This is a genomic window from Cognatishimia sp. SS12, assembly GCF_028369055.1.
GTDB lineage: Bacteria > Pseudomonadota > Alphaproteobacteria > Rhodobacterales > Rhodobacteraceae > Cognatishimia.
Genome location: NZ_JAQNCZ010000004.1, coordinates 278,026 through 334,391, shown reverse-complemented (window position 1 = coordinate 334,391; position 56,366 = coordinate 278,026). Strand labels below are relative to the sequence as shown.

Here is a 56,366-nt window from a genome sequence, read left to right as displayed (position 1 = left end):
CCGACGCGCCTTGCCCGCGCCCGGCGCGCTTTTGACGGCGGGGCGCAAAACCCTCTGGGCAAATCACGCGCACTGATTTAACAAACCCCCAGCGGTCCCTTAGCTCAACTGGATAGAGCAGCTGACTTCTAATCAGCAGGTTGAGGGTTCGAGTCCTTCAGGGATCGCCAGTTCAATTTAAGATCTGCTTTCGGATTGAGGCCATATCCGGTGCAATGTTTCGCTTACTCAGCCGCGGCTTGGCCCGCGGGCTGGAGCGTGCTGGCACGCTCTGTGACGATGTCGATCAGCGCGGGCAGGTCTTCTTTCAGGCCATCTTCGGCGGCGTGTTCCAGTGCCTTGAGCGCAGCTTGCAGCGCGTTGGCCCCGAATAATGCGGCGCTGGCGCTGGATTTATGGCAGCGCGCGGCGATGTCCTGCAAATCGTTTGAGGGCGCAAGCCAATCCACCAATGTGCGGATTTCGTCATAAAACCGGGTCTGAAACGCATCATATTGCGCGCCCATCACGTCGCGCATATCGCCCTGATCGTCCGGGGGCGCAGACGCGGAGTTGCCGGCGCTGGCAGATTGGGCTGATGGGGTCGGGGCGCTGTCCGTGGTCGCGCCTGCCTCTGGTTGGCCCACGCTGGCAAGCGCGCGGCGCAGCTCTTCGATCTGCACGGGTTTGCCAATGAACCCATCCATGCCTTCGCGGCGAAACCGCTTGGTGTCTTCCGGCAAAACATTGGCTGAAAAGGCAAAAATCGCTGCCTTGGCATTTGGTCCATCCGAATTGCGGATCCGTTTGCAGGCCTGCAGCCCATTCATCTCGGGCATGTTGATGTCCATCAGAATGGCGTCAAATGCCGTGCAGCGCGCAAGGTCCACAGCCTCTTGGCCGTCCTGCGCCAGCGTCAGTGTGTGGCCTTCGCGCTCCAGCAATTTCTGCACCACATAGGCATTCATCTCATTGTCCTCGGCCAAAAGAATGTTCAGCGCGCGCGCCGCCGGGGCGCTCTGCGGCGAAGGCTTGGTGATTTCCGGCGCAGGGCGGGCTGGCAGGGGCAGAGCCACCCAGAAACTACTGCCTTGACCCAAGGTGCTGTCGACCCCGATTTCGCCGCCCATCACCTCTGTCAGCCGTCTCGCGATTCCAAGGCCCAGGCCGGTGCTTTCGATATGGCCACCGCTGGTGCGGGCGGTTTCAAAATCATCAAAAATGCGTTTGCAATCCCGCGCCGAAATACCGGGGCCGGTGTCGGTGACACGCAGGCGAATTTTCTGCGCGTCTGCGGTTTTCAGCACCTCGGCGGTCAGCGCAATGCGCCCCTCTTTGGTGAATTTGATGGCATTGCCAATCAGGTTCAAAAGCACCTGTTCCAGATGCTCGGGATCGCCTTCGACCCAGCTGACCGGCGTGCCCTGCCAGTCCCAGGTCAGCTTATTGCCTTGCAGTGCCGCATTGGCCTGCTGGCCATCGGTGATCATCTGCAAGAGTGCGCCCAGATCAAAGACATCTTTGCGCGCCGTCAATCGGCCGCTCTCAAATCGTGCGATGTTGAGAATGGCATTGACGTGTTTCATCAATTGCCGGCCTGAAATGCGCATGTTTTCCGCAAGTTGCGCCTGTGGTTTGTTCAGGTCCGTCTCTTCCAGAAGCGAGAGGTTGCCGAGCAGGCCGGTCAGGGGCGTGCGAATTTCATGGCTCATCAATGTGAGGAATTCTGCCTTGGCCCGCTCTCCGGCCTGGGCCAAATCACGCGCCTGCCGCAGGTCTGTTTCGGCTTTGACCTGATCAGAAATATCGCGCAGGAAGGCGATCAGCACGGTGCCCTGCGCCACTTGCGCCGACTGCAGCACCACATCAACGGGGATGGTTTCGCCGTCAGCGCGCTGGGCGGTCAGGCGCATGCGCTCATCGCTGATCAGCGATGTATCTTCGCCGCTGCGCAGATGCGCCAGCGCCTTTTCATGGATGGCGCGGTGTTCCGGCGGGATGATCAATCCGCACAGGGGGGACCCTTTGATATCTTTAAGGCGATAGCCAAAGGTCCGTTCGGCGGCGGCATTAAAATCAATGACCCGCCCATGTGCGTCGATCACAATCACGCTGTCGACGGTATTGGACAGAATGGTTTCCATATGCGCATTGGCCTGCGCCAATTCTTCGCGTTGCGTCAGGAACTTGCGCGCGGTGCGCCGCGAAAAGACCGACAGAACCGCCAGGCTGCCCAAGAGAAAGAGCGTTGCCAACATGAGTTGGCTGAGCGTGGCCATGAGCCGTTCGCGCAGCTGATCTGAGGCATCGGCAAAATGGCTGAGCCCGGCGGCATATAGTTTGCGCACGGAGGGGCGCAGCTGTTCTGATTGTGCGCTCAGCGTCGGCAGGGCGGCCGTTAGTGTTGCGTCATCCGCATCGATCATCGGAATCGCGTCATGCAGAAACGCCCCGAGCGCACGATCTGCATCCCAGAACTGTTGCTGCCCCCGGGCCCCGGCAAAGGCCTGGCCATTGCTGATGATGTCATGGCGGCTGAACAGAATGTCAAAATCTTTGCGCAGCTGATCTAGATCCGGTGTGTCAGCCGCGGCGGCATCGCGTAACGACAGATTGAAATCCAGAAACTCGATCTCGACCTGCGAAAGCGTCCATTGCACGGCGTCGATTTTGGCAGAGCGCAGTTCCTGCAGATCCGCTGTGACCGCCCGGATCAGCACAAAGATCACTGCCAGACATGCAACCCCTGCGATAGAGGCGACCCAGCGCCAAAGGGAGCGCTTGTGCGTGGTTTTTTCAAGGGGCGATGGCACTGTTGTCATATCTGTCTCGGTGTTTCGGCTGGCAGCTTAGGCCACAATGTTCACGAAAGCGTATAGAAATTTGTGTACGCAGCGTTCCAAAATCTTGGTTTTGACGCCAGAATGCTTCCCAATTGGGGCATGAAAATGATCAATTTACAGCAAATGGTTGCAAATTCACTCTTTTTTACCCCGCACGCGGTGGTCGATGACCCTTTGGCAGCGCGGCAGTCACTGCGCCGGTTCGGCGGCATTTCTCCAAAACAGCCACCTGCGCCTTGTGCGCTCTCGTCATATGTGATCGCTCAGGCGCATGAGACCTTGTTTTTGGTTCACGACGGAAAAAATTAAGCTTACGGTAGAGTTGAGATCATACAACCCGCGCTATAATTTCAAACTTCCGCCACAGTTCTTGGCAAGGGTGACGATATTTTAGAAAGAGCGAGGCACCGCATTGCGTATTTTGATTGCCGATGATCACGATTTATTGAGGGATGCCCTCGTGGCCTTCTTGGAACAGGAAGACAATATCGAGGCGCATGCCGCCAAAGATCTGCCCTCGGCCTGTGCCCTGATTGATGGGGATTGGACCTATGACCTTGTGCTGCTGGATTACAACATGCCGGGGATGAATGGTCTTGAGGGGCTGAAGGTCGCGGGCGAGCTGAGCGGGGTGCATCGTGTCGCGCTGATGTCTGGTGAGGCCAACCGCGATATCGCCGAGCAGGCCCTGGACATGGGGGCAGTTGGTTTTATCCCAAAAACACTGCCGGCCAAATCGCTGGTGAACGCGATCAAATTCATGGCGATGGGGGAAAAATACGCGCCGCTGGATTTCATGACCGCAGAGCCGGAAGGCGCAGACCACCCACTGAGCCAGTCTCTGACCGGGCGGGAATTTCAGGTCCTCAAGGGGCTGACCGAGGGGAAATCCAACAAGGAAATCGCCCGCGATCTCGATCTCTCCGAACCCACGGTCAAGCTGCACATCAAAACGCTGTATCGCAAACTGGATGTCGCCAACCGCACGCAGGCCGCATTGCTGGCGCGGGATCAGGGCGTGTTTTGACGCGCCCCGGCGCGTTGAATGATGTCTGAAAATCAAAAAAAAACGGACCCGTTTGGATCCGTCTTTTTTCTCTAAGCCCTTGAAGAGCTGAGTAAAATGGTGGGCGACCCTGGAATCGAACCAGGCGTGAGTCGCCTCGAGGGAGTTACAGTCCCCTGCCACACCTTGCGGCCTGTCGCCCACTTACGATCGCGTTGTCCGCGGAACGTGAGGCGCTGATTACAGCCCTTGTTAAGGGGCGTCAACAAGAAAATCCCTTGAAGATTGCGCCCGCTCAGCGCATTGGTAACCCGCGCATTCAGATAGGGCTTAGCACAATGAAAAAACCCAAGTGGGTCGTCGAAAAAGAGCAGGCAAAAAAGTCCGCAGCCGCGGAAACTGTTTGGCTTTTTGGTCTGCATGCGGTGCGCGATGCACTGCAAAACCCGGCACGCGAAAAGCTGCGCCTTATCGTGACGCGCAATGCTGCGGACAAGCTGGCTGAGGCGATCACTGCGTCGGGCGTGGAGCCTGAAATGGTCGATCCACGCCGGTTTCCCAAAGTGCTGGATCCGCAATCCGTGCATCAGGGCGCGGCGCTAGAAGTCAAACCCCTCAATTGGGGATCATTGCAGGATCGCGCGATTGGCGGCGATGCAGCGCTGCCACCGCGCCTTGTGTTGCTGGACCGGGTGACAGATCCGCATAACGTCGGCGCGATCCTGCGCTCTGCCGAAGTCTTCGGTGCGCAGGCCGTGATCGGCACCCGTCACCATTCTGCGCCCGAAACCGGCGCGCTGGCCAAAACCGCCTCGGGCGCGCTCGAGCGCCAGCCCTATCTGCGCCTGCGCAACCTGTCTGATACCATCGTTGAATTGCAAGCCATGGGCTATCTCGTGCTCGGTCTGGATGGGGAGGCGGAGATGACCATTGAGACCGCTCTTGAGGGCAAACATGACCGGGCGGTCGCCTTGGTGCTGGGGGCCGAAGGGCCGGGCCTGCGCCAAAAGACAAAGGAAACCGTCGATCATCTGGTCAAGATCGATTTCGCGCGCGGCTTTGGGTCTTTGAATGTGTCCAATGCCGCTGCTGTGGCGCTTTATGCGGCCCGTCCCAAGGGCTGACGGTTGAAACCGGGGTGGGCCTGCGTCTATCTGAAAAGGTGAGCAGACCAAAGGGGCATCATGGGCACAAAAATTGCGACTTGTTGTTACTGCGGCGCGCGCGCGGCGCTACGGCTTTGCGGAACGGTGCGGCATGAATTGGCGTGTGGGTCCTGTGGGGCCCCGTTGCATGACATGAAACATATGCCGCTGCCGGAAAAACCGCGCGAGACGCTGCGCAGCCCCTATGTACCACCCCACAAGGGGCGCGAGCGGCCATCAAAGAAAAAGAAATACAAAAAGAAGAAGAAAAGCTGGGGCAAACAGCTGTTTGACGGCATCGAAGAGATCATCGACATCTTTGATTAACGCGCTCGCGGATGATCACATCCGCGTTGACGGGCTAGGTGCGCGGGGCAGGGATGCCTAATTTCATCGCATCACCACAACCCCGGAGGCCCCATGTTCTCACGCCGTTCATTTTTGATTTCCGCCGCCGCGACCCCGGCTTTGTTGGGGGCAAGCAGCGCTCTTGCGGCCGCCACGCCCGCCATTTTTACGCGCAAAGGCGTTGCCATCAACGGCTATGACCCCGTTGCCTATTTCACCGAAGGCACCCACGTCAAAGGCTCTGCCGATTTTGCGCTGACCTATCAGGGCGCAAGTTGGCATTTCGCAAGCGCCGCGCACCGCGATCGTTTCGCCGCTGATCCGCTGGCCTATGCGCCGCAATATGGCGGCTATTGCGCCTATGCGGTGGCCAATGGCTATACCGCAAAGACCGATCCAGACGCCTGGACGGTACATGACGGCAAGCTCTATTTGAACTTCAACAAGTCGATCCGCCGCCGTTGGCTCAAGGATGTGCCGGGCCATATTGCGCGTGGTGATGCCAATTGGCCCGCTGTGCTCGATGCGTAAGAGGTTGAATTTGCGTGCTTTGTTTTAACACGCTGTTCACATTTATCTTACATGCTCTTTAAATATCCCAATTTGGGCATATGTCATTCCCAGGAGGGTAGGATCGGAACTCTTGCCTTCTATTCACTGTCCCTCGTTCCGCACTGCGCCCGGTATTTTCCGGGCGCTTTTTTTGACTTTGCATTGGCAGACAAACCACAGCTAGATACGCACCATGACGGATGTTTCAGACCAAAAATTGATCGAGATTTTCGAGCGCACGAAAACCATCGCGGTTGTCGGGTTTTCGATGAACCCGGCGCGGCCCAGCCACTATGTGTCAGCCTTCCTGCGTGATCAGGGCTATCGCGTGATCCCGGTCAATCCGGGCCATGCGGGCAAAGAGATTTGGGGTGAAACCATTCGCGCGTCTCTGGCCGACATTGATGCGCCGGTGCAAATGGTGGACATCTTTCGCCGGCCAGAGGCCGTACCCGAAGTCGTGGAGGCCGCGCTTGAACATCTAAAGGGGCTGGAAACCATTTGGATGCAGCTTGGCGTCATGCACGAAGGCGCGGCAGAGATTGCGCGCGCCGCCGGCGTGGACGTCGTGATGAACCGCTGCCCGAAAATTGAAATTCCGCGTCTGAGGCGGCAGGCCGGGGCCTGACGCGCAGGGGCTATGACGTGGGGCGGGCGGCCTTTTCGGCAATGCCACTGACGCCTTGGCGGCGCGCCAGTTCTTCCAGAACCTCATCCAAGCTGACACCTCGCGACTGCAGCATCACCAGCAGGTGAAACAGCACATCGGCGCTTTCGCTGATCAGCCCGGCGCGGTCATTCTTGATGGCTTCGATAATCGCCTCAACCGCTTCTTCGCCGAATTTCTCGGCGCATTTCTCCGGGCCCTTGGCCAGCAATTTTGCGGTCCAGCTGCTGTCTGGGTCTGCGGCGGCGCGGGCCGCGATTGTGGCGGCAAGGTCATTCAGTACAGTCATTGCAACCTCATCGGAATGCCATTGGCGATCATGTGCTGTTTGGCTTCCTGCACGGTGAATTCGCCAAAGTGAAAGATCGAGGCCGCCAAAACAGCCGAGGCCCCGCCTTTGGTCACGCCCTCGACAAGGTGATCGAGCGTGCCAACACCCCCCGATGCAATCACCGGGATGCTGACCGCCTCGGATATGGCCTTGGTCAGCGGTAGGTTAAAGCCGGATTTTGTGCCATCGCGGTCCATGCTTGTGAGCAGGATTTCCCCTGCGCCTTTGCTGGCCACCAACTTGGCGAATTCGACAGCATCAATGCCGGTGCCTTTGCGTCCGCCATGGGTGAAAATCTCCCATTTTCCGGGGGCCACGGTTTTGGCGTCAATCGCGCAGACAATGCATTGGCTGCCAAATTGATCCGCGGATTCGGCGATGACATCAGGGCGGGCAACGGCGGCCGAGTTAAAGCTGACCTTATCGGCACCCGACAACAACAGCGCGCGCACGTCTTCCTTGCTGCGCACCCCGCCGCCTACGGTGAGCGGCACAAAACATTGCTCGGCCGTGCGGCGCACCATGTCAAACATTGTGCCGCGGTTCTCGTGCGTGGCGTGAATATCCAGAAAGCAGATTTCATCCGCTCCCGCCGCATCATAGGCGCGCGCGGCCTCGACCGGGTCGCCTGCGTCGCGCAGACCCACAAAGTTCACGCCTTTGACCACACGGCCATCGGCGACATCCAAACAGGGGATGAGACGGGTTTTCAGCATTTTGGCACCTCTTGGCGCTCTCTTAGCGATTTATGTGCGGATCGCCAATGGTGGAGTTTGCGCAATGCATCTGCTGGGCATCGGTGACGATCAGCCGATCCCAAAAACGTGATTAGAAAAACACATGCATGTCGCTGATTTTGAGACATGAATTCTTATTTTGGAGATTGAACATGAAAGCCATCTTTCTCGCAGGAGTCCTTGCCATGACCACAGCTGTCTCAGCCTCTGCTGAACTGATCAAAGTCCCAACAGATAAAACCGTAAGCGCCGCGCTGGATGCGCTCGAAGGCGCGCTGGCCAATGCGGGCGCGACCGTCTTTGCGCGTATTGACCACGCTGCTGGCGCTGCCAAGGTGGATATGTCGATCAACGACGCGCAGGTTCTGATTTTCGGCAACCCGGCCTTAGGTACGCCTGCGATGCAGGCTGATCTGCGCGCGGGTCTGTATTTGCCATTAAGAGCTTTGGCCTATCAGGATGCAGAGGGGCAGGTCTGGATCACTTATGAGGACCCCGCTGATACCTTTGCCGGCTTGAACATCCCTGCAGACGCGCCGTTTGTTGCCAAGATGCAGGGCGCTTTGGGCAAGCTGACCGCCGCAGCGGCCAACTAAAGTCACAGCTGCGCGTTTAGGCGCGCAGCACTTTCAGTGCCTCGGCCAAGTCAATCGCGCCATCATAGAGCGCGCGGCCCGAAATCGCCCCGTTCAGGTTGGCACCGCAGGATTTCAACGCGCGCAGATCATCCAAGGACGACACCCCGCCTGATGCAATAACCGGGATTGAAACCGCATTGGCCAGGTCCGCGGTTGAGGCGACATTTGGCCCCTTCATCGCGCCGTCGCGCAGAATGTCGGTATAGATGATCGCGGCAACGCCCGCGTCCTCAAAGGATTTGGCGAGGTCCGTCACCATCACGTCAGTCTCTTCGGCCCAGCCCTTGGTGGCCACCTTGCCGTTGCGTGCGTCAATGCCCACGGCCACCTTGCCGGGGAATTCGCGCGCCGCCTCGCGCACAAGATCAGGGTTTTCTACGGCGACCGTGCCCAGGATCACCCGCGCTAGACCTTTGTCAATCCAACGCTCGATGGTGCCCATGTCGCGAATGCCGCCGCCCAGCTGTGCGGGAACTTTGGTTTGCTTCAAAATTTCTTCGACCGGGGCGGCGTTCACCGGCTCACCCGCAAAGGCACCATTCAGATCCACCAGATGCAGCCACTCGCAGCCGGCTTTGACAAACTCCAGCGCCTGGGCGGCCGGGTTGTCGTTAAAGACGGTGGTCTTGTCCATATCTCCATGCAGCAGGCGGACGGCCTGACCGTCTTTCAGATCAATGGCAGGGTACAGGATCATGGCGCGGTTCCTTTGGAGCGGTATTTTCCGCTCCTTTGGCATGCCTGTGCTGAAATTGCAATGTGACCCCAAGTCAATCTTGCCTTGCCCGGCGCGCCGCGACGAAGCTCTGCAAAACGTAGGAGAGAGGGAGGAAGATCATGAAATGGACCGGACTGGTATTTGCGCTTGGGCTGGCAACAGCGGCGCAGGCGGAAGAGGCGACAGGCCTCTGGCAGACCGAAGCAGGCGAAAGCGGCGGTTATCTGCATGTCGAAATCGCGCCCTGTGGTACGGCGCTCTGCGGGGTGATCGCCAAGGCTTTTGCCGCGGGTGGCAGCGCATCCCAAGGGTATGAACATCTTGGCAAGAAAATGCTTTGGGATATGCAGCCAGAAGGCGCTGGCAAATATGGCAGCGGCAAAATCTGGGCCCCGGACAAAAACAAAACCTACAAGTCCAAGATGCGCCTAGAGGGCAACGTGTTGACGGTCAAAGGCTGCGTTGCGGGCGGCGCGATCTGTCGCGGGCAGAACTGGACGCGGGTTAAGTAAACAGCCCGATCTGCACCGGAATGACGGCATAGCCGCTTTTGAGTTTGAGCGTTTTGAGGCGTTCAAGCTCGGCCACAGCCAAATCGGCGGCAGGCAGGTAGTCGCGTTGCACCTGCCGCGCCCCATCAATCACACCCCATTCGCGCATCAGGCAATATTCGCCAAACAGCGTCGGCGTGACGCGCAAAGCGTAATAGCGCTTTTGTCGGCGCGCGTGATTGAATTTTTCAAGGCGGATATGCACGTGGCCCAACCGAATTGTTCAGTTGGGCCGATATGCCGATCACGGCCCGTGCCGTCTATGGGGCAATCACACCCGCACGCAAGAAGCGGGCAAGCGTTACCGATGGGGCACAGGTGATTATACTGCGCCGGTATATTCGCCGCGCGCGGGATAGTTGTTGGCAATTGCGAAATCCAGCGCCCCGACCAGCTCTTTGAAGTGCGGGCGGACAAAGGGCATGGTCTGAACCGCGCCATAGTAAAGCGTTTGTTCAGGTGTCACCATAAAGAGGCCCGGTTCGCTGAAAAGGGCGGGCTCTTCGATGCCGATTGACGTTTTGCCGCGTGAGGTCGAGATGTAAAGACCCCAATCGCGCGCTTCGCTCAGTGGCAGATCATAGGCAAAACGCAGGTTCTCGGCACCGATCTTTTCGGCCATCGCGGCGGCGCGTTCTTCGCCGTCAGAGCTGACAGCAATGCAAGTCACGCCGCGCTCTTCAAAGTCTTTGACCAGCTTTTCAAACTCTTTCAAGTAATTGGCACAGATCGGGCAATGCAGGCCACGGTAAAAGCAGATCACGGTGCCGCGTTCGCTGTTTTCCTGCGCAAGATCAAAGGTGCCGCCGCCAACGAGGGGCAAGGTAAGTCCGGGGGTTTTTTGACGGGGAGTCAGCATGATGTGGTCCTTTAGAGTTTGGTAAGTTTCCGTTGAATCTGTTTATGGCACAGGTTAAAGTCAATTAATTCCGATTAATCTTGCAGAAATGCCGAAATCAGCCATGGATCGCATCACCACCTTTTTGCACCGGTTTCACCGGCAAGTGTCATTGGCCCCAGCAGAAGACGCAGATTTGCTGATCACGGCCGATGTTGCCGGCGCGCCGCGGTGCATTTTGTTTTTCCCACGCGGGCAGGGCAACGGCGCGCCTGTCAGCGATGCGGTTCTCTGGAGCGCGCGGGTGGAATGGGCGGCAGAGAGCAACCCCATGTGTCAGGCGCTGCCGGATGTGGTGCGGTTTGACCTGGCCGAAGATGCCGAGGCGCAGGCTTTGATCGGCGTTCTTTTGACCGAACACACTGAACCGCGCTGCGGCGGCGGCTGGGTGCAGACGCGCCTTGGCGACGTCTTGTTAGTGCGGCTGTTGCGCGATCAGATTCAACGTGGCTCTGCGGAGCCTGGGTTGATCTCGGGCCTGTCCGATCCCCGGCTCAGCCGCGCTATTGTTGCGATGCATGATCATCCTGGCCAGAACTGGAGCAGCGGGGACCTGGCGGCCGAAGCTGGCCTGTCCTCCTCGCGGTTTAATGAACTCTTTGCGGCGCAACTGGGCGAAACGCCGATGCAGTATTTGCGGCGCTGGCGGCTGGTGCTGGCCCGGCAAGATCTGGAAGCGGGCGCGCGGGTGGATTCTGTGGCGCGGCGTTATGCCTATGCCTCGCCCGAGGCGTTTTCACGCGCATTCAAAAAGGCCTATGACGTGTCGCCAATCGCGCTGCGCTCTGTTGCGGTCTGAACCGCGCCGCAGGCCTACGGGCGCCAGTTCAGAAAGTTGCCAATCATCTGCAGGCCAATCTTTTGGCTTTTTTCCGGGTGGAATTGCATCCCAACCATTGTGTCGCGCCCGATGATGGCCGTGATGTCCCCGGCGTAATCCACATGCGCCAAGCGTTCGGCTGGGTTGGAAACCTGAAAATGATAGCTGTGCACGAAATAGACGTGCTGGCCATTCTCAACCCCGTCAAGAATGGCATGGGGTGTGTCGATGATCAGATCGTTCCAGCCCATGTGCGGCACCTTAAGGGACGCATCAACCGGCGTGATCGGAACGACGTCGCCTTTCACCCAATTCAGCCCGGCTGTGGCCTGGTATTCGTGCCCCGTGGTGGCCATCAGCTGCATGCCAACACAAATGCCTAGAAAGGGCCGCCCCTTGTCTTCGACAGCTTCGACCATGGCGTCGTAAATGCCCTTGTGGCCGCGCAATTCGGCGGCGCAGGCCGGAAACGCGCCATCCCCCGGCAGCACCAGGCGATCTGCTTTGGCCACGACTTCAGCGTCGGATGTCACCACAACCTCGCCCGCGTCCAACTCGCGCGCCATGCGTTGAAACGCCTTTTCTGCGCTGTGCAGATTGCCGCTTTCATAGTCGATGATCGCTGTCAGCATGGGGGCCTCATTGGTTGATGCCCTCAAGTGAAACGATTTCCCGCTCGGGTCAAGGGGCAGGGCGGTTTCCGATACGATTGAGGAGATCCATGACCGCTTCAAATGGGCCGTCTTGGCCGTGCGGCGGGCCGAATTCGCCAGACACATAGAGCAGCGTGAAGCCGTGAATCAGCGACCAGACCTGCGCTTCGATCACGCGCTTGTCGTCATGGTCCCCGACAAAAGGCGCGCAGACCTCCCGCAGGATCAGATAGGCATGGGCCTCTTCTTTGCCTGCGCCCGGCACGTAGGAGGCAAGCCCTGCGCCGCCGAAGATCACCGCGAGTAACCCGCCGTGATCAAGGCCAAATTGCATATATCCCCGGCAAAGGTTTTTCAGTCGCGCCTGCGCGGACTGCTCCCCCTCGTCAACGGCGGTCTGCAAGTAACTGGAAAATATGCCAAATGCCTCAACCGCGATAGCGGATTTCAATCCGGGTAGCCCGTCAAAATGATGCGCGGGTGCCGCGTGTGATACGCCGGCGCGGGCCGCGCATTTGCGCAGAGAAAGCGCGTCAATGCCGCCCTCTTCCAGCAGCGCCAGCCCGGCCGTCACCAGCGCTTCTTTCAGATTTCCATGGTGATGTTTGGTCTTGGTCATGATCTCAGATTTAAAGATTTGCTTGACAGCGTCAAGTTGATTTGATCTTTACGGCGTCAAGTTAACTTTACGGCGTCAAGATTGCCTCGAAAGGAGAGACCCATGCCGAACTTTACTGCCCGCCGGTTGCTGCCGCGGTCCCTGCCGCTCTTGTGGTTTTTGTCGATTGCCATTGCGCTTGGGTCATTCCGCTTTCTGGTCGCGGATATGGCGCTGGTGATGCCGGATATGGTGCATCACGCGCTGGCGCAGCCCTGGTCGCTGTATCTGCATATCGCGGTTGCGCCGCTGCTACTGCTTTTGTTGCCCCTGCAGTTCAACGCCAAGCTGCGCCAGCAGCGCCCGGTGCTGCATCGTTGGGCCGGGCGGCTTTATGCGCTTTTGATCCTGGTGTCGGGCAGTGCCGCGCTGGCGCTTGCGCCGCAGGTCAGCGCGGGGCCAGTTGCTGGTCTCGGCTTTGGCCTGTTGGCCCTTGTCTGGATTGCGGTAACAGCGGTCGCCGTTTGGCAAGCCATGCAAGGCCGCATTGCCGCGCATCGGCGCTGGATGATCCGCTCTGCCGCGCTGACCCTTGCGGCTGTATCCTTGCGCGTTTTTCTATTGCTCGGGGTGCCGATCTTTGGCTTTGAAGCCACTTATGTTGCGGTCTCTTGGCTCTCTTGGGTCGGAAACCTGCTGATTGCCGAATGGCTGCTGCACCGCCAGCGCCTGCCGCTGGGCACAAAAAAGCCCGCTTGACGCGGGCTTTGATCAACTTAGGCAAAGGCGTCAGAGCGCGCCTTTGGTCGAGGGGATATCCTCGGCCTTGCGCGGATCGGTCTCTACAGCCGTGCGCAGGGCGCGGGCCACGGCTTTGAAGGCGGCCTCCACAATGTGGTGGCTGTTAAAGCCGTGCAACTGGTCAATGTGCAGCGTGATGCCGCCATGGGTCGCAAAGGCGGTGAAGAATTCGCGCACGAGTTCGGTGTCAAAGTTGCCGATTTTCTGCGTCGGCAGATCGACATTCCACACCAGAAACGGACGCGCCGACAGATCAAGCGCGGCACGCACCTGCGCATCATCCATTGGCAGGTGACATTCGCCATAGCGGTTGATGCCGCGTTTGTCGCCAAGCGCCTGCACCAGCGCCTGACCCAGCGCAATGCCTGTATCTTCGACCGTGTGGTGATCATCAATGTGATAATCGCCCTTGGCACGGATGGTGAAATCAATCAGCGAATGGCGCGACAGCTGATCCAGCATGTGGTCAAAGAACCCAACGCCGGTCTGGTTGTCATAGGTGCCTGTGCCGTCGAGGTTGATCTCAACGGTGATCTCGGTTTCCGCAGTCTTGCGGCTGACGCTGCCTGTGCGCATGGGCCCATCCTTTGTGCTTGTGCCGCGCCGTTATAGGCGGGTGGGGGGCAGAGGGGAAGCAGCGGAACCTCAAATTTCTTGGGGTGTGGTTGTTCAGCAGAACGTCTGATGGCGCTAAACGCCAAAGGAGGGGATATTGCATCATCTGGCTTTCTAATTCCTGTTGACCTTCCGCCTGCTGGAAGCTCTAGAAAACCCGAAGCGCGGGAGGACTCATGAAACGCAGAACCTATGTAACCCTTTCAATACTCGGGCTGATTGCCGGCAGTATCGGTCTTTATTCTGAGGCCCTGGTCGCGCCTGCATTGGCAGGGCATGAATTGATGGGGCGGGAGATCGCCAAAGGCAAAGCGCTCTATGATGAAAACTGCGCTGCCTGCCATGGTGCCAACCTAGAAGGTCAGAAAAACTGGCAGACCCGCGATGAAAATGGCGTTGCGCCAGCGCCGCCGCATGATGAAACCGGACATACTTGGCATCACGACAACCAGCTTCTGTTCGACTATACGAAGCTGGGTGGTAAATTGTTGCTAGAATCTCGGGGGATCGCGGACTTTAAAAGCGGCATGCCGGGATTTCAGGATGTCCTAAGCGATGAAGATATCTGGGATACACTGGGATACATCCGTTCCACTTGGCCCAAACGGGTGCAAGAGGTACAGGACGCGCGAAATCCTCCGCACGAATAATCGATCACGGGCGACCGAAGTATTGGAGAGGTGCTTGGAAACCGGACACATTTTGGAGCGGGCGAGGCGATTCGAACGCCCGACCCTAACCTTGGCAAGGTTATGCTCTACCCCTGAGCTACGCCCGCGCTCTCAAAATGTCGTCTGAACTGATGGAGCGGGCGAGGCGATTCGAACGCCCGACCCTAACCTTGGCAAGGTTATGCTCTACCCCTGAGCTACGCCCGCATACCGTCAGTTCTGTCACTCTCTGGAGCGGGCGAGGCGATTCGAACGCCCGACCCTAACCTTGGCAAGGTTATGCTCTACCCCTGAGCTACGCCCGCACCGTTGAGTGAGGCGTGAAATATAAACTCTGCCCCGCGCCCGCAAGAGGAAAATCACTGTCGTCGGAAAAAAAGTCATTTGCCGCGCGACGGAAATGCGCCTGCGCGCCGTATCGCTTTCATGAGGTCATTGGAAAACAGATCACATGCGGTGGCTGCGCTGCTGTTGTGCCTTTTGCCGCTTTTTGGCGGCCCGGCGCGGGCGCATGATGGGCATGGCGCAGCGCAGGTGATCGCAGATGCCGGGGCGGTTGCCCAAAGCGCGAGGACGCTGAGGTTTTCCGTGACTCTCACCAACCGCGGCGACACCCCGCTGACGCTGATTGACCTGCATGTGGCGGGGGCAGAGGTCACGCTTGCGCTGCCGGTCTCATTGCCGGGCGCCGGGCAGATGACCTTGCCTGTCAGCGTGACGTTCACAGCGCCGCCGCCGGGCATATTCACCGCTGTTCTGGATTTCGGAGCGGACGGGCAGGGGCCGCTTTTGGTGATGCCATAGCCTTAAAGTCATGAAAAAAACGAGGAGAGAGACAGTGAGCAGAAAACAGAACATTTTGATGGGCGCGCTGGCCTTGTCGATTGCCGCGGGGCTGATGCTGCCGGTGGATGCGCAGGGTCGCCCGCCAGAGGGACCGCGCCTGCGCCAGCATGTGGCAACAGAGGCGGAGGCGCTGCGGCTGGTCAATGCCACCGTGCGCAAGCGTGGCAATGCCGTTACCATCAAAGTCGTGGGAACCACCCGTGTTGTCACCGCAAATGGCATCCCGGATCATACGGTTGGGCGGTTTCCCAATGCTGGCAACCCGAACCCGATCCGCGCGCAATCTTATCGCTTTCAGATGAGCGCTGCGCCGCAGAGGCGCGGCAGGGCTGATCTGCGGCGCGGCGGATTGTTTGGGGTTGCGGTGAACGGCGTGCCCTTTGATCCCGGTGCTGCGGAATTCTGGCGCGGAAACCCGCGCAGTGGCTGGCAATACGAGGCGCTGGGCGGCGCTGTCAGCCTGGGACTGGACGGTAACTACGGCCATGTGCAACCCACTGGGGCCTATCATTACCACGGCTTGCCCGTGGGGCTGATGCAGGCGCTCGGCTGGCAGTCGGGCAAAGCCTCTCCGCTGATCGGCTATGCGGCGGATGGGTTTCCGATTTACGCGGTGACGGCTGAGCTGAATGGCGAAGTGCGGAAAATGACCAGCTCCTACCGGCTGAAATCCGGCAGCCGCCCGGGTGGCAACGCGCCATCGGGGCGCTATGACGGGGCCTTTGTGCAGGATTATACCTATGTCAAAGGTGCAGGCAATTTGGATGAATGCAACGGAGCCTTTGTGACAACAGCGGAGTATCCGGCGGGAACTTATGCTTATTTCCTGACGGAACGCTTCCCGGTGATCCCGCGTTGTTTGATGGGGCAGGCTGACAGCAGCTTTCGCCATCGACGTTGACATCGCCCGGCGCGTCAGTTGGTGCTAAATCGCCCCAGTCATAACAGTTCGGTGAACTGCGCTTTCTCTGCAAGCGCGAAAGACCTATGCTGGGGCGAACGAAAGGGCGCAAGGAGGCCCGAGATGCTGACAAGACGACATTTTATTTCGACGACAACGGCTTTGTTTTCTGCGCCAATTGCGGGTGCGGTCTGGGCCCAATCCGACGAAACGGCCGCGCCGGCCACCGCCGTGGAAACACCCGAGGTTGCCACCGCGCCTGAGGTTGCGCCGGTGCGTGCCCCGACGTCCAACCCCCGCATGTGGTCAAGCTGGGATGCGCGGGTGACGCCTGCAAACTATGACCCCGCGACCTCAAACCCATGGGGGTTGCACCCCCGTTTCCTGCCACAGCGGGTTGAGGCCAACGACGGGCTTGTGCCGGGCGATATCCACGTCGATGCGGTGGCGCGTTATCTTTACCACATCGCCGAGGACGGCAGCGCAATGCGCTATGGCGTGGCGATTGCCAAGGGCAAACTCTATGAGCCGGGCACCTACACGATTGCACGCAAACGCAAGTGGCCTACCTGGCGCCCGACGGATGCAATGATCAAACGCGAGCCGCAGACCTACGAAAAACACGCCAATGGCATGGATGGCGGCCCGAGCAATCCGCTCGGATCGCGCGCGCTGTACCTTTATGTCGGCAATCGCGACACCTATCTGCGCATCCATGGCACGCCCTCGCCACGCTCCATCGGCGGGCGGGCCAGCTCAGGGTGCGTGCGCATGGTCATGGCACATATCAATGGCCTGTATGATAACGTGGCCGAAGGCTCGACCGCCTTTCTTTACGCCCCGGAATAGCCGGGATCAGCGCGCGCGGTCAGGTCTGCGCGCGCGTGCAAATCGGGCGGCCCTCTTTGTTGCGCAACGGCAATAGCGTGGTTTCCACTGGGCCTACGTGCCGGTACCAATAACAGCCATCTTCTTCACGCAATGTCACGGCCGTCAGATCCTGGCTGGGGTCGGCAATCTCCAACACGCCCTCAGGCAATTCGCGGATAAACCCGCCACTGCTGAGTGTTCCGGTGGTCTGGCAGGCGGCTACGGTTGTCAGAGCGATCAGCAATGCGAATGTTGATTTCACGGTTTGGCCTTTTTGATTGGTCTTTTGCCCATCTGAGCACAGTTCCGCCGCAAGCGCAAAAGCTGATATTGGCGCGCGCACGCGCATGACGCACAGAGGTAAAAAAACCGCAGCCGGGTCGGGCTGCGGTTTGTGTGAGTGGCAGGGCGTGGCGTTTATTCCAGCTCGACCAGCAGGTCTTTTGCGTCAATCTGGCCGCCGGGCGTGATATGCACCGCCTTGACGGTTGCGTCGCGCTCAGCGTGAATGCCGGTCTCCATCTTCATCGCTTCGATGGTGAGCAGCAGATCGCCTTCCTTGACCGCCTGACCGACGCTGACACCCACGCTGGCCACAACACCGGGCATCGGCGCGCCGACATGGTTGGCATTGCCGACCTCGGCCTTGGGCCGCTGCGCGGTGGAGGCCTTGACCAGACGGTTGGGCACGCGGATCACACGCGGCTGACCGTTCAGCTCAAAGAACACTTTGACTTCGCCATCTTCATTGGTCTCGCCAATCGCCTGCAGGCGAATTTCCAGCGTCTTACCAGGGTCGATCTCAGCGGTGATCTCTTCGCCCGGCTCCATGCCGTAAAAGAAGGTGCGGGTCGGCAGAGTGCGCACGGGGCCATACTGGCGGTGACGTCCCATATAGTCCAGGAACACCTTGGGATACATCAGATAGCCATTGAGGTCCTCGTCATCGACCTCAAACCCGTTGAGTTCCGCGGACAATTCGGCTCGTGTTGCCTCCAGATCCACGGGCGGCAGGTGTTTACCCGGGCGCTCGGTATTCGGCGCTTCGCCTTTCAGAACCTTGTCGACGATGCCTTTTGGGAAACCGCCGGGCGGTTGGCCCAGATTGCCGCGCATCATGTCGACGACAGAGTCGGGGAAGGCCACTTCCTTCTTGGGGTTTTCCACATCATCGCGGCTGAGGCCCTGGCTGACCATCATCAGCGCCATGTCGCCCACAACCTTGGAGCTTGGCGTCACTTTCACGATATCGCCGAACATCTGGTTCACGTCGGCATAGGTCTGGGCGACCTCATGCCAGCGCTCTTCGAGCCCCAGTGAACGCGCCTGCGCCTTCAGGTTGGTGAACTGACCACCGGGCATCTCGTGCAGGTAAACCTCAGAGGCCGGGGCTGCGAGGCCGCTTTCAAACGCGGTATATTGCGCGCGCACGCCTTCCCAATATTCGCTGATCTCGCGGATGGCTTTGATATCCAGCCCGGTGTCGCGATCTGTGTTGCGCAGGGCTTCGACGATCGAGCCAAGGCAAGGCTGCGAAGTGCCGCCAGAGAAGGCGTCCATTGCGGCATCCACCGCATCCACGCCCGCATCTGCCGCCGCCAGAATGGTCGCGCCCGCAATGCCTGATGTGTCATGGGTATGGAAGTGGATCGGCAGGCCGGTTTCTTCCTTGAGGGCACGGATCAGAATGCGCGCCGAGGCTGGTTTCAGCAGGCCGGACATATCCTTCAGGCCCAGCACATGCGCCCCTGCTGCTTCCAGCTCTTTGGCCATGCCGACGTAATATTTCACGTCGTATTTGCTGCGGCTTGGGTCCAGCAGATCGCCGGTATAACAGATTGTGCCTTCGCAGACCTTATCCGCTTCGATCACGGCGTCCATTGCAACGCGCATGTTTTCAACCCAGTTCAGGCTGTCAAACACGCGGAAGACATCAATGCCGGATTTCGCGGCCTGCGCCACAAAGCTTTGCACCACATTGTCCGGGTAGTTGGTGTACCCAACCCCGTTTGAGGCGCGCAACAGCATCTGCGTCATCACGTTTGGCATACGTTCGCGCAGATCGCGCAGGCGTTGCCAAGGGCATTCCTGCAAGAAGCGATAGGCCACATCGAATGTCGCGCCCCCCCAGCATTCGACCGAGAACAGCTGTGGCAGGTTGGCGGCATAAGCCGGCGCCACCTTGAGCATATCGATCGAGCGCATGCGCGTGGCCAGCAGAGATTGGTGCCCGTCGCGCATGGTGGTGTCCGTGAGCAGCAGTTGTTTTTGCTGCTTCATCCAGTCGGCCACGGCCTTGGGGCCCTTCTGCTCCAGCAGATTGCGCGTGCCATAGGCTGGCTCGGCTTTCTTGGCGGGGGGCACAGGCAGTTTCAGACCTTCGGCCGGGGCCGGGCGGCCTTCGGTCTCTGGATGACCGTTGACCGAAATGTCAGCGATATAGGTCAGAACCTTGGTGCCGCGGTCACGACGTTTTTTGAAGTCAAACAGCTCTGGCGTCTCGTCGATGAACTTCGTGGTGTAAGAATAATCCAGGAAGGTCGGGTGCTTCAGCAGGTTTTCGACAAAGGCGATGTTGGTGGACACGCCGCGAATACGGAATTCGCGCAGGGCGCGGTCCATGCGGGCGATGGCTTTTTCCGGGGTCTGCGCCCAAGCCGTGACCTTGGTCAGCAGAGAGTCGTAATAGCGGGTGATCACGCCGCCAGAATAGGCGGTGCCGCCATCCAGACGAATGCCCATGCCGGTGGCCGAGCGATAGGCCGTGATGCGGCCGTAATCCGGGATGAAGTTGTTGGTCGGATCTTCGGTGGTCACGCGGGTTTGCAGCGCATGGCCGTTCAGGCGGATATCTTCCTGCGCGGCTTTGCCGGTGGCGTCGGCAATGGTTTTGCCTTCCGCGATCAGGATCTGGGCCTGCACGATGTCGATACCGGTGACTTCTTCGGTGACGGTATGTTCCACCTGCACACGCGGGTTCACTTCGATGAAGTAGAACTTGCCGGTGTTCATATCCATCAAGAATTCAACGGTACCGGCGCATTCATAGTTAACGTGCTTACAGATCTTATAGCCCAGCTCGCAGATCTCTGCGCGCTGTTCTTCGGTCAGGTAGGGGGCTGGCGCACGTTCCACCACTTTTTGGTTGCGGCGCTGCACCGAACAATCGCGTTCATAAAGGTGGTACATGCCGCCGTGTTTGTCGCCCAGAATTTGAACCTCGACGTGGCGCGCCTTGGTGATCATCTTTTCCAGATAACCCTCGCCATTACCAAAGGCGGCTTCGGCCTCGCGGCGACCTTCCAGAACTTTTTCTTCCAGCTCGTCCTCGCCAAAGATCGGGCGCATGCCGCGTCCGCCGCCGCCCCAGGAGGCCTTGAGCATCAGCGGATATCCAACCTCACCCGCTTCTTTCTTGATGGCCGCCATGTCATCGCCGAGCACCTCGGTGGCAGGGATGACGGGTACACCGGCTTCAACCGCGACGCGGCGCGCCGAAGCTTTGTCGCCAAGGGCGCGCATGGTTTCGGCTTTGGGGCCAATAAAGGTGATGCCATTGGCCGCGCAAGCGTCGACAAATTCAGGGTTCTCGGACAGCAGCCCATAGCCGGGGTGGATCGCGTCCGCGCCGGATTCGCGCGCCACTCGGATGATTTCGTCAATGCTGAGATAGGCGGCCACGGGGCCCATGCCCTCGCCAATGCGGTAGGCTTCGTCAGCCTTAAAGCGGTGCAGGCTCAGCTTGTCTTCTTCGGCATAGACAGCAACGGTCTGCTTCCCCATTTCATTGGCTGCGCGCATCACGCGAATGGCGATTTCGCCACGGTTCGCTATCAGAATTTTACGGAAATCTGTCATCAGATCTGGGGCCTTCCTTTGGTCACTGTCCTTGACACAAGCCCTCATGCATTCGGCGTTCACCTTGGATTCGGTGTACCATCGCAAAAAATGAGAAACCTGCTTTCGCGGTGTTGTGTATTATTTCGTACCCTTTTTCATTAAAAAAATTGTGCAGGTGCAGAAAAAATCCGTTTTTTTCGTAAATTTTAGCGCTAACGGCACTTTAAAGGTCAAGTATGTTTACCTTGATGCGTAAATTTCGGTCGGTCTGGTGGATGGATTTCTGCTTTGCTGGAAATTCGCCGGTTCCGCGCAGGACGTGCCGCAGGATTTTTTATCTTGATCCACCACAGAATCGCTCTCTCGCCCCCGCGGGCGACTGCAAGGTGCCAGTATGCGCCCCGCGATAACGCCCCGCACAAAACGTTATTGCAGCTCTTTGCAATTTTCGGCTGCCCCGCTGGAACATTTAGAGAACGCCGCTTTTCAACCGCACGCGCGCAAGCTATTGTCCCGCCATGAGCAGTTATGATGAATTTGATGATCTTGCGAATGTGCCGCTGAGCCAGCGCGCCATGGCCGCGCGCCCATCGCCTTATCTGGATGAACTAAACCCCGCACAGCGCGAGGCCGTCGAAAAACTCGACGGTCCAGTCCTGATGTTGGCTGGGGCCGGGACGGGAAAAACCAAGGCGCTGACCACACGGATTGTGCACCTGCTCAACACAGGGCGCGCCCATACCAATGAAATTCTGGCGGTGACATTTACCAACAAAGCCGCGCGCGAAATGAAAAACCGCGTCGGCCGCATGATGGGGCAGCAGATCGAGGGCTTGCCCTGGATGGGCACGTTTCACTCGATCTGCGTCAAACTGCTGCGCCGTCATGCGGAATTGGTGGGGCTGAAAAGCAACTTCACCATTTTGGACACCGATGATCAGGTGCGGCTGCTCAAGCAATTGATCCAGGCGGCGGGCATCGACGAAAAACGCTGGCCCGCGCGCCAGCTTGCCGGGCTGATTGACGGCTGGAAAAACCGCGCGCTGACGCCGGACCGGCTGCCCTCAGCCGACGCCGGGGCGTTTAACCACAAGGGCGGGGAATTGTATCAGCAATACCAAACCCGCCTGCGCGAATTAAATGCCGTCGATTTTGGCGATCTGCTGCTGCACATGGTGGTGATCTTCCAAAAGCACGAAGATGTGCTGCAGCAATATCAGCGCTGGTTTAAGTACATTCTGGTCGACGAATATCAGGATACCAACGTCGCGCAGTACCTGTGGCTGCGGCTTTTGGCGCAGGAGCACAAGAATATTTGCTGCGTCGGTGATGATGATCAGTCGATCTATGGCTGGCGCGGCGCCGAAGTTGGCAACATTCTGCGGTTTGAAACAGATTTCCCCGGCGCGCATGTGGTGCGGCTGGAGCAGAATTACCGCTCCACCCCGCATATTCTGGCGGCGGCTTCGGCGGTGATCGCGGGCAATGAAAACCGTCTTGGCAAAACGCTTTGGACTGAGGCGACCGAGGGCGAGAAACTGCGCCTTATTGGGCATTGGGACGGCGAAGAGGAAGCGCGCTGGATTGGCGAAGAGTTGGAGGCCATGCAGCGTGGCACCCGCGGGCAGGGGCCGCGCAGCCTTGAGGATATGGCGATCCTCGTACGCGCCAGCCACCAGATGCGCGCGTTTGAAGATCGGTTTTTGACCATTGGCCTGCCGTATCGCGTGATTGGCGGGCCGCGGTTTTACGAGCGGATGGAGATCCGCGATGCCATGGCCTATTTCCGCTGCGTGGTGACACCCGAAGATGACCTTGCGTTTGAGCGGATCGTGAACACGCCCAAACGGGGCCTTGGCAATGTGGCGCAGCAGAAGATCCAGACCTGCGCGCGCAACAATGGCGTCTCGCTGATCGAAGGCGCGCGTATCCTGCTGGCGCAAAAAGGCATCGGCGGCAAAGGGGCCAAAGAGCTGGCGCTGCTGATTGACGGGCTGGACCGCTGGCGCGGCATGGCTGTGCAGCGCGTGATCGAAGTGCCCGGCGATGACACTGAGGTCATTGATGAAGAGCTGACGCTCTCAGCGATGCAGACCGTGCCGCATGGCGACAATATCCCCCACACAGAGCTGGCCGAAATCATTCTGGATGAATCCGGCTACACGGCCATGTGGCAGAACGACAAAACGCCAGAGGCACCCGGGCGGCTGGAAAACCTCAAGGAGTTGGTGGGTCAGCTGGATAATTTTGACAACCTGCAAGGGTTCCTCGAACATGTCAGCCTTGTCATGGACAATGAGACCGAAAAGGACGAGCCAAAGGTCTCGATCATGACGCTGCATGCCGCCAAAGGGTTGGAATTTCCGGTGGTCTTTCTGCCCGGCTGGGAAGATGGGCTGTTTCCCTCGCAACGTTCGATGGATGAAAGCGGCCTTAAAGGGCTGGAAGAAGAACGCCGCCTAGCCTACGTCGGCATCACCCGCGCCGAAGAGGTGTGCACCATCAGCTTTGTCGGCAATCGGCAAGTCTTTGGTCAATGGCAAAGCCAGCTGCCCAGCCGCTTTATTGACGAGCTGCCCGAGGCGCATGTCGATGTGCTGACGGCCCCCGGCCTATATGGGGGCGGCTATGGCGGTGCGGCGGGGGATTTCGGATCCAACCTGCAGGCCAAGATGGACAGCGCCAACACCTATAATTCGCCGGGCTGGAAACGCATGCAGGACCGCGCCGGACAGCGCGGTCTGAGCCAACCAAAAGAAAGCCGCAACACGGTGATTGACCTTGAGGCGGTCAGCAGCTTTGCCGTTGGCGACCGGGTGTTCCACCAGAAATTCGGCTATGGCGAGATCATGGAGATCGAAGGCGACAAGCTTGTTGTTGAATTTGACAAGGCCGGTGAAAAAAAGGTCGTGGCCAAATTCGTAACTGCTTCAACTGATATCCCGTTCTAGCCCCCATCAGGCGGCCGTCGACACATGTGACATGCGCGTACCGGTCTTGTGGTCACTCGCCGTCATACTGACATCATAACCCCAAAGGCGGCGCACGTGTTTGAGCACCTCATCGCGGTTCTTGGGGTCCAGCACGATGCCGTCGCGCACCGCATGGGTCAGTTTCAGCACCCGATCGCCGCGCAGATCGGCGTCTTGGACCTGTATGTCAGGTTCCTGATAGGCAAGGTCATAGGACTGCGCGAGCGCGGCGCGGATATCGCGATAGCCCTGCCGGTTGTGGATATGGCTGACGATCAGATTGGCCTGTTTGGCGTCATCGGCCAGCATGAACAGCTTGAACTTGCGGATCAGATGCGGTGACAGGAATTGCAGGATGAAACTTTCGTCGCGGTAATTGGCCCAGGCGTCGCGCAGCACCGCCATCCAATCCGGATTTCCGGCAAAGGACGGAAACCATTCGCGGTCTTCCTCGGTCGGGGCCTCGCAGATGCGCCGAATGTCCTGCATCATCGCAAAGCCAAGCGCATAGGGGTTCAGCCCGCCATAGCGCGGATCATCAAATTCCGGCTGCAACACCACATTGGTATGGCTGTGCATCATCTCCATAAAGGCGCCGTCGGTGATCAGCCCCTTTTCTAGCAAACGGTTGATGATCAGATAATGGGTATAGGTGGCGCAGCCTTCGTTCATCACCTTGGTCTGTTTCTGCGGGTACATATACTGCGCCAGATAGCGCACAATCCGCAGAATTTCGCGCTGCCATGCCTCCAGCACCGGGCTGTGCTTTTCCAGGAAATAGAGGATATTCTCCTGTGGCAGGTTCATCGCGGCCTGACGGTCGCTAAGGGCTGAGTCTTTCAGCTCATTCAGGTTGGTTTCCGCGCGCATGGCGTTTTCTGTCCACAGATCGAGCACGGATTTCTGGTCTTCGAACCCCTGACGCTGCTGCTGAATGGCTTGCAGTTCCTCAGCGGTAGGGCGCGGCGGGCGACCATAGCGGAACACGCCCTGCGTCTGCAGCGCATGGGCCGCATCCAGAATTTCCTCGACCGCATCAATGCCATAGCGTTCCTCGCAGCCGGCAATGAAATTCTTGGCAAAGGCGAGGTAGTCGTGAATGGCAGAGGCGTCGGTCCAGTTCTGGAACAGATAGTTGTTCTTGAAAAAGTGATTATGCCCAAAGGCCGCATGCGCCATCACCAGCGTCTGCATCGCCATGGTGTTTTCTTCCATGTTGTAGCTGATGCAGGGGTTGGAATTGATGACGATCTCATAGGCCAGCCCCTGACGGCCCGTGCGATAAAGCGCCTCATCACGGGCAAAACGTTTGCCAAAGGACCAATGCTGATACATCAGCGGCATGCCGACGCAGGAATAGGCGTCCAGCATTTGTTCGGCGCTGATGATTTCGATTTGATTGGGGTAGATATCCAGGCCCAGCTCGTTCAGCGCGATCTCTTCAATGGCGTCATGGGCTTTGCTCAGCAGCTCGAATGTCCATTCCGGTCCGTCAAACAGCAGATCTGGCATCAGCGGCCCTCCGATTTACCCGCGGCAAAAAGCTCGCGGAATATGGGGTAGATGTGGCCCGGCTCGGCCACGCGGCGGATTTCAAATTGGGGGAATTTGGCTTCGACCTGTCGCAGGTTCTGCCAGAGATCGGCCCCTTCTTCGGCGTCGGCCAGCAGTTTTTCGTCGCTCTCTTCGACGATTTCGACATAAGCGTAATATTGGCAGCTCGGCAGCAGCACCTCAGACAGGATCTGGCGGCATTTTTCGCTGTCGTTGCCGAAATTTTCGCCATCGCTGGCCTGCGCGCCATAGATGTTCCACTCGTCTACCGGATAGCGCTCTTCGATGATCTCCTGCATCTTTTTCAATGCGGTGCTGACAATGGTGCCCCCGGTTTCGCGGGCGTAAAAGAACGTTTCCTCGTCCACCTCTTGGGCATGATGGGTGTGCCGGATAAAGACCACCTCGGTATGTTCATAGGCACGTTCAAGAAACAAATGCAGAAGCATAAAGAACCGCTTGGCCAAGTCCTTTTCGCGTTCCTGCATGGACCCTGAGACATCCATCAGGCAGAACACCACCGCTTTGGAGTTGCGGATTTTCTCGGGCACATGGGTGTCGAAACGCAGATCAATCGGATCGATATAGCCCACCAGCTTGCGCCGCCGTTCCAGCAGCGCCAGTTTTTCCTGCAAGGCCGCAATCCGCGCTTGCAGCTCCTCATCCGGTGCGTCGATGTCTTCGAGTTTGGCCAATTCATCGACAACGGCCTGAAAGCTGGCCTGCGAGGGGCGACGCAGCGCGATGCGGCGACCCAGAGAATTGCGCATGGTGCGGACAAGATTAAGATTATTGGGCGTGCCCGCCGTGGTCAGCCCGGCACGCCGCGTGCCGGATGTTTCCATCTCAAAGGTGTTTTTCTTCACCAGATCGGGCAGCTCAAGCCCTTCGAAGAGGATTTCGAGATATTCATCGCGGGTGAGGGTAAAGGAAAACCCATCTTCGCCTTCGCCATCCTCAGAGGCCTTGCGCCCCCCTTCGCCCGCGCCGCCTTTGGGTCGGGGGATCGCGTCGCCCACCACAAAATCCTTGTTGCCGGGCAGCACATGGCGGCGAAAGCCCCCTTTGGGGGAGGAGGCAAAAAACGGTTCCTTGATGCCCTTGGCCGGGATCGTCACTTCTTCGCCGCCCGAAGGGTCCGCGTCGGTCACTGATTTCTGACGCACCGACCGATCGACCATCTTTTTGATGTTCTCCTTGGCACGCCTTAGAAACCGCTGGCGGTTTCCAAGGCTTTTGCCTTTCGGATTGGGGCGTCTGTCAATGAAGTGATGCATCTGGCGCTTACCCCGCCTTATTGACGCGCATGTACCATTCAACCAGCCGCCGGACCTGTCGATCCGTATAGCCATGTTCATTCATGCGCCGCACGAACTCCATGTGCTTGCTTTCGGTCTCGCTGTCCTTCTTGCTGCCAAAGCTGATGACTGGCAGCAGCTCTTCGACCTGGCTGAACATGTGCTTTTCGATCACGTCCCGCAGTTTTTCATAGCTGTGCCAAGCTGGGTTCTGCCCAGTATTGGCACGATGCCGGAGCGAGAATTTCACCACCTCGTTGCGGAAGTCTTTCGGGTTGGCGATGCCGCAGGGTTTTTCAATTTTGCTCAGCTCAGCGTCCAGAATTTCGCGGTTGTAGAGCTGGCCAGTATCTGGATCTTTGTAATCCTGTTCTTCGATCCAGGCGTCGGCATATGAAATATAGCGGTCAAAGACGTTCTGGCCGTATTCCGTGTAGCTTTCCAGATAGGCCTTTTGAATTTCATTGCCGATGAATTCCTCATAGCGAGAGGCAAGATCGGTCTTGATGAATTCCAGATACTGCGCTTCGGTCTCTTTTGGGAATTGCTCGCGTTTGATCATCTGTTCAAGGATGTACATCAGATGCACCGGATCAGCGGCGACCTCTTGCGTGTCATAGTTGAACACATTGGACAGCACCTTAAAGGCAAAGCGTGTGGACACGCCGTTCATGCCTTCATCCACGCCCGCGGCATCCTGATATTCCTGAACCGTCTTGGCCTTGGGGTCCGTGTCTTTCAGGCTTTCGCCATCATAGACGCGCATCTTGCTATAAAGGTTGGAATTCTCATGCGGCTTCAGGCGCGACAACACGGAAAAACGGCTGAGGATTTTCAGCGTTTCTGGCGCACATGGCGCATCTTTCAGCTCGGAATTTTGCAGCAGTTTTTCGTAGATTTTCGCCTCTTCGGTGACGCGCAAGCAATAGGGCACTTTGACGATGCTGACGCGGTCAATAAAGGCCTCGTTGTTTTTGTTGTTCTTGAACTGCTGCCATTCGCTTTCGTTAGAGTGGGCGAGGATCAAGCCGTTAAAGGGGATCGCCCCAAAGCTTTCCGTGCCCATGTAGTTGCCTTCTTGAGTGGCGGTCAGGAGCGGGTGCAGCATTTTGATGGGGGCTTTGAACATCTCGACAAATTCCAAGATCCCCTGGCTTGCGCGGTTCAACCCGCCGGAAAAGCTATAGGCATCCGGGTTATCCTGGCTGAAATGTTCCAGCATGCGGATGTCGACCTTGCCTACAAGGGTTGAGATATCCTGATTGTTCTCATCGCCCGGCTCAACCTTGGCCACGCAAATGCGGCGCAGGCGCGAAGGGTGAATTTTTACCACGGAGAATTTTGAAATGTCGCCGCCGAATTCATCCAGTCGCCGCACCGCCCAGGGCGACATAAGGCCGGGCAGGCGGTGATGGGCGATGCCATATTCATCCGCCAGCAGATCGCCCATTTTCACCGGATCAAACAGACCCAGCGGGCTTTCAAAGATCGGGCTGATCTTGTCGCCCGCTTTGAGCACATAGATGGGCTGGTCTTCGATCAGACGCTTCAGCCGTTCGGCGAGCGATGATTTGCCGCCCCCGACTGGACCCAGCAGATAAAGAATTTGTTTGCGCTCTTCGAGCCCTTGCGCGGCATAACGGAAATACCCCACGATCCGTTCGATCGTATCTTCCATGCCGTAGAAATCTTTGAAGGCCGCATAGCGCTTGATCGTGCGGTTTTGAAAGATAGGGCCTAGTCGGGCGTCTTTGGAGGTGTCTACCAGCTCCTGGTCACCAATTGCTTTGAGCATGCGTTCTGCAACATTGGCGTACATGCTGGGATCATCCCGGCAAGCAGACAGATAGTCATGCAGGGACATCTCGTGTTCGCGTGCGCCTGAATATTGCTCGGCAAAAAGCTCGACGATATCTTTCATGTGATCGTTACCTCCTAAGTAAAGGGCCCGGACTCCTTTTCGGGTTCTGCTACGGCGCAGTCTTTGGAACACTATCTGGCCCACGACGTGGCAACCGCAGACTGCGCGAATGTTCGGATTAGACTCGACTATTGCCACGTTAGTCCGACCGATATTTTTGACCCAAAACGACCGAGGTCGAACTGGGAAGTAGTTGAAGCTAAAAGCTTTTTGGTCGGTTTTTGATAGGTTTATTCTACACCAAAAATGCGCTTCTTACTATATGAATCTGTGGCAGGTTTTTCGAAATGGAAGTGCTAAGGGGTAAACTGTGATCAATTCATCGTGCCGGTCGCTTAAAATACGCGCACAAGCCTGGGCCGCACGGGGCATGATGATGTTGAATTTATTATGTTAAATGTCAGAAGTGACTTTTGAAAAAATCGCTTGATTCATTGCGGTTTTGCTGCCCGCGGCGGTGAGGATTTCCACAGCAATATCGCCGCTGTTTTCCCCAAGCGCATGGCTAAGCGCCGCGTCTTCTGCTGCCTTTTTACGCAGCCAGACAATTGCACGCCCGTTGCTCGCGGCACGTTTCACAAATGTAATACACATACGCAACGGCCAGGGCTGCGCGCCGTTTGCACCGGCCAAAAGATGGCGCTCTGCATCGCGGCGGGCCAATTCCAGAATCGCTGCATCCGCTTCGGATTCGTAAAAAATCTCATCCGCTTCCTGCAGCCGCTCCACCGCGCGCACAGGCAGCAGATCCGCCGCCCCAACATCCGTGTCGATCACAGTGATTGTGCCAAACGGGGCACCGGCAGCACCGTTGCGAATGCGCGCTTTCAATGCAAGCAGCGCCTCGCGCTCGGCACCGGCGCGAAACCGACGCCAGATATCGCCTGTGAACACCTCACGCCAGAATTGGCGGCGCTGCTCGCGTGGCACGTGGCGCGCCACCATGTCGCGCAGCCGCCCGGCCGCTGCGGCAAAGGGCCCAAGCTGCGGGTCGAGCGATTGTTCAAGCTGCGATTTGATGCGCCGCGCCAGCACCGGGGCCGTGCCTTCGGTCCCGATGGCAATGACCACCGGGTCGCGGTCCACAATCGACGGCGTGGTGATATCGCAAAGCGCAGGGCGATCCACAACGTTCACCAGCAGTCCGGCACATTTCGCGATATCGTGCAGGCAGACATCGGCGACCGGGCTGCCGGTGGCAATAAACCCCATGGCCGCCCCGGCAAAAGAGTGCCTCCCCACCGGGGTGGCGTCATGTGCAATCTTTCCCGCAGCGGCCAGCGCCGCCAGTTCATCGTCCAGCGTTTGTGAGAGTACGGTGATTTCGGCATCGGTTTTCAGCAACAGGCGGCATTTCTGCGCCGCCTGCTCCCCGCCACCGGCCACGATAACGCGGCGACCCGTGGTTTTGATGAACATGGGAAAGCTTTGCATATCTACTCCGCAGCGGTGCGCACCGATGTCTGTTTGAGCAAGGCGGACAATTCCGGGCGACAAGAGCCGCAGTTTGTGCCCGCTTGCAGCGCGGTGCCAATGGCTTCAACGCTCATTAGATGCCCATCTTCGATTGCGCGCAAGATGGTGTTGACGCCGACGTTGAAGCAGGCGCAAACGACCGGCCCCGGGTCGGGCTGATCTGCGCCGGGGCGACCGGCCAAAATCGGGGCCTCCCCTCCAAGGGCATCGCTGACAAAGGACCGGGAGACCGCAACCGGCGTCGCGGCGGTAAAGAGCGCGGCGATGACTTTGCCATCCTTGTGAAAGGCGATGCGGCTGCTGGCAGGATCCGGTCCGGTGACTTGGCTCACCTCGATATCCGTTATCCCAAAGAGGGCCTCGGCATAGGCCGCCCAATCCGCAGGCAGCGTCGCGCCGGCCATCTCATATTGCCAGCCTTGCGCCGTGCGCGCCTTGGCCCAATAGGTGGCATCGGGGGCCGTGATCGGGTGCGCGCAGACGGCATAGCCGAACCATGTTGCCTCATAGGGGGCGACATGCACTGCCATGGCCTTGCTTTCTGGCTGGCCTGATACTGGGTCAACATTGGCATTGACCAGCGCGTTGATGCGGCCCGTGGGGGCGATATCAGCCGTCCAATGCAATGGGGCAAACACGGTGCCCTTCTGTACTTTGGATGAAACAAGCACCCGCAAGATCGCGCGGCCATTGGGGCTGCTGATCGCGGCCAGATGGGCCGGTTTCAAGCCAAGGCGCAATGCATCTTCGGGGTGCACCTCTAGATACGGCTCGCCCATATGCTGGTTCAGCCGCGCCGACAGGCCCGTGCGGGTCTGGGTGTGCCATTGGTCGCGAATGCGCCCGGTGTTCAGCCGCAGCGGGTAGGCCTCGGACAAGGCCGTCGCCGGGGCGCGGTGGCGTAGGGGCAGCATGTTGGCCTTGCCGCTCTCGGTGAAAAAGCCGCCATCGGCAAAGAAACGCCCGCCGGTTTTGCCGGCCGAGACCGGCCAACGCACCGGGGCGAGGGCGTCATACGCCGCATCGCTGATCTCAGCGAGACCTGAGATGTCAAAATCCTTGCCAAGCGCCGCCGCGACACCTGACAGCTGCGCGTGTTCACGGAAGATTGCTGCGGGGCCATCAAAATCAAATGCCGCCCCCCAGCCCATGCGCGTGGCGACATCGCAGATGATCTGCCAGTCATGGCGCGCATCGCCCATCGGCGGCATCAAAGCACGCTGGCGGCTGATGGTGCGGTCGCTGTTGGTGACGGTGCCGGTCTTTTCGCCCCATCCGGTGGCGGGCAGCAGCACGTCGGCCGTCGCGGCGGTTTCTGTGGTCGGGAACATCTCTGAGACGACCACAAAGGGGCAATCGATCAGCGCTTGGCGCACGCGGTCGGCCTCAGGCATGGATTGCGCGGGGTTGGTGCACATGACCCAGATGGCTTTGATCTCGCCGCGCTCCACCGCGTCAAACATATCCACAGCCTTCAGGCCCGACACGGTCGGTAGGGTCGGGGCCTGCCAGAAGTCTTGTACAGCAGCGCGGTGATCCGCGTTTTCCACATCCAGATGGCAGGCCAGCATATTGGCAAGCCCACCAACCTCGCGCCCCCCCATGGCATTGGGCTGTCCCGTCACCGAAAACGGCCCCATGCCGGGGCGACCAATGCGCCCAGTGGCCAAATGGCAGTTGAGGATGGCGTTGACCTTGTCCGCCCCGCTGGTGGATTGGTTCACCCCTTGGGAAAAGACCGTCACGGCTTTTTCGCTGCCCGCCCAAAGCGCCACAAAGGCGGCGATGTCTTCAGGCGAAAGGCCTGTGACGCTGACGTCGTCGGCGCGCGCGGCTTCAAGCGCGGCGTCAAAGCCGTCGACGTGCGCGGCCACATAGCCTTGATCAATCAGCCCATGATCAGCGCTGGCGGCCAGCAGGTGATTGAACAGCGCCACATCCGCGCCGGGGGCAATTTGCAAATGCAGATCGGCGAGATCGCAGGTCGCGGTGCGACGCGGGTCGATATTAACGACTTTCATCTCGGGCCGCGCGGCCTTTGCCGCGACGATGCGTTGGTAGATCACCGGATGGCACCAGGCGAGGTTGCTGCCGACCAGCACGATCAAATCGGCCTCTTCCAGATCCTCATAGGTGCCGGGGACGGTATCGGTGCCAAAAGCACGTTTGTGTCCCGCCACGGTCGAGGCCATGCAAAGCCTTGAATTTGTGTCGATATTCGCGGTGCCCATGTAGCCTTTGATCAGCTTGTTGGCCACATAATAGTCTTCGGTCAACAGTTGACCCGAGACATAAAAGGCCACCGAATCCGGCCCATGTTCGGCAATGGTGTCGGCAAATCGCTGCGCCACCAGATCAAGCGCGGTATCCCAACTGGCGGGTCGGCCATTGATCTCAGGCGTCAGCAGGCGGCCGTCGGCGATCAGGGTTTCCCCCAAGGCCGAGCCTTTGGAGCAGAGCCGGCCAAAGTTGGCCGGATGCTCGGTATCACCCGCGATCTTGATGCCGTCTGGGCCGGGCGTGGCCAGCACGCCGCAGCCCGTGCCGCAATAGGCGCAGGTCGTCTTGAGGGTCATGCGGCTGTCCTTGCCTGCAGCGCGGCCCCATCCAGCAGAATGCGGCCCTGTTCCACTTTGGCAGCAAAAGTCGCGATCTGCCCTTCGTCCGCGCCCTGTGCTTCGCCGCTTTCCAGCGAAAACACCCAGTTGTGCAGAGGGCAGGTGACTTTGCGGCCATGCACGATGCCTTCGCTCAGCGGGCCGCCCTTGTGCGGGCAGCGATCAGAGGTGGCAAAAACCTCATTGTCGTCCGTGCGAAACACCGCAACGCATCCCAGCGCGGTTTTCACAACGCGGGCCCCGCGCAGGGGAATGTCGTCGATTGCGCCAATATCCAGCCAGCTCATTCTGCAGCCTCCAGGTTTAGGTTTGCCATGGGCGCAAATTTCGGCGCTTCTTCTGGCGTGGCCAATTTGGCCCAAGGATCATCACGATAGACGGATTGCGAAATCTCGAACCGCTCTGCCAGCGCTTTGCGGTTTTCCAGATCATCCACGACCTGCGCGATGCACCAATCCAGCCCAACCTTGGCGACCCATTTGTAAATACGGTCGAGGTATTTGCCGTTTTCGCGATACAGCTGCGTGAAGGCAGAGATCACCTCCATCGCCTCTTCTTCGGTGGTGACTTTACACAGCAATTCGGTCTGCTTCACATCCATGCCAGCCGCGCCTGCGACCGAAATTTCATAGCCTGAGTCAACGCAGACCACACCGATGTCTTTGCAGGTGGCTTCGGCGCAGTTGCGCGGGCAGCCAGAGACGCCGAGCTTGAGCTTATGCGGCGTCCAGGCCCCCCAAAGGTGCTTTTCGAGCTTCACACCAAGGCCCGAGCTGTCCTGCGTGCCAAAGCGGCAATGGTCCTTGCCGACACAGGTTTTCACTGTGCGCAGCCCCTTGGAATAGGCGTGGCCTGACACCATGCCCGCGGCATTCAGATCGCGCCAGATGGCGGGGAGGTCTTCGCCTCTGACGCCCAAAAGGTCGATGCGCTGACCGCCGGTGACATGCACCGTGGGCACATTGTATTTGTCAGCGGCATCCGCAATGGCGCGCAGTTCATCCGGGGTGGTCATGCCGCCAAACATGCGCGGCACGACCGAATAGGTGCCATCCTTCTGGATGTTGGCATGGCGGCGTTCATTCACGAAACGGCTCTGCGGATCATCCTGATATTCCAGCGGCCAGTCGGCGAGCAGGTAATAGTTGATCGCAGGGCGGCAGACGTGGCAGCCGTTGGGCGTGTTCCAGCCCAGTTCCTGCCAGACCGCAGCCTGGGATTTCAGCTCTTTGGATTTGATCAAACGGCGCACATCTTCGTGGGACAGATCCGTACAACCACAGACCGCTTCTGCAGCGGGCATGACAAAATCATCACCCAAGGTGCTGGCCAGCACCTGCTCCACAAGGCCGGTGCATGTCCCGCAGGACGCGCTGGCCTTGGTGGTGGCGCGCACAGCGCCAAGGTCGGTTGCCCCGGCCTGAATGGCATCGACGATCTGCCCTTTGCATACACCGTTACAACCGCAGATCTCCGCATCAAGCGGTAAGGCTGCAACGGCCGCCATGGGGTCCACAGAGGCGCCCCCTTGATAGGCAGGACCAAAGATCAGGGTTTCGCGCATTTCAGAGATATCGGTCTTGTCTTTGATCAGGCCAAAGAACCAATTGCCATCCGCCGTGTCGCCATACATGACCGCGCCCACCAGCGTGTTGCCTTCCAGAACGAGGCGCTTGTAGACGCCGCGTGCCGGATCGCGGAACACGATGTCTTCGCGGCCTTCCCCTTCGGCAAAATCACCGGCGCTGAAGAGATCACAGCCTGTGACCTTCAGCTTGGTGGCCACTTCTTTGGGTGCAAATTCAGCGGCTTCGCCGAGCAGCGTATTGGCGACGACCTTGGCTTGGTCATAAAGCGGGGCGACCAGCCCAAACAGCGCGCCGCGATGCTCGACACATTCGCCAACCGCCAGAATATCGGGGTCAGATGTCACCATCTGATCGTTCACGGTGATGCCGCGTTCAACACTCAGACCGGCATCGTTCGCAAGGCGGGTTTCGGGGCGAATGCCGACCGCCATGACTACCAGATCTGCGGGGATAACGGTTTTGTCGTCCAGAAGCACCGCTTCGACCTTGTCTTCGCCCAGAATGGCCGAGGTCGAGGCCTGGCATTTGATTTCAATGCCCTTGTCTTCCAAGGCGCGGCGCAGCAAATACCCGGCCGCTTCGTCCAGCTGGCGTTCCATCAGGTGGCCCATCAGGTGCAGCACGGTCACATCCATGCCGCGCGCTTTAAGGCCGGCGGCGGCCTCCAGACCAAGCAGGCCACCGCCGATTACCACAGCTTTGGCGCCCGGCTTTGCGCTGGCTGTGATCATGGTGTTGGTGTCTTCCAGATCACGGTAGGCGATGACGCCGTCCAGATCCTTGCCGGGCACAGGAATGATGAAGGGGGCAGAGCCAGAGGCAATCAGCAGCTTGTCATAAGCCACATCGCCGTTTTCGCCGGTGACGATTTTTTTCTCGCGGTCAATGCTGACCACGCTTTCGCCAAAGCGGCAGGTCACGCCATTGGCGTCGTACCAGTCCGCGTCATGGGTCACGATCTCTTCATAGGTCTTTTCGCCTGACAGCACCGGCGACAGCATGATGCGGTTGTAGTTACCGCGCGGCTCGGCGTTGAACAGCGTGACGTCATAGGCGTCTTTGTTGGCATCCAGCAGATGCTCCAGCGCGCGGCCCGAGGCCATGCCCGCGCCGATAATGACGAGGTGTTTCTTACTCATGTCTTTCACTCCGCAGCAATCGAAGCTTTGGCTTCTTTCGGGGTGGATTTTGATTTCGGCTTTGCGCCGTGTTCGTATTCTTCAAGGAAATCGAGGACTTCCTGGCGGAACTTGTAGTAGTCCGGATGTTCCAGCAGCGCTTTGCGGGTGCGGGGGCGCGGCAGGTCCACATCGACGATCTTGCCGATCGTGGCCTGCGGGCCGTTGGTCATCATGACCACGCGATCGGCCAGCAGGATCGCCTCGTCCACATCGTGGGTGACGCAGATCGCGGTCACCTTGGTGCGGTCCCAGACTTCCATCAGCACTTCTTGCAGCTCCCAGCGGGTGAGGCTGTCGAGCATGCCGAAGGGTTCATCCAGCAGCAGCAGTTTGGGCGAAAGCGCAAAGGCGCGCGCGATGCCAACCCGCTGTTTCATGCCGTTGGACATGGAATGGGCTGGGCGGTCCATCGCATCGGCAAGGCCAACGCGCTCAAGGTAGTATTCTACCACATCCTGGCGTTCACCCTGGCTGGCTTTCGGGTAGACTTTGTTCACACCAATCGCGACGTTTTCCTTGGCGGTCAGCCAGGGAAATAGGTTGGGGGATTGAAAGACCACCGCGCGCTCTGGGTCTGCGCCCATCACGTGGGTCCCGTCCAGTCGGATGGCACCTTTGGAGATTTCATTCAGTCCGGCGGCCATGGTCAGCACGGTGGATTTGCCGCAGCCCGAGTGGCCGATCAGCGAAATGAATTCGCCGCGATCAAGCTTTAAATTGAAATCCTCGACCACGGTCAACGGACCCTTGGGGGTGGGGTAGACTTTGTGCAGCTGCGAGAAATCGAGGAAGTTCTTGTCGATCATCCCTTTCTGCGCGTCAGACACCGCCTTGGGCGCGCCGTGAATCGGGGTGACATCCGGCAGGATGCGGCTGCCTTCGACTTTGCTTTCGATGCCCACTTCCATCAGATAGCTGGTGATTTTCACGCGCAGGTCTTTGAATGTGTCGTTGTCATTCATTTCAATGCGGTCGCGGGGGCGCGGCAGGCTGACGGTGAATTCTTCACCCAAGGTGCCATCCGGGTTCAGCGCAATGATGCGATCCGCCAGAATAACAGCCTCATCCACATCATTGGTAATCAGAACGCAGGTCTTTTTGTCGGCTTGCCAGATTGCCTCAATCTCGTCGGCCAGATTGGCGCGGGTCAGCGCGTCAAGCGCGCTCAGCGGCTCATCCAGCAACAGAACCTCTGGGTTCATCGCCAAGGCGCGCGCCACGTTCACACGCTGACGCATCCCGCCCGAAAGTTCTGCGGGGCGGCGCGTCGTGGCATGGCTGAGGCCCACCATTTTGATGTAATGGGCGACTTTTTCTTCTTTCTCAGCCCGTGGCATTTTCGGAAAGACAGAGTCCAGCGCCAGCATGACATTGCCATGCACGGTGAGCCAAGGCATGAGCGAGTAGCTTTGAAAGATCACGCCACGCTCTGGACCGGGGCCGGTGATGGGCTGGTCTTTGAAGGTGACGCTGCCTTTGGTGGGTTTTTCCAGCCCGGCCATCAGGTTGATGAGGGTGGTCTTGCCGGTGCCAGAAAAGCCCAGAAGAACCAGAAACTCACCTTCTTTGACCTCAAGCGAGATGTCTTTCAGCACCTCGGTGTGGGCTGTGCCCTCACCGAAACCTTTGCTGACATTATCAAATTTCAGGATACCCATGTCGATCACCGGTTCGAGCTGAAGGTGAAGAGGGACTGGATGGCGTACATCACGCGGTCCAGCATGAAGCCGATGATACCGATGGTGAAGACAGCCACCATGATCTTGGCGAGCGAGCTGGAAGACCCGTTCTGGAATTCATCCCAGACGAATTTGCCAAGGCCCGGGTTCTGCGCCAGCATTTCTGCGGCGATCAGCACCATCCAGCCCACACCCAGAGACAGGCGCAAACCGGTGAAGATCAGGGGCAGGGCCGAGGGCAGCACCAGCTTGGTGATCTTGGTCCAGGTGTTCATTTTCAGAACCTTGGAGACGCTGACCAGATCCTTGTCGATGCTGGCCACACCCAATGCGGTGTTGATCAGCGTTGGCCAGAGCGAACACAGCGTCACGGTGATCGCAGAAGTGAGGAAGGATTTGGAAAACAGACCGTCATCCACCGTGTAGGTCGCAGAGACCACCATGGTGACAATCGGCAACCAGGCGAGGGGCGAGACGGGTTTAAAGATCTGGATGATCGGGTTAACGGCCGAGTTGGCAATTGGGCTGAGGCCCGCCAAAATACCGATCGGCACGGCCACGACTGTGGCCAGAATAAAGCCGAAGAACACGGTTTTGATCGAGGTCCAGATCTGGTCGTAATAGCTGGGCGAGCCGGTATATGCGATGTTCTTGACCTTTTCAGGCTCGCCATTGGCGATGAACTTTGCGTTACGCTTTTCAACACGTTCGTTGAATTTGGCTTCTTTCTCAGCTTTGGCCTGCGCATCTTCGTGCAGCACCACAGCTTCGGTCCAGACCTGCGCCGGGCCGGGAATCGCGCCGAGCGAGGTTTGGACTTTCGGGGCCAGCGTGCCCCACATCAGTAGAAAGGCGGCGATGGCCAGAAGCGGCACCCCGAGCAGCCGCCAGATTTCTTTCATCTGGGCGCGTGGGTTGTCACCGGCGGCGGCCTTCAGAATAGGTGTCAGCCAAGACACACCAATCACCTGGAACCAGGCATCGGCCTTGTTGATACGGGTAAAGAGCCGGGCGCGGCGCGCCTCGCGGTCTTCGGAAAGGGTTTGCGGATCGATTGCGGTCATTGGTCTGGTCCTGTGTAAGCGGGCGGGGCGGCCAGGGCGGCCACCCCGCGGCGTGCGTTAGCCTTTGACTTCGCCGGAAACGACGGTCTGGGTGCCTTTCAGACCGATCGGCAGGCTTTCAAGATAGGCGTTTGGCGTGCGGCCGTCGTAGGCGATGCCGTCGATGATATCTTCGGCTGGGGTGGGCGCTTTGTAGCCATCGCTGCCCCATGGGAAGTCCGCTTCGTTCGCCAGACCTTCGTCCACCAGCAGGCGCGCGGCCTCAAGGTAGATTTCCGGCTTGTAGACCGACTTGGCGACTTCGTCATACCAGCTGTCAGGCTTGGCTTCGGCGATCTGACCCCAGCGGCGCATCTGTGTCAGATACCAAACCGCATCCGAATAGAACGGGTAGGTCGCGTTGTAGCGGAAGAACACGTTGAAATCAGGCACGTCGCGCTTGTCACCTTTTTCATATTCAAAGGTGCCGGTCATCGAGTTGGCGATCACCTCATAGTCTGCGCCCACATATTCAGGCTGCGACAGGATCTTGACCGCTTCTTCGCGGTTGGCGTTGTCGTTTTCGTCCAGCCACATCGCCGCGCGGATCAGCGCTTTGACAACGGCCAGCGTGGTGTTGGGATATTCCTCGGCAAATTCTGCGGTGATGCCGAAGACTTTTTCAGGGTTGTTTTTCCACAGCTCATAGTCGGTGATCACCGGCACACCGATGCCCTTGAACACGGCCTGTTGGTTCCAAGGCTCACCCACGCTGTAGCCATAGATCGTGCCGGCTTCCATGGTGGCTGGCATCTGTGGGGGCGGGGTCACGGACAGCAGTACATCTGCGCCGATCTGGCCTGAAATGTTGTCAGGCGAATAATAGCCTGGCTCCAGACCACCGGCGGCCAGCCAGTAGCGGATTTCATAGTTGTGGGTGGAGACAGGGAAAACCATGCCCATGTTGAACGGCTTGCCTTCGGAGGCATACTGCTCGACCACCGGCTTCAGCGAGGCGGCAGAGATCGGATGCTGCGGGCGGCCATCGTCCATCATCGGAACGTGCGGCTTCATCTCTTCCCAGATCTGGTTGGAAACGGTGATGCCGTTGCCGTTCAGGTCCATGGAGAATGGGGTGATGATATGCGCTTCGGTGCCATAGCCGATGGTTGCAGCCAAGGGTTGGCCTGCCAGCATATGCGCGCCATCCAGTTGCCCGTCGATCACGCCATCCAGCAGCACTTTCCAGTTAGCCTGCGCTTCCAGGGTGACGAACAGACCTTCGTCGTCAAAATAGCCTTGCTCATAAGCAACGGCGAGGGGGGCCATATCCGTCAGCTTGATAAAGCCGAATTTCAGCTCGTCTTTTTCCAGTTCCAGCTCTGCGAGGGCTGGTGTCACCAGGGTGGTGCTTGCCAGCAGAATAGATGCAATGCGTTTCATTTTCAGTCCTTGCGTTGGCGATTTGGCGAAAAAAAAGCCGCCGACAATCCAGGCCTAGGGAGGAGAGTGGCCTGGTGTGTCGAGCGGCTTTGCTCAGGAATTCCCGAATCTTCGGGAGAAATTTGGTCAGCGCGACATCTTTGTCGAAGCTTCAATTTCAGTATGCGTCTCGCGATGCTGCAGTGCGAGAAATTCCAGAAGGTTTCTGCTGCAGCGCGGCGAGTTTGCATAACAATTAGGCAAAAATCTTGCCGGGGTCGAATATTTGACCATCAAAGAAGTGGTTTTTGGCGAGAATCATCTGCCCATGGACGGCCGCCACGGCCGTATCCTCGGCAAAAGCCCCCTCAATTTTCGCGGAGTCCAGCGGGAGGTCGACATTCAGCCCTGCCAGATTCTGCCGGTAAAGATCGCTGCGGAAGCTCATATGGGCGGCTTTGATGGCGGTTGCCACATCCAGCCCAAAGCGCTGGGCAAGGTTGCGCGCAATCCAGGCGGCCTGCGATTGCCAGGGAAACCCATTGTCATAGCCCGAGAAGCGCATGAAATCGGGTGCGTTGCGAATGCTGCCCTGTTCATCAATGCGCATGCGCCCGAACAGTGCGCGGTCGATCATATCGGCGCTTTCGCCCAGTTCACCCTTTGTGGCCATGATTTCTGCCGCCATGGTGACATTGCCGGGCTGCGCCAACCATTCGCCCGCGCGCCAGACCGCGCGCATCAATTTGCCCGTGACGGCCGGATTGGTGTTGGCCCAATCCTCGCGCACAGCCAGCACTTTTTCCGGGGCGCAGCTCCAGATCGCGGTCCCCGGCAGGATCAGGACGCTGCCCGCCTTTTCAGCCGCCAGCGATCCCCATGGTTCCCCGACGCAAAAGGCATCGAGGTCGCCGTTTTTCATCGCATTGGCCATCAGCGAAGGGGGCACGGCGAGAATTTGAAAATCCGTCTCTTCGATCAGCCCCGTGGCCTTGAGCCAGACCGAAATCAGACTGGCATGCATGGACAGCAAAAAGGGCACCCCAATGCGAATGGGGCGGGGTTGCCGCGCCAGGGCCGCCCCGGCGCGGGCGGCATCGTTGAAATCGAACGGATAGCCGTGTTTCGCCATGTCGGCGGCCAAGGTCTGCGAGACCCCGATCACCGTGCCATTTGTCGACAGGACTGACAGGGCATTGAGTCGCGGCAAGCCCCGCAACAGCCCGATGGCCGAGGCCACAGGCACGGGGGAAAGCATATGGGCGGCGTCGATCTGGCCAAAGGCCAGCATGTCACGCAGGGTGGACCAGCTCGGGGCGCTGGTCAGCTCAAGGTCGAGACCTTCTTCCTGGGCAAACCCCAATTCCTTGGCCACGATTAATGGTGCTGCATCCACCAGTGGAATAAAACCAGCCTTCAGAACCGTGCCACTCATGTCAGCAGGTCCGCCGCAGTCACCAGCGCCCGCGCCACATCCGGCACGCGCTTGCCCTGATCCATCGCGGTCTTACGCAAGAGCGCATAGGCCGCCTCTTCGTCGATGCCGCGCATCTTCATCAGCAGTCCTTTGGCACGGTCAATCACTTTGCGTTCTTCAAGCGCGCGCTTGGTGGTTTCCAGCTCGACGCGCATGCGTTGGAACATCTGAAACCGCGCAATCGCCGCATCCATCACCGGTTTCACGCGGTCGTTCTGCAACCCGTCCACCACATAGGCCGAGACGCCCGCCTCAATCGCGGTTCTGGTCATCTGCGCATCGCTGCGATCCACGAAAAGGGCCACCGGGCGATCCAGCGGGCCAGACGCCAAGGCCAGTTGTTCAATCGTGTCGCGCGAGGGGTTGGCAACATCGATCAGCACAACATCAGGGGCAAGGTCCGCGACCGAGCGCGCCAGGCCGCGTTCGCCATCCAGAACGTGAATGTCATAATCTCCGGTGACGTTCAGGCTATCGACAATGGCCAGCGCGCGGCGCTTGTCCTGCTCGACAATCACAATGGTCAATGTGTCTGGATTCGCCGACATGGGCGGGGGCGTGTTCATGCGCAGACATTACGCCGCCCTCGGGGTGCCGCCAGACAGGAGGTGCTGCTCGGTGCCTCAATTTGGGGCAAATGATTAAAAATGCGCCGCAATTGATGATATATTAAGCAGCCTCAGCTTAGGCTTTGGGGTGGGTCTTGTTATAGACATCCATCAGCCGATGCGTGTCCACCGCTGTATAGGTTTGGGTCGTTGACAGCGAAGCGTGGCCCAAAAGCTCCTGAATCGCGCGCAGGTCCCCGCCCGCTTCGAGCAGATGGGTCGCAAAACTGTGCCGCAGGGCATGCGGCGTGGCCGAGGCTGGCAGCCCCAGCTGCGCCCGCAGGTTCTGCATCACGCCTTGAATGTGACGCGCGTTGAGGCGCCCGCCACGCACACCGCGAAACAGCGGCTCATCGCCCTCGGGCGGGATGGGGCAGGCGCGCATGTAATCTGCGACCGCCGCGCGGGCCGCGGGGATCACCGGCACAATGCGTTCTTTTTTGCCCTTGCCCAAAATGCGCAGCACCTCGGGCAGGGGGAAATCATCAGCATTCAGCGCCAAGGCTTCTGAGATGCGCAGCCCACAACCATAAAGCAGCGTGATCACCGCCGTGTCGCGCAGGCCAACCCAATCCTGTGTTGATTGAAACTCTGCCGTTGCCAGGACGGATATCGCAGCATCCTGTGACAGGGGGCGGGGCAGTTTTTTCTCAAATTTCGGGGAACGGGTGGACAGCACCGAGGTCGGGTCAAACCCCTCGCGTTCGCTCAGCCAGCGATAAAAGCTTTTGACTGCCGAAAGCTTGCGCGCCAGCGACCGTGCCCCCAGGTCACTGCTGCGCATCCGCGCCATCCAGGCGCGCATATCCGAAATGCTGATTCTGGCAAGCGGGGCTAGCCCCTGCTGTGCGCCCTTGTGCTCGGTGATGAAGGCTAGAAATTCGCTGACATCGCCAAAATAGGCGCTGATCGTGTTCTCCGAACTGCCCTTAAGGGCCTTTTCAGACTCAAGCCAGCTGTCGCGGGCGGCGGCGGCGGCTGGCGAAATCAAGACAGCCAGCGGCGCATTGCGCGCTCAAACACACCGGCAAAGAACGCCAGCAGGTCAGATCCCTGCTGCGGCGTGAAATGGTGCGGATCCTCGGCCCCCATCACCAAAAGCCCCGGCAGGCGGCCGGTGCCAAGATCAAGTTTCAAGCAGGCTTCGGAACGGACGAAATCCGCCTTATTGCCATAGACATTGGGCGCACCGTTTTCGATTTGGCGCAGCGTGACCTGCCGCACCGGCGTGTTGCGTCCCATCGACAGATAGCTGTCGACAAACCCCGGTTCTGCAATCGCGAGCACATTGCCCAACCGGCCAATGGCAGGATCGTCATCACTCTGTTCCGTCTCGAGCACCAACCGCACCGCATCCACCCGCAAAATGTCAGCCACTTCGCCGTCCAGATCCCGCAGGAAGGTTTCAAATTCCAGCGGGTCCAGCATACGCAAGATCGCGCGGTGGACCTGATTGGTGCCCGCCAGATTCTCATAAGCGGCGGCAATCACGCTGCGGTGCGTGTCTTCCAGCCGGTCCAGCCGTGCCTCAAGCCGTTCCATCGCGATGCCGCGCAAATCGACGATATTGCCACCCATTGCGCGTTCATTTGCGGCAATCAGCGCTTTCATCAAATCAGTGTCATCCAAGATCATTTCAGGTGTGGAAATGAGCTTGTCGCGAAGCTGTTCTTCAATCTGTGCTGTGTTGGTCATGCTCGTGCCGAATTTGTTTTGTCTGGACTTTAGCAGAGCGCTGCGGGGATATCTGCCCCTTTTTCCTTTTGAGCATGAATTTGCGCTCGCCGCGTGGTGTATCTGCTTGTCCCTGCGTCAACTTTAGCGAAATTGGAAACGATGAGTTTCCTTCGGATTTAGGCAAATTTGTGTCAATCCTGCGGCGATTGGCCAAAGTGGCCTCATTATTGCCTTTTTTGATTCTTGCGCGGAGCGGCAACCGGGGGCCTCTTGCGCAGCTAAGGAGACTGGAATGCCTGTACCTTCCAAAACATTTACCTATGAACTTGATGGCCTGTCTTACACCGTGACCGTCTATGAAGAAGCCGGCAGCTATTATGCCGACATTACGGTGGACGAAGGCGCGATGGACGTGAACGCCATTTATTTTGGCGACGATTATTTCTCGGGCGACAGCGAGTCTCTGAATGGCCCGCTCAATATGAATGGCGCGCGCCTTGAAGGCGAAGATGTCCAGTGGGACGACGCTGTCACGCTGAGCAGTCCGGGTCTGGGCCGCGAAGGCACCGACAAGGAAACCTATCTGGCCGAGGGAGACACGCTGACCGTTGAGCTGGACATTGAAAGCCTCGATGACATTGATGTGCTGGGCATTCGCGCCACATCCACCACCACACCCGAAGGGTCGATCAAGGCGGTGAGCGATGATCCAGAAGAGCCAGTGGATGAAGACGAGCCAGTGTTTGAAAAGATCGGCTTTGGCTATGAAATTGGCGAAACCGGTCTGCTGGAAGACGGAATTTATGTCGGTGCTGATGAGCTGCCCGAGGGGCAGGAAGGCACCTTTGAGAATTTCGTTGATGCCTTTGAGGTCAATCCCTACGGCGACGTCACTCAGCTTCAGACCGTGATTTTCTATGAGATCAACGATGAGGGCGAGCTGAACGAAGCCCACCGCATCGAAGCGCCCGACGAAGGATTTGCCGATACCGACGAATTGCTGGCGGCCTATGACGAGGCAGTCGAGGACGGCGTGTTTGACGACGCTGGGACATTGATTGCGGCGCTGGGTATGGATGAGTCAGAGGATGACGATGGCGAGGCATCCGTCGACGAAGACATCGATGACGAGTTGATGGTCTAAGAGCCACATTTACTATTACCAGACAGAAAAGGGGCGAAACCAATGGTTTCGCCCCTTTTTTTGTCCAAAATTTGCAGATCGCTTAGAGGATCTTGATCTCTGCTGCCGCGATGTCCTTCAGGAAGGCGTCGAGCCCCTTGTCAGTGAGCGGGTGGTTGACCATGGCTTTGATCACAGCAGGTGGGGCTGTCATGACATCCGCACCGATCCGCGCGCTTTCCAGAACGTGGTTGGCGCTGCGGATCGAGGCCGCCAGAATCTGGGTTTCGAAGGCGTAGTTGTCATAGACGTTGCGGATATCTGCAATCAGATCCATGCCATCCAGGTTGATGTCATCCAGACGCCCGATGAACGGAGAAATGAATGTCGCGCCCGCTTTGGCCGCCAGAATAGCTTGGTTAGCCGAGAAGCACAGGGTGACATTCACCATCTTGCCTTCGCCGCTCAGCACTTTGCAGGCCTTCAGCCCGTCCCAGGTCAGCGGCACTTTGACAGCGATATTTTCAGCGATCTCGGCCAGTTTGCGGCCTTCGGCGATCATGGTGTCGGCATCAGTGGCGGTAACTTCGGCAGAGACCGGCCCGTCGACGAGGGCGCAGATTTCCTTGGTCACTTCGATAATGTCGCGACCGGATTTCTTGATGAGCGACGGGTTGGTTGTGACACCATCCACCATGCCAAGGTCGTTAAGTTCGGCAATGGCGTCGATTTCAGCGGTATCAACGAAGAATTTCATGGGCAGCATCCTTTGATGGGTTGGCCTTGGTTTACCGCTCGTTTACCTCATAGAGTGATACGCTGAAACCCCTTTTGCCGAGGTGGCCGTGGACGAGCCCGAGTTCTTTGATGAAGGCGCGCTGATTGGCGTGCTGACCACCCAACCGCTGGACCGTGTGCTGGATTACAAAGCACCGGCTGGTGGCTGCTGGCAAGGGTCCTTTGTCGAGGTGCCTTTTGGTCCACGCAAAGTGTTGGGGGTGGTCTGGGGGGGCGGGCGGGGCGATTGGGACCCGGCCAAAGTGCGCGCGGCCAATCGCGTGCTGGATGTCGCCCCTATGCGGCGCGAGATGAAAGAATTCATCGAAAAATCTGCGCAATATACCCTGACCGCCCTGCCAAACATGCTGCGGTTGGCGACCCGCGCGCCGGGGCTGAGTGATCCGCCCTCCATGCGCAAAGTCTATCGCCTGGGCGACGGAACGCCGGACCGAATGACCGAAGCGCGCACCCGTGTGCTGGAGGTGCTGCAAGAATTCGGTGGCCTTTCCTTCACCCTCAAGGAACTGTCCGAGCAGGCCGGCGTCACCTCTTCGGTGGTCAAAGGGCTGGTGAAACAGGGCGCGGTCGCCGAAGAGGATACCCCCCGCGATGTGCCGTTCCCCAAGATGGACCCGGACTATGGCGCAAAGGAGTTGACACCCGAACAAGCCGCCGCCAGCGCCAGCCTGCGTACCGGCATTCAAAGCCGCAGCTATGGCACAACGTTGCTGCGCGGCGTGACCGGTTCGGGCAAGACCGAAGTCTACCTGGAAGCCATCGCTGAAACCCTTCGCCAAGGGCGGCAGGCGCTGGTGCTGTTGCCGGAAATCGCATTGACGGCGGAATTTCTGACCCGGATTGAGGCGCGCTTTGGCGCGAAACCGGCAGAATGGCACTCGGGCGTGACCATGACCGAGCGCCGCCGCATCTGGAAAATGGTCGGGCAGGGCGGGGCCGAAGTGGTGATTGGCGCGCGCTCGGCGCTGTTTCTGCCGTTTCGCGACCTTGGGCTGATTGTGGTCGATGAAGAACATGACACGTCCTACAAGCAGGATGATGGCGTGCTTTATAATGCGCGGGACATGGCCGTGCTGCGCGCGAGTCTCTGTGACGCGCGGGTGATCTTGGCCTCTGCGACACCATCACTTGAAAGCTGGGCCAATGCGGATGCGGGCAAATACGAACGGCTGGAGCTTGCCTCGCGTTATGGACCGGCGGTGCTGCCGGATATGCGGGTGATCGACATGCGCAGCGAGGATTTGCCCGCCGCGAGTTGGATTTCGCCCAGCTTGCAGGCGGCGGTGCGCGCGCGGCTTGAAAAGGGTGAACAATCGCTGCTGTTCATCAACCGCCGTGGCTATGCGCCCGTCACGATCTGCCGCGCCTGCGGGGAGCAGATCGGCTGTGACCATTGTGATGCCAGAATGGTTGAGCACCGGTTTCTCAAACGACTGCTGTGCCACCAATGCGGCGAAAGCAAACCCATGCCCGAAGCCTGCCCAAGCTGTGAAGTCGAAGGCAAACTGGCCCCTGTCGGCCCCGGTGTTGAACGTCTGGCCGAAGAAGCACAGGCGCATTTCCCGGAGGCGCGGTTGGCGGTGCTGTCCTCGGATCTTTTTGGCTCCGCCCGCGCCCTGAAAGAGGGCATCCGCGCCATTGCCGATGGCGGGGCAGATGTGATCATCGGTACGCAGCTGGTGGCCAAGGGCCACAATTTTCCGCTGCTGACGTTGGTGGGGGTGATTGACGCCGACCTTGGGCTGCAAGGGTCTGATCTGCGCGCGGCGGAGCGCACGTTTCAATTGATGCGTCAGGTGGCCGGGCGCGCTGGGCGGTCGGCGCGCAAAGGCGCGGCCATGTTGCAAAGCTTTCAGCCCGAACATCCGGTGATCCGCGCAATTCTTGCAGGCGACGAAGAGGGGTTCTGGTCCGCCGAGGCAGCGCAGCGTCGCGACGCGGGCGTGCCGCCTTATGGGCGCATGGCGGGGATCATCCTGTCGTCTGGCGATGTGCAGCAGGTGTTTGATCTGGGCAATGCCCTGGCGCGGCAGGATGCCCCGCTGCGCCGCATTGGCGCGCAGGTCTTTGGCCCGGCCCCGGCCCCGGTGGCGCGGGTGCGCGGGCGTCACCGCGTACGCCTTTTGGTGAAGGCCGAAAAGACCGCGCCGCTGCAATCTGCGCTGGCAGAATGGATCGGGCAATTCAAGATCCGCGGCGACCTGCGGCTGTCGGTCGATATTGATCCGCAATCCTTCTATTGAAGTGCCCCTGTGCATTTGCGCAGAGGCGGGGCTGCATTTTGGGTTGGTGGTTTTTCTCGACAAGCCCGGGCGCGACGCCTAGACCGGCCCTATGATGCAGAAAATGACCTTGGCTGAGGCCGCGTCGCTCCCCAAATGGCGCCGCCCAATCCCGTTGCTGTTCTTGATGGCAGCGGCGCTTCCCATTGCGTTTTCTACCTGGTTTGCGCTGCTCAATAACTTTGTGATCGAAGTCGCCAATTTCGACGGCGCTGATATCGGCCTGCTGCATACCGTGCGCGAAATCCCCGGCTTTCTGTCATTTGGTGTTATTTTCCTGATCCTGATTGTGCGCGAGCAGATCCTCGGGCTGACCTCATTGGTTCTGCTCGGGCTCGCCACCGCTGTGACCGCGTGGTTTCCGACGCTGGGCGGCATTCTGATGATCACTTTGCTAAGCTCGATCGGCTTTCATTACTACGAAACGGTCAACCAGTCTTTGCAGCTGCAATGGCTGGATAAACGCCGCGCGCCCAAAACCTTGGGCTGGATCAGCGCCGGGGCCTCGGCCAGCACGATCCTGGTCTATGTGTTGATCATCATGACCTGGGAGCGGCTGGGCCTGAGTTACAATACCGTCTTTCTGGCCACTGGCGGGCTGACCGCCGCGCTGGCGCTTTTTGCGCTGCTGGCCTACCCGCAGTTTGAAAGCCCGACGGTGCAAGTCAAGAAAATGGTCCTGAAAAAGCGCTATTGGCTTTACTACGCCCTGCAGTTCATGGCGGGGGCGCGTCGGCAGATCTTTATCGTTTTTGCCGGTTTCATGATGGTCGAACGCTTTGGCTATGAGGTGCACGAGCTGACCAGCCTCTACCTGATCAACCTTGTGGCCAACATGCTGATCGCGCCCATGATCGGCGGATTTATCGCCCGCTTTGGCGAACAACGCACGCTGCTGATCGAATATCTTGGTCTGGTTCTGGTCTTCCTGGCCTACGGCGGGGTCTATTTCTTTGGCTGGGGTGTGGTTGTGGCCATGGTGCTTTATGTCGTGGACCACATGCTGTTTTCTATGGCGCTCGCGCTTAAGACCTATTTTCAGAAAATCGCGGACCCCGAAGACATCGCGCCGACGGCGGCGGTGGCCTTTACGATCAACCATATCGCAGCGGTGTTTTTGCCGGTTGTGCTGGGCCTGCTTTGGCTTGTGTCCCCGGCAGCGGTCTTTGTTTTGGCGGCGCTGATGGCGGCGACGTCCTTTGGCCTGGCGCTGCTGATCCCGCGCGCGCCTGAAAAGGGCTATGAAACGCGGCTTCAACTCGCGCGATCCGTTGCGGCGGAATAAGGGCCTCTTTACTTTGCTGCGCGCTGCATCTAGGCCGCTTGCAAGCCTATAAGGAGCCTCTGACATGCCGACCTTTACCGCCTTGACCACCCTGACCGGCAAGGATGCCGCCACCAAATTGGGGGAGGCGATGGAGAATCTTGTTCCAGAACCAACCGGGGTGGGGGTGTTTGAGATTGAAGACGGGTCAGGCCTTTGGGAAGTGGGGGCCTATTTCACCGAGGAACCGGATGACACCGCATTGGCCGTGCTGGAGGCCGCGTTCGGCGCAAAGCCTTTTGCCATTTCCGAACTGCCTGAGGTCGATTGGGTGGCCAAGGTCAAACGCGAGTTGACGCCGGTGCAGGCGGGGCGGTTTTTCGTCTATGGCAGCCATGATACAGATCAGGTGCCAGAGGAGTGCGAGCCGCTGCTGATCGAGGCAGCCATGGCGTTTGGCACCGGGCATCATGGGACGACCCTCGGCTGCCTGCGTGCGGTGGACCGTTTGGCAGACGAAGGTTTCGTTGGCCAAAACGTGGCTGACATCGGCTGCGGCACGGCGGTGCTGGCGATGGCAGCTGCGCGGATCTGGCCCAACCCAGTGCTCGCGAGCGACATTGACGAGGTGGCCGTGGACGTTGCCAAAGCCAATGCCCGTGCCAATGACCTTGAGGGCCGCGTGATCTGCCTTGAGGCCCCTGGGTTTGACCACCCAGATTTGCTGGCGGCGGCCCCCTTTGATCTGGTCTTTGCCAATATTCTCAAGGCCCCGCTTGTGATGCTCGCCCCGCAAATGGGCCAGCATATTACGCCTGGCGGTTTTGCGATCTTGTCCGGCATTCTGAACGAGCAGGCCGATGAGGTTGTGGCCGCTTATGATGCGGCCGGGCTGACCGTCAAAACCCGCGAAGAAATCGGCGAATGGACCACGCTGACGCTGGTGCGCAGCTAACCCGCGGCACGGATCAACGCACGCTTTGAAACGGCCTTTCGGGGCCGTTTTTTTCTTGCCCAGTTTTCTTCACCAAGGCTCTGACGCTGGGGCGGCGCTCAATTGGGGTGGCTTCGCGGTGCAAATGGGGCCGTTTTATGAAAATTGCGCAGGCTTGCCATAGTTTTGCCACATTTTTGAGGGAAAGTGGCCTTGTTTGGTGGGGGCCAAACTGTGTGTACTGCCATGATTGATCCACGTGATGAATTCTCACTTCGTGTACGTCGTCTGAACAAGAAACGGCGTAAATCCCTTCGTAAATCCGGAAGAGCACTGATTGACAGAGATGGCTACGTTATTGTGCGTGGCTATCGCGAAAGACGCAGCATCCCATTGACAGGGCTGATGCTGCTGATGGCCGGATTTTTTGGACTAAAGGGTGTCATGATGGCGCAATTGGGGCCAGACAACTATGCGACGCGCATTGATACGCTTGGGGAGGGTAGGTCAGCTGCCGTCGCCATGGGCGTTTGGACCATGCAACCGGACCCGGTTTCAACCTTTGTGGCGCAACACCTGAAGGGGATGCTGTAGCCACATCGCCACTACGCCGATTGCACACACAGAAAAACCGCAGCTCTCAGAGCTGCGGTTTATTTCGTTTTCACCATGTGGGTGGTCTTAGACGATGGTGTGGATGTCGCCGCGGGTCAGACCTACATCCAACAATTCGCGGTCGGACAGTTGCGACAGCAGAGCGCGGGTTTTGCGGGATTCGTTCCACGCGACTACAGTGCTCACCATCGCTGCGAGGGTCTGGCCAATGCGGCCGCCAAATGCGGAGTGAACGCGGTTTGTATCAAGTGCGGCCATAGCTCTTTTCCTTCTCTAAGTTTATGGTCTCGATGTTTCTTAAGGCGGATTTAGGAGGGGTTTGCTTACAAAACAAGCGAAATGAAAACATGCCTGATATGCGTTCTCTGCATGGCAGAAAAACTGCACGTTTTATGCGCGCGCTTTGTAAGTTTATTATTTTATATCAGTAGCTTATTTCCAGTCATTGTTTTGAAGTCGCTGCCCGCCCCTCACGACATGAGCGGTGTTTTTGCGTCACAATCTGCAATGCTGCTTGGTCTTCGTTCTTGTTTTGTGCTAGTCCTATTCAAAAGCCGCAAAAGGCAGGAGCAGTTTCATGCGTGTTTTGGGAATCGATCCCGGTCTGCGCAACATGGGTTGGGGGGTCATCGACGTCGATGGCAGCCGCATCAGCCATGTTGCCAATGGCATCTGTCACTCGACTGGCGATGACCTTGGGCAGAGGCTTTTGTCGCTGCACGAACAGCTGACAGATGTGGTGCACCGGCACACGCCTGACCATGCGGCGATTGAACAGACCTTCGTCAACAAAGATGGGGCTGGCACGCTCAAACTGGGGCAGGCCCGCGGCATTGCGCTTTTGGTGCCCGCGCAGGCGGGGCTGACGATTGGCGAATACGCCCCCAACAAGGTTAAGAAGACCGTTGTTGGGGTGGGGCATGCCGAAAAGCATCAGGTGGAACATATGGTCAAGCTGCAACTGCCCGGCGTGAAAATCGCCGGGGCGGATGCGGCAGATGCCTTGGCGATTGCGATTTGTCATGCGCATTATGCCCGGGCAAGCGACAGCTTTGCCAAAGCACTGAGAAAGGCGCAGGCATGATCGGAAAAATTTCGGGACGGATCGAATATCGCACCACAGATCATGTGCTGATCGATGTGCGCGGCGTCGGCTATATTGTCTATTGCTCTGATCGCACCTTGATGGAGCTGCCGGGCAATGGCGAATTCGCCGCGCTTTATACCGAAATGCTGGTGCGCGAAGACATCCTGCAGCTGTTTGGCTTTACCACCCTGCAGGAAAAAGAATGGCACCGTCTGCTGATTTCGGTGCAGGGGATCGGGGCCAAGGCGTCGCTGGCGATCTTGGGCGCACTGGGGCCCGAAGGGGTGGGGCGCGCCATTGCTTTGGGCGATATCAATGCAATCAAATCCGCCAAGGGGGTTGGCCCAAAGACCGCGCAGCGCGTGGTGCATGAACTGAAAGACAAGGCCCCTTCGGTAATGGCGCTTGGCGCGAGCAATCAGCAGGCCGCCGCGCCCAGCGAGGAGGATCAGGTGATTGACGCCGCTCCAGCGCCCAAACCGACCAAGCCTGCAGCCAAATCCGCACCCGCAGGGGGCATGGCGGCGCAGGCTGAGGCGCTTTCCGCGCTTAGCAATCTTGGATATGGTCCCGGCGAAGCCGCCGCCGCTGTGGCCGAGGCCGCCGGGCAAGGCGGCGATGTCAGCACCAGCGCGCTGATCCGCGCCGCGCTGCGCCTTCTGGCACCAAAGGGCTAAGACATGGACTCACCGGACCCCACCCTGCGCGCAGAGCCGCGCCCCGAGGATGCCGACCGCGCCCTGCGCCCGCAGGAACTGGGCGATTTCATTGGCCAGGCCGAGGCCCGCGCCAACCTGCGGATCTTTATCGAATCCGCCAAGCAACGCGGCGAGGCCATGGATCACACGCTGTTTCATGGTCCGCCCGGTCTAGGCAAAACAACGCTGGCGCAGATCATGGCGCGCGAACTGGGTGTCAATTTTCGCATGACCTCTGGCCCTGTCCTGGCCAAGGCGGGGGATCTGGCTGCGATCCTCACCAACCTTGAGGCACGCGATGTGCTGTTCATCGACGAAATCCACCGTCTTAATCCGGTTGTCGAAGAGGTGCTGTATCCGGCGATGGAGGATTTTGAGCTCGACCTTGTGATTGGCGAGGGACCCGCCGCGCGCACCGTTCGGATCGAATTGCAGCCCTTTACGCTGGTGGGGGCGACCACGCGGCTGGGCCTTCTGACGACGCCGCTGCGTGACCGCTTTGGCATCCCGACGCGGCTGCAGTTTTATACGGAAGATGAGCTGAACGAGATTGTCACCCGCAACGCTCGCAAACTGGGCGTGCCTGCGGAGGACGGCGGCGCGCGCGAGATTGCCCGCCGTTCGCGCGGCACCCCGCGTATCGCCGGGCGCTTGTTGCGCCGCGTGGTGGATTTTGCATTGGTTGAAGGGGACGGGCGCATCACCCGTGAGCTGGCCGATGGCGCGCTGACCCGGCTTGGGGTTGATGGGCTGGGCCTTGATGGAGCTGACCGGCGTTATCTGCGGTTCATCGCCGAAAACTATGCTGGTGGCCCGGTCGGGGTGGAAACCATCGCGGCCGCGCTGAGCGAAAGCCGTGATGCCATCGAAGAAGTGATCGAGCCATTTTTGTTGCAGCAGGGCCTGATCCAGCGCACGCCGCGTGGCCGCATGCTGGCCCAAAAGGCCTGGCGGCATCTGGGGCTTGCCGCGCCAAAACCGCCCAAGGCACAGGACGAGCTGTTTTGAAGGCCGGCCCTTGTGCGCCGCTGCATTGATTGGCAGAAGGTGCGCAAACAGCCAAGGAGCGCCCCGTGCCCGTCGTTGACAGCCCTGATCAGATCGAAACCATGTTCACCCAGCCCGATGGCAGCTATCGCTTTGCCCGCTGGGGGCGTCCGATTGCGCCAGTGGTATTTGGGGTCGAGGATGCAACGCTGCGGACCGTCAAAGGCGCGATCGAGGCGGTGGCGACGCTCGCCGGGCATCCGATCGCCGAAACCGACCCGGAGCTTGGCAGCAACCTCATGGTGTTTTTCTTTCGGGACTGGTCCGAATTGGTTGCGATCCCCGATCTTGATCAGCTGATCCCAGATTTGGCCCAACTGGTCACGCGACTTCAGACTCAGGATGCCAGCCAATATCGGGCCTTTCGGTTTGATGAGGCTGGGGCCATTCAGGCGGCGTTTGTCTTTGTGCGCATGGATGCGCGCATGGCTAAGCTGCCGGCGGACACCATTGCCTTGGCGCAGGCCGCGCAGGTGTTTCTGCTGTGGGCCCCGCAGGCCTTTGATGGCAAATCCCCGCTGGCGGTACTGCCCGGCAATGGCGCGACGATTTTGCGCCCGGATGTCGCGGGCATTATTGCCGCGGCCTATGATCGGATGATGCCGGCGACTGCGGATGACAAAAGCCACGCTTTGCGCATATTCGCCCGCCTTCAGGGCAAAGATTAACGCCGGGTTCAAGCGCGACCTCTGCTGTATCTTTACCTGATGGGACGAAATGTGCATGGTCTGCGCCCAAACGGCAGACAGCAGCCATACGGCGGGGAGGCACCATGGAACATACATTTCCGGTGCGGGTGTATTACGAAGACACCGATATGGCGGGCATCGTATTTTACGCCAATTATTTGAAGTATATCGAACGCGCGCGCAGCGATTGGGTGCGCGGCAAAGGCGTGCATCAGGCGGAGCTGAAGGAAAACGATGGTCTGGTGTTTGCGGTGCGCCGCATCGAAGCCGATTATCTGGCCCCGGCGCGTTTTGACGAGGAATTGATCGTTGAAACCCGCGCCATCACCGTGACCGGCGCGCGGCTGGTGATGGAGCAGATCGTGCGCCGGGACAGTGATTTGCTGTTTCAGGCCGTTGTGACACTGGTTTGCATCAATGAAGCAGGGCAGCCAGCGCGCCTTCCGGCGAATATTCGCTTAATGTTGCACTGATTTCGCCTCAAATTCCGGTATTGCTGCGGTTTCCTTGGCTTTCCCCGTGGATTTTCTGTACCTTTGCGTCAAAACAAACGGCACAGGCCGAAGCAAAGAGCAGGCAAAATGGAAGCAGCAGTCGACTTTTCGATGTGGGCGCTTTTCGCGCGCGCCACTCTGACCGTGAAACTTGTGATGGTGGTGCTCGTCATCGCGTCCTTTTGGTCATGGTCCGTCATCATCCAGAAAATCATTTCCTATCGCGCGGCCCGGCGCGAAGCCGCGCAGTTTGATCGCGCGTTTTGGTCCGGCGAGCCGCTGGACAAATTGTTTGACGAAATCGGCGCAGAGCCTTCGGGCCGCTCGGCTCGGATTTTTGCCGCCGGCATGATGGAGTGGCGGCGCAGCCACCGGCAGGATGGCGGGCTGATCGCCAATGCCACGTCGCGCATCGACCGTTCGATGGATGTCGCGGTCGCCAAGGAAGCCGAGGAAATGCAGAAAGGTCTGCCGATCCTGGCTACCGTTGGCTCCACCGCGCCGTTTGTCGGGCTTTTTGGGACGGTCTGGGGCATCATGAATGCCTTTATCGAGATTGCAGAACAACAGAATACCAACCTTGCGGTGGTTGCCCCCGGTATTGCCGAAGCGTTGCTTGCCACGGGCCTTGGCCTTTTGGCGGCGATCCCAGCGGTAATTTTCTATAATAAACTCAGCGCGGATAATGACCGCATCGTCGCTGGATACGAAGCCTTCGCCGATGAGTTTGGCACCATTCTCAGCCGTCAGTTGGACAGCTGATCATGGGGGCCGGTGTCATTCGCAAACAGGGGCGGGGCAAGCACAGCCGCCGCACACGCAGCCAACCGATGGCGGAAATCAACGTCACGCCTTTCGTGGATGTGATGCTTGTTCTGCTGATCATCTTTATGGTTGCCGCGCCGCTCTTGACGGTTGGCGTGCCGGTTGAACTGCCCAAAACCGCGGCTAACCCCTTGCCGGGGGAACAGGAAGAGCCGCTCACCGTGACGGTGACAAGTGACGGCACGGTGCTGATTCAGACGACGCCCACACCCCTTGATCAACTGGTGCCCAAGCTGCGCGCCATCGCGGTGGAACGCGAGTCAGCGCGCGTCTATCTGCGCGCGGATGGATCCATTCCTTATGAGCAGGTGGTGCAGGTTATGGGCGCGCTGAATGCCGGGGGCTTTTCTGACATCGGTCTTGTGACCGATATCGGAGGCCCGACCCTTGACGGGCAGGACGGATAAGGCGGGCGCGCTTGCATATCGGGCATTATATCTCTGGCGGGGCCCATGCCGCCTTGATCGGCTGGGTGCTCTTTGGCGGCGTCTTCCGCTCTGAACCCGACCCGGTTGAGGTGACGGGGGTGGATATCATCAGCACCGCGCAGTTTGAGGCGTTGCTGGCAGCAGAGCGCCCGCCTGCGCCGGAAACGGATGTCGAGGTGCCGGTTGCGCCTGAAGTTGCGCCGGAGCCATCTCCCGCGCCCCCCGAAATCACGCCGGAGCCGGATGCGCCGACACCGCAACCACAGCCCACGCCCGTGGCACCGGCACCGCAGGATTTGCCGCCAGCGATCCCTGCGCCGCTGAATCCTCCCGTGGCAATTGACGATACCGCCCCTGATAGCCCCAGCGCGCCGAAGCCCGATGAGGCGGCCCCGGTCGAGTCGGTACGCCCCGTGGCGCGCCCGGTGCCGCGTGTGGCCCCCGAAGCGGTCACAGCGCCGGACCCGGACCGCGAGATTGCTGATGTTGATCAGGCCCCAACCGCACCGTCGGACGATGCCGATTCGGTTGAGACCGCC

At 59.0% G+C, this 56,366-nt stretch carries 55 protein-coding genes and 5 tRNA genes (1 of these 60 running past the window's edge); 29 read left to right on the top strand and 31 right to left on the bottom strand.

Annotation, left to right across the window (positions count from 1 at the left end; all coding sequences use genetic code 11):
* Positions 1–93 precede the first annotated feature (93 nt).
* Positions 94–170, top strand: a tRNA-Arg gene (locus tag N6L24_RS11125).
* A gap of 54 nt (positions 171–224) precedes the next feature.
* Here N6L24_RS11125 and N6L24_RS11120 read toward each other — a convergent pair.
* A complete protein-coding gene (locus N6L24_RS11120) occupies positions 225–2,801 on the bottom strand; it encodes a PAS domain-containing hybrid sensor histidine kinase/response regulator (RefSeq protein WP_271844746.1) in 2,577 nt (858 codons plus the stop codon).
* A 126-nt stretch (positions 2,802–2,927) separates the two neighbouring features.
* Here N6L24_RS11120 and N6L24_RS11115 point away from each other — a divergent pair, with 126 nt between their 5' ends.
* A complete protein-coding gene (locus N6L24_RS11115) occupies positions 2,928–3,131 on the top strand; it encodes a hypothetical protein (protein ID WP_271844745.1) in 204 nt (67 codons plus the stop codon).
* Positions 3,132–3,234: 103 nt separating this feature from the next.
* Positions 3,235–3,849, top strand: coding sequence for a response regulator transcription factor (locus N6L24_RS11110; protein ID WP_271844744.1), 615 nt, complete (start codon positions 3,235–3,237; stop codon positions 3,847–3,849).
* Between the two features lie 97 nt (positions 3,850–3,946).
* Here N6L24_RS11110 and N6L24_RS11105 read toward each other — a convergent pair.
* Positions 3,947–4,030, bottom strand: a tRNA-Tyr gene (locus tag N6L24_RS11105).
* Between the two features lie 136 nt (positions 4,031–4,166).
* On the opposite strand from N6L24_RS11105, the gene rlmB reads away from it, so the two are divergent.
* The 4 genes from rlmB (at position 4,167) to N6L24_RS11085 (ending at position 6,501) form a co-directional block, all read left to right on the top strand.
* Positions 4,167–4,952: a 23S rRNA (guanosine(2251)-2'-O)-methyltransferase RlmB gene (gene rlmB, locus N6L24_RS11100; RefSeq protein WP_271844743.1), complete on the top strand. Its 786-nt coding sequence runs from the start codon at positions 4,167–4,169 to the stop codon at positions 4,950–4,952.
* Positions 4,953–5,126: 174 nt separating this feature from the next.
* Positions 5,127–5,300 carry a hypothetical protein gene (locus N6L24_RS11095; RefSeq protein ID WP_271844742.1) on the top strand — a complete coding sequence of 58 codons (174 nt, stop codon included), beginning with the start codon at positions 5,127–5,129 and terminating at the stop codon, positions 5,298–5,300.
* Between the two features lie 93 nt (positions 5,301–5,393).
* On the top strand, positions 5,394–5,852 hold the full coding sequence (locus N6L24_RS11090; protein WP_271844741.1) for a YHS domain-containing (seleno)protein: 459 nt from the start codon (positions 5,394–5,396) through the stop codon (positions 5,850–5,852).
* Between the two features lie 214 nt (positions 5,853–6,066).
* Complete coding sequence (locus N6L24_RS11085) at positions 6,067–6,501, top strand: CoA-binding protein (protein WP_271844740.1); 435 nt, start codon at positions 6,067–6,069, stop codon at positions 6,499–6,501.
* Positions 6,502–6,511: 10 nt separating this feature from the next.
* On the opposite strand, the gene N6L24_RS11080 is transcribed toward N6L24_RS11085, so the two are convergent.
* Together N6L24_RS11080 and hisF are read right to left on the bottom strand one after the other, a co-directional pair.
* A complete protein-coding gene (locus tag N6L24_RS11080; protein WP_271844739.1) occupies positions 6,512–6,829 on the bottom strand; it encodes a phosphoribosyl-ATP diphosphatase in 318 nt (105 codons plus the stop codon).
* Positions 6,826–7,587, bottom strand: a complete 762-nt coding sequence (gene hisF, locus N6L24_RS11075; RefSeq protein ID WP_271844738.1) for an imidazole glycerol phosphate synthase subunit HisF — start codon at positions 7,585–7,587, stop codon at positions 6,826–6,828. Before hisF ends, N6L24_RS11080 begins: the two co-directional genes overlap by 4 nt.
* Before the next feature lie 206 nt (positions 7,588–7,793).
* Between hisF and N6L24_RS11070 the strand changes: the two genes are divergently transcribed.
* Positions 7,794–8,204, top strand: a complete 411-nt coding sequence (locus N6L24_RS11070; RefSeq protein ID WP_271844737.1) for a DUF302 domain-containing protein — start codon at positions 7,794–7,796, stop codon at positions 8,202–8,204.
* Between the two features lie 16 nt (positions 8,205–8,220).
* Here N6L24_RS11070 and hisA read toward each other — a convergent pair whose 3' ends face one another.
* Entirely contained in the window at positions 8,221–8,943 is a 723-nt protein-coding gene (gene hisA, locus N6L24_RS11065) for a 1-(5-phosphoribosyl)-5-[(5-phosphoribosylamino)methylideneamino]imidazole-4-carboxamide isomerase (protein WP_271844736.1), read from the bottom strand.
* A 140-nt stretch (positions 8,944–9,083) separates the two neighbouring features.
* Between hisA and N6L24_RS11060 the strand changes: the two genes are divergently transcribed.
* Complete coding sequence (locus N6L24_RS11060) at positions 9,084–9,476, top strand: DUF2147 domain-containing protein (RefSeq protein ID WP_271844735.1); 393 nt, start codon at positions 9,084–9,086, stop codon at positions 9,474–9,476.
* On the opposite strand, the gene N6L24_RS11055 is transcribed toward N6L24_RS11060, so the two are convergent.
* Together N6L24_RS11055 and N6L24_RS11050 are read right to left on the bottom strand one after the other, a co-directional pair.
* Positions 9,469–9,720: a WGR domain-containing protein gene (locus N6L24_RS11055; RefSeq protein ID WP_271844734.1), complete on the bottom strand. Its 252-nt coding sequence runs from the start codon at positions 9,718–9,720 to the stop codon at positions 9,469–9,471. The genes N6L24_RS11060 and N6L24_RS11055 overlap by 8 nt on opposite strands.
* A 117-nt stretch (positions 9,721–9,837) precedes the next feature.
* Entirely contained in the window at positions 9,838–10,374 is a 537-nt protein-coding gene (locus tag N6L24_RS11050) for a peroxiredoxin-like family protein (RefSeq protein WP_271844733.1), read from the bottom strand.
* Positions 10,375–10,477: 103 nt separating this feature from the next.
* Here N6L24_RS11050 and N6L24_RS11045 point away from each other — a divergent pair, with 103 nt between their 5' ends.
* Entirely contained in the window at positions 10,478–11,212 is a 735-nt protein-coding gene (locus N6L24_RS11045) for a helix-turn-helix domain-containing protein (protein WP_271844732.1), read from the top strand.
* Positions 11,213–11,226: 14 nt separating this feature from the next.
* Here N6L24_RS11045 and hisH read toward each other — a convergent pair whose 3' ends face one another.
* Together hisH and N6L24_RS11035 are read right to left on the bottom strand one after the other, a co-directional pair.
* A complete protein-coding gene (gene hisH / locus N6L24_RS11040) occupies positions 11,227–11,865 on the bottom strand; it encodes an imidazole glycerol phosphate synthase subunit HisH (protein ID WP_271844731.1) in 639 nt (212 codons plus the stop codon).
* A 49-nt stretch (positions 11,866–11,914) separates the two neighbouring features.
* Positions 11,915–12,505 (bottom strand): TetR/AcrR family transcriptional regulator, encoded by a 591-nt coding sequence (locus N6L24_RS11035; protein WP_271844730.1) that lies wholly within the window; start codon positions 12,503–12,505, stop codon positions 11,915–11,917.
* A 102-nt stretch (positions 12,506–12,607) separates the two neighbouring features.
* On the opposite strand from N6L24_RS11035, the gene N6L24_RS11030 reads away from it, so the two are divergent.
* Entirely contained in the window at positions 12,608–13,243 is a 636-nt protein-coding gene (locus tag N6L24_RS11030; RefSeq protein ID WP_271844729.1) for a DUF2306 domain-containing protein, read from the top strand.
* 30 nt (positions 13,244–13,273) lie between these two features.
* Here the strand turns inward: N6L24_RS11030 and hisB are convergent, their stop codons facing one another.
* Positions 13,274–13,861, bottom strand: coding sequence for an imidazoleglycerol-phosphate dehydratase HisB (gene hisB, locus N6L24_RS11025; protein WP_271844728.1), 588 nt, complete (start codon positions 13,859–13,861; stop codon positions 13,274–13,276).
* A 215-nt stretch (positions 13,862–14,076) separates the two neighbouring features.
* On the opposite strand from hisB, the gene N6L24_RS11020 reads away from it, so the two are divergent.
* Positions 14,077–14,550 (top strand): c-type cytochrome, encoded by a 474-nt coding sequence (locus N6L24_RS11020; protein ID WP_271844727.1) that lies wholly within the window; start codon positions 14,077–14,079, stop codon positions 14,548–14,550.
* A gap of 53 nt (positions 14,551–14,603) precedes the next feature.
* On the opposite strand, the gene N6L24_RS11015 is transcribed toward N6L24_RS11020, so the two are convergent.
* The 3 genes from N6L24_RS11015 to N6L24_RS11005 form a co-directional block, all read right to left on the bottom strand.
* Positions 14,604–14,678, bottom strand: a tRNA-Gly gene (locus tag N6L24_RS11015).
* Positions 14,679–14,703: 25 nt separating this feature from the next.
* A tRNA-Gly gene (locus N6L24_RS11010) sits at positions 14,704–14,778 on the bottom strand.
* Between the two features lie 23 nt (positions 14,779–14,801).
* Positions 14,802–14,876 (bottom strand) — tRNA-Gly (locus N6L24_RS11005).
* Between the two features lie 130 nt (positions 14,877–15,006).
* Here N6L24_RS11005 and N6L24_RS11000 point away from each other — a divergent pair.
* The 3 genes from N6L24_RS11000 to N6L24_RS10990 all read left to right on the top strand — a co-directional run bounded on the left by N6L24_RS11000 (position 15,007) and on the right by N6L24_RS10990 (position 17,167).
* The gene (locus tag N6L24_RS11000; RefSeq protein WP_271844726.1) at positions 15,007–15,375 is read left to right on the top strand and encodes a hypothetical protein; all 369 of its coding nucleotides are present in this window, start codon (positions 15,007–15,009) and stop codon (positions 15,373–15,375) included.
* Positions 15,376–15,409: 34 nt separating this feature from the next.
* Complete coding sequence (locus tag N6L24_RS10995; RefSeq protein ID WP_271844725.1) at positions 15,410–16,318, top strand: YHYH protein; 909 nt, start codon at positions 15,410–15,412, stop codon at positions 16,316–16,318.
* 123 nt (positions 16,319–16,441) lie between these two features.
* Positions 16,442–17,167, top strand: coding sequence for a L,D-transpeptidase (locus N6L24_RS10990; protein ID WP_271844724.1), 726 nt, complete (start codon positions 16,442–16,444; stop codon positions 17,165–17,167).
* Positions 17,168–17,186: 19 nt separating this feature from the next.
* Here N6L24_RS10990 and N6L24_RS10985 read toward each other — a convergent pair whose 3' ends face one another.
* The gene (locus N6L24_RS10985; protein WP_271844723.1) at positions 17,187–17,450 is read right to left on the bottom strand and encodes a hypothetical protein; all 264 of its coding nucleotides are present in this window, start codon (positions 17,448–17,450) and stop codon (positions 17,187–17,189) included.
* 155 nt (positions 17,451–17,605) lie between these two features.
* Positions 17,606–21,046, bottom strand: a complete 3,441-nt coding sequence (locus N6L24_RS10980; RefSeq protein ID WP_271844722.1) for a pyruvate carboxylase — start codon at positions 21,044–21,046, stop codon at positions 17,606–17,608.
* 500 nt (positions 21,047–21,546) lie between these two features.
* On the opposite strand from N6L24_RS10980, the gene N6L24_RS10975 reads away from it, so the two are divergent.
* Positions 21,547–23,979 (top strand): ATP-dependent helicase, encoded by a 2,433-nt coding sequence (locus N6L24_RS10975; RefSeq protein ID WP_271844721.1) that lies wholly within the window; start codon positions 21,547–21,549, stop codon positions 23,977–23,979.
* Between the two features lie 6 nt (positions 23,980–23,985).
* Here the strand turns inward: N6L24_RS10975 and N6L24_RS10970 are convergent, their stop codons facing one another.
* From N6L24_RS10970 to N6L24_RS10905, 14 genes are all read right to left on the bottom strand, one after another.
* On the bottom strand, positions 23,986–25,512 hold the full coding sequence (locus tag N6L24_RS10970; RefSeq protein ID WP_271844720.1) for a SpoVR family protein: 1,527 nt from the start codon (positions 25,510–25,512) through the stop codon (positions 23,986–23,988).
* The gene (locus N6L24_RS10965; RefSeq protein ID WP_271844719.1) at positions 25,512–26,831 is read right to left on the bottom strand and encodes a YeaH/YhbH family protein; all 1,320 of its coding nucleotides are present in this window, start codon (positions 26,829–26,831) and stop codon (positions 25,512–25,514) included. Before N6L24_RS10965 ends, N6L24_RS10970 begins: the two co-directional genes overlap by 1 nt.
* Positions 26,832–26,838: 7 nt before the next feature.
* The gene (locus N6L24_RS10960) at positions 26,839–28,773 is read right to left on the bottom strand and encodes a PrkA family serine protein kinase (RefSeq protein ID WP_271844718.1); all 1,935 of its coding nucleotides are present in this window, start codon (positions 28,771–28,773) and stop codon (positions 26,839–26,841) included.
* Positions 28,774–29,166: 393 nt separating this feature from the next.
* Positions 29,167–30,207: a siroheme synthase gene (locus N6L24_RS10955; RefSeq protein WP_271844717.1), complete on the bottom strand. Its 1,041-nt coding sequence runs from the start codon at positions 30,205–30,207 to the stop codon at positions 29,167–29,169.
* 2 nt (positions 30,208–30,209) lie between these two features.
* The gene (locus tag N6L24_RS10950) at positions 30,210–32,825 is read right to left on the bottom strand and encodes a nitrate reductase (protein WP_271844716.1); all 2,616 of its coding nucleotides are present in this window, start codon (positions 32,823–32,825) and stop codon (positions 30,210–30,212) included.
* Positions 32,822–33,154 carry a nitrite reductase small subunit NirD gene (gene nirD, locus N6L24_RS10945; protein ID WP_271844715.1) on the bottom strand — a complete coding sequence of 111 codons (333 nt, stop codon included), beginning with the start codon at positions 33,152–33,154 and terminating at the stop codon, positions 32,822–32,824. The genes N6L24_RS10950 and nirD overlap by 4 nt, the downstream gene beginning before the upstream one ends.
* A complete protein-coding gene (gene nirB / locus N6L24_RS10940; protein WP_271844714.1) occupies positions 33,151–35,595 on the bottom strand; it encodes a nitrite reductase large subunit NirB in 2,445 nt (814 codons plus the stop codon). The genes nirD and nirB overlap by 4 nt, the downstream gene beginning before the upstream one ends.
* Before the next feature lie 5 nt (positions 35,596–35,600).
* Positions 35,601–37,295, bottom strand: a complete 1,695-nt coding sequence (locus tag N6L24_RS10935; RefSeq protein ID WP_271844713.1) for an ABC transporter ATP-binding protein — start codon at positions 37,293–37,295, stop codon at positions 35,601–35,603.
* A gap of 5 nt (positions 37,296–37,300) precedes the next feature.
* Positions 37,301–38,380 (bottom strand): ABC transporter permease, encoded by a 1,080-nt coding sequence (locus N6L24_RS10930; RefSeq protein WP_271844712.1) that lies wholly within the window; start codon positions 38,378–38,380, stop codon positions 37,301–37,303.
* A 57-nt stretch (positions 38,381–38,437) separates the two neighbouring features.
* Positions 38,438–39,802, bottom strand: a complete 1,365-nt coding sequence (locus N6L24_RS10925; RefSeq protein WP_271844711.1) for a CmpA/NrtA family ABC transporter substrate-binding protein — start codon at positions 39,800–39,802, stop codon at positions 38,438–38,440.
* 235 nt (positions 39,803–40,037) lie between these two features.
* Positions 40,038–41,216 carry an ABC transporter substrate-binding protein gene (locus N6L24_RS10920; protein WP_271844710.1) on the bottom strand — a complete coding sequence of 393 codons (1,179 nt, stop codon included), beginning with the start codon at positions 41,214–41,216 and terminating at the stop codon, positions 40,038–40,040.
* Positions 41,213–41,806, bottom strand: coding sequence for an ANTAR domain-containing response regulator (locus tag N6L24_RS10915; RefSeq protein WP_271844709.1), 594 nt, complete (start codon positions 41,804–41,806; stop codon positions 41,213–41,215). Before N6L24_RS10915 ends, N6L24_RS10920 begins: the two co-directional genes overlap by 4 nt.
* A 136-nt stretch (positions 41,807–41,942) precedes the next feature.
* Positions 41,943–42,866, bottom strand: a complete 924-nt coding sequence (locus N6L24_RS10910) for a tyrosine recombinase XerC (RefSeq protein WP_442872599.1) — start codon at positions 42,864–42,866, stop codon at positions 41,943–41,945.
* A complete protein-coding gene (locus N6L24_RS10905) occupies positions 42,854–43,561 on the bottom strand; it encodes a DUF484 family protein (RefSeq protein ID WP_271844707.1) in 708 nt (235 codons plus the stop codon). The genes N6L24_RS10910 and N6L24_RS10905 overlap by 13 nt, the downstream gene beginning before the upstream one ends.
* Positions 43,562–43,835: 274 nt before the next feature.
* Here N6L24_RS10905 and N6L24_RS10900 point away from each other — a divergent pair, with 274 nt between their 5' ends.
* Positions 43,836–44,687: a hypothetical protein gene (locus N6L24_RS10900; RefSeq protein ID WP_271844706.1), complete on the top strand. Its 852-nt coding sequence runs from the start codon at positions 43,836–43,838 to the stop codon at positions 44,685–44,687.
* An 82-nt stretch (positions 44,688–44,769) separates the two neighbouring features.
* Here the strand turns inward: N6L24_RS10900 and fsa are convergent, their stop codons facing one another.
* Positions 44,770–45,423 (bottom strand): fructose-6-phosphate aldolase, encoded by a 654-nt coding sequence (gene fsa, locus N6L24_RS10895; RefSeq protein WP_271844705.1) that lies wholly within the window; start codon positions 45,421–45,423, stop codon positions 44,770–44,772.
* 88 nt (positions 45,424–45,511) lie between these two features.
* On the opposite strand from fsa, the gene N6L24_RS10890 reads away from it, so the two are divergent.
* The 4 genes from N6L24_RS10890 (at position 45,512) to N6L24_RS10875 (ending at position 50,538) form a co-directional block, all read left to right on the top strand.
* Positions 45,512–47,707: a primosomal protein N' gene (locus tag N6L24_RS10890; protein WP_271844704.1), complete on the top strand. Its 2,196-nt coding sequence runs from the start codon at positions 45,512–45,514 to the stop codon at positions 47,705–47,707.
* Positions 47,708–47,798: 91 nt separating this feature from the next.
* Positions 47,799–49,031, top strand: a complete 1,233-nt coding sequence (locus N6L24_RS10885) for an MFS transporter (protein WP_271844703.1) — start codon at positions 47,799–47,801, stop codon at positions 49,029–49,031.
* A 64-nt stretch (positions 49,032–49,095) separates the two neighbouring features.
* Positions 49,096–49,965, top strand: a complete 870-nt coding sequence (locus tag N6L24_RS10880; protein WP_271844702.1) for a 50S ribosomal protein L11 methyltransferase — start codon at positions 49,096–49,098, stop codon at positions 49,963–49,965.
* 225 nt (positions 49,966–50,190) lie between these two features.
* Positions 50,191–50,538, top strand: coding sequence for a hypothetical protein (locus N6L24_RS10875; protein ID WP_271844701.1), 348 nt, complete (start codon positions 50,191–50,193; stop codon positions 50,536–50,538).
* A gap of 87 nt (positions 50,539–50,625) precedes the next feature.
* Here N6L24_RS10875 and N6L24_RS10870 read toward each other — a convergent pair whose 3' ends face one another.
* Positions 50,626–50,817: a DUF1127 domain-containing protein gene (locus N6L24_RS10870; protein WP_271844700.1), complete on the bottom strand. Its 192-nt coding sequence runs from the start codon at positions 50,815–50,817 to the stop codon at positions 50,626–50,628.
* Positions 50,818–51,136: 319 nt separating this feature from the next.
* Between N6L24_RS10870 and ruvC the strand changes: the two genes are divergently transcribed.
* The 8 genes from ruvC to N6L24_RS10830 all read left to right on the top strand — a co-directional run.
* On the top strand, positions 51,137–51,643 hold the full coding sequence (gene ruvC / locus N6L24_RS10865) for a crossover junction endodeoxyribonuclease RuvC (RefSeq protein ID WP_271844699.1): 507 nt from the start codon (positions 51,137–51,139) through the stop codon (positions 51,641–51,643).
* Positions 51,640–52,323, top strand: coding sequence for a Holliday junction branch migration protein RuvA (gene ruvA, locus N6L24_RS10860; RefSeq protein ID WP_271844698.1), 684 nt, complete (start codon positions 51,640–51,642; stop codon positions 52,321–52,323). The genes ruvC and ruvA overlap by 4 nt, the downstream gene beginning before the upstream one ends.
* Before the next feature lie 3 nt (positions 52,324–52,326).
* On the top strand, positions 52,327–53,352 hold the full coding sequence (gene ruvB, locus N6L24_RS10855) for a Holliday junction branch migration DNA helicase RuvB (protein ID WP_271844697.1): 1,026 nt from the start codon (positions 52,327–52,329) through the stop codon (positions 53,350–53,352).
* Between the two features lie 101 nt (positions 53,353–53,453).
* Positions 53,454–54,059 (top strand): hypothetical protein, encoded by a 606-nt coding sequence (locus N6L24_RS10850; RefSeq protein WP_271844850.1) that lies wholly within the window; start codon positions 53,454–53,456, stop codon positions 54,057–54,059.
* 104 nt (positions 54,060–54,163) lie between these two features.
* Positions 54,164–54,553, top strand: coding sequence for a tol-pal system-associated acyl-CoA thioesterase (gene ybgC, locus N6L24_RS10845; protein ID WP_271844696.1), 390 nt, complete (start codon positions 54,164–54,166; stop codon positions 54,551–54,553).
* Between the two features lie 108 nt (positions 54,554–54,661).
* On the top strand, positions 54,662–55,336 hold the full coding sequence (gene tolQ, locus N6L24_RS10840) for a protein TolQ (RefSeq protein WP_271844695.1): 675 nt from the start codon (positions 54,662–54,664) through the stop codon (positions 55,334–55,336).
* Between the two features lie 2 nt (positions 55,337–55,338).
* Complete coding sequence (gene tolR / locus N6L24_RS10835) at positions 55,339–55,806, top strand: protein TolR (RefSeq protein ID WP_271844694.1); 468 nt, start codon at positions 55,339–55,341, stop codon at positions 55,804–55,806.
* A gap of 11 nt (positions 55,807–55,817) precedes the next feature.
* Positions 55,818–56,366, top strand: the beginning of a protein-coding gene (locus N6L24_RS10830; protein WP_271844693.1) for a hypothetical protein. 555 nt of this gene lie beyond the right edge of the window; 549 of the gene's 1,104 nt are visible here — the first part of the coding sequence; its start codon is at positions 55,818–55,820; its stop codon lies beyond the right edge, outside the window.

Coding starts and splice junctions, on each gene's coding strand:
- N6L24_RS11120 (WP_271844746.1), bottom strand. CDS start 2,801: ATGACAACAGTGCCATCGCCCCTTGAAAAAACCACGCACAAGCGCTCC.
- N6L24_RS11115 (WP_271844745.1), top strand. CDS start 2,928: ATGATCAATTTACAGCAAATGGTTGCAAATTCACTCTTTTTTACCCCG.
- rlmB (WP_271844743.1), top strand. CDS start 4,167: ATGAAAAAACCCAAGTGGGTCGTCGAAAAAGAGCAGGCAAAAAAGTCC.
- N6L24_RS11095 (WP_271844742.1), top strand. CDS start 5,127: ATGAAACATATGCCGCTGCCGGAAAAACCGCGCGAGACGCTGCGCAGC.
- N6L24_RS11090 (WP_271844741.1), top strand. CDS start 5,394: ATGTTCTCACGCCGTTCATTTTTGATTTCCGCCGCCGCGACCCCGGCT.
- N6L24_RS11085 (WP_271844740.1), top strand. CDS start 6,067: ATGACGGATGTTTCAGACCAAAAATTGATCGAGATTTTCGAGCGCACG.
- N6L24_RS11080 (WP_271844739.1), bottom strand. CDS start 6,829: ATGACTGTACTGAATGACCTTGCCGCCACAATCGCGGCCCGCGCCGCC.
- hisF (WP_271844738.1), bottom strand. CDS start 7,587: ATGCTGAAAACCCGTCTCATCCCCTGTTTGGATGTCGCCGATGGCCGT.
- N6L24_RS11070 (WP_271844737.1), top strand. CDS start 7,794: ATGACCACAGCTGTCTCAGCCTCTGCTGAACTGATCAAAGTCCCAACA.
- hisA (WP_271844736.1), bottom strand. CDS start 8,943: ATGATCCTGTACCCTGCCATTGATCTGAAAGACGGTCAGGCCGTCCGC.
- N6L24_RS11060 (WP_271844735.1), top strand. CDS start 9,084: ATGAAATGGACCGGACTGGTATTTGCGCTTGGGCTGGCAACAGCGGCG.
- N6L24_RS11050 (WP_271844733.1), bottom strand. CDS start 10,374: ATGCTGACTCCCCGTCAAAAAACCCCCGGACTTACCTTGCCCCTCGTT.
- N6L24_RS11045 (WP_271844732.1), top strand. CDS start 10,478: ATGGATCGCATCACCACCTTTTTGCACCGGTTTCACCGGCAAGTGTCA.
- hisH (WP_271844731.1), bottom strand. CDS start 11,865: ATGCTGACAGCGATCATCGACTATGAAAGCGGCAATCTGCACAGCGCA.
- N6L24_RS11035 (WP_271844730.1), bottom strand. CDS start 12,505: ATGACCAAGACCAAACATCACCATGGAAATCTGAAAGAAGCGCTGGTG.
- N6L24_RS11030 (WP_271844729.1), top strand. CDS start 12,608: ATGCCGAACTTTACTGCCCGCCGGTTGCTGCCGCGGTCCCTGCCGCTC.
- hisB (WP_271844728.1), bottom strand. CDS start 13,861: ATGCGCACAGGCAGCGTCAGCCGCAAGACTGCGGAAACCGAGATCACC.
- N6L24_RS11020 (WP_271844727.1), top strand. CDS start 14,077: ATGAAACGCAGAACCTATGTAACCCTTTCAATACTCGGGCTGATTGCC.
- N6L24_RS10990 (WP_271844724.1), top strand. CDS start 16,442: ATGCTGACAAGACGACATTTTATTTCGACGACAACGGCTTTGTTTTCT.
- N6L24_RS10980 (WP_271844722.1), bottom strand. CDS start 21,046: ATGACAGATTTCCGTAAAATTCTGATAGCGAACCGTGGCGAAATCGCC.
- N6L24_RS10975 (WP_271844721.1), top strand. CDS start 21,547: ATGAGCAGTTATGATGAATTTGATGATCTTGCGAATGTGCCGCTGAGC.
- N6L24_RS10970 (WP_271844720.1), bottom strand. CDS start 25,512: ATGCCAGATCTGCTGTTTGACGGACCGGAATGGACATTCGAGCTGCTG.
- N6L24_RS10965 (WP_271844719.1), bottom strand. CDS start 26,831: ATGCATCACTTCATTGACAGACGCCCCAATCCGAAAGGCAAAAGCCTT.
- N6L24_RS10960 (WP_271844718.1), bottom strand. CDS start 28,773: ATGAAAGATATCGTCGAGCTTTTTGCCGAGCAATATTCAGGCGCACGC.
- N6L24_RS10955 (WP_271844717.1), bottom strand. CDS start 30,207: ATGCAAAGCTTTCCCATGTTCATCAAAACCACGGGTCGCCGCGTTATC.
- N6L24_RS10950 (WP_271844716.1), bottom strand. CDS start 32,825: ATGACCCTCAAGACGACCTGCGCCTATTGCGGCACGGGCTGCGGCGTG.
- nirD (WP_271844715.1), bottom strand. CDS start 33,154: ATGAGCTGGCTGGATATTGGCGCAATCGACGACATTCCCCTGCGCGGG.
- nirB (WP_271844714.1), bottom strand. CDS start 35,595: ATGAGTAAGAAACACCTCGTCATTATCGGCGCGGGCATGGCCTCGGGC.
- N6L24_RS10935 (WP_271844713.1), bottom strand. CDS start 37,295: ATGGGTATCCTGAAATTTGATAATGTCAGCAAAGGTTTCGGTGAGGGC.
- N6L24_RS10930 (WP_271844712.1), bottom strand. CDS start 38,380: ATGACCGCAATCGATCCGCAAACCCTTTCCGAAGACCGCGAGGCGCGC.
- N6L24_RS10925 (WP_271844711.1), bottom strand. CDS start 39,802: ATGAAACGCATTGCATCTATTCTGCTGGCAAGCACCACCCTGGTGACA.
- N6L24_RS10920 (WP_271844710.1), bottom strand. CDS start 41,216: ATGAGTGGCACGGTTCTGAAGGCTGGTTTTATTCCACTGGTGGATGCA.
- N6L24_RS10915 (WP_271844709.1), bottom strand. CDS start 41,806: ATGTCGGCGAATCCAGACACATTGACCATTGTGATTGTCGAGCAGGAC.
- N6L24_RS10905 (WP_271844707.1), bottom strand. CDS start 43,561: ATGACCAACACAGCACAGATTGAAGAACAGCTTCGCGACAAGCTCATT.
- N6L24_RS10900 (WP_271844706.1), top strand. CDS start 43,836: ATGCCTGTACCTTCCAAAACATTTACCTATGAACTTGATGGCCTGTCT.
- fsa (WP_271844705.1), bottom strand. CDS start 45,423: ATGAAATTCTTCGTTGATACCGCTGAAATCGACGCCATTGCCGAACTT.
- N6L24_RS10885 (WP_271844703.1), top strand. CDS start 47,799: ATGATGCAGAAAATGACCTTGGCTGAGGCCGCGTCGCTCCCCAAATGG.
- N6L24_RS10880 (WP_271844702.1), top strand. CDS start 49,096: ATGCCGACCTTTACCGCCTTGACCACCCTGACCGGCAAGGATGCCGCC.
- N6L24_RS10875 (WP_271844701.1), top strand. CDS start 50,191: ATGATTGATCCACGTGATGAATTCTCACTTCGTGTACGTCGTCTGAAC.
- N6L24_RS10870 (WP_271844700.1), bottom strand. CDS start 50,817: ATGGCCGCACTTGATACAAACCGCGTTCACTCCGCATTTGGCGGCCGC.
- ruvC (WP_271844699.1), top strand. CDS start 51,137: ATGCGTGTTTTGGGAATCGATCCCGGTCTGCGCAACATGGGTTGGGGG.
- ruvA (WP_271844698.1), top strand. CDS start 51,640: ATGATCGGAAAAATTTCGGGACGGATCGAATATCGCACCACAGATCAT.
- ruvB (WP_271844697.1), top strand. CDS start 52,327: ATGGACTCACCGGACCCCACCCTGCGCGCAGAGCCGCGCCCCGAGGAT.
- N6L24_RS10850 (WP_271844850.1), top strand. CDS start 53,454: ATGTTCACCCAGCCCGATGGCAGCTATCGCTTTGCCCGCTGGGGGCGT.
- ybgC (WP_271844696.1), top strand. CDS start 54,164: ATGGAACATACATTTCCGGTGCGGGTGTATTACGAAGACACCGATATG.
- tolQ (WP_271844695.1), top strand. CDS start 54,662: ATGGAAGCAGCAGTCGACTTTTCGATGTGGGCGCTTTTCGCGCGCGCC.
- tolR (WP_271844694.1), top strand. CDS start 55,339: ATGGGGGCCGGTGTCATTCGCAAACAGGGGCGGGGCAAGCACAGCCGC.